Here is a 57671-nt window from a genome sequence, read left to right on the forward strand (position 1 = left end):
GGTGCTCCGGATCACGCTCGGCGCGGACGAGGTGACCTGGCGGCCGACGGCTGCCGCCGGGCACGACGCGGTGGGCACCACGACCATGCTGCTGACCGATCCGACCGGCGGCTCGTACGAACTGCGCCGGCAGGCGCCCAGCTTCACCCCGGCGGAGTACGCGCGGGCACAGGCGCTCGTCGAGTTGGCGGCGGCGGTGGCTCGGCGGGAGGCCGACCGGGTGGTCCTGGTGCTGCCCGACGGGGCGGAGCTGACCGTCCGGCCGGCGACCGCCGACGACCTGGCGGGCGTGGTCGATCTGCACGAGCGCTGTTCGGCGACCAGCCGGCAGCGGCGGTATCTCAGCGGGGCGGCGCTGCCCTCGCCGGCCCGGCTGCGCCGGTTGCTGGAACCGGCCCGGGGGCTGACCCTGGTGGCCACGACGACCGGCTCCGACGGGGCGGCGGAGTCGGTCGTCGCGCTGGCCAACCTGCTCGCCGAGGGCGACGAGGCGGAGGCGGCGCTGCTGGTGCGGGACGACTGGCAGCGGCGTGGGCTGGGCACCGCGCTGCTGCGCCGGTTGCTCGCGCACGCCGAGCGGGCCGGGTTCGCGGCGCTGGTCCTGCACACCCAGGCGGAGAACACGCCGATGGTGCGTACGGTCGCCCGGCTGGGCCGGTCCGCGCCGATCGAGCGGGACGGCAGCCTGCTCACCGTGACCGTCGCGTTGGCCGCCCCGGTGGGCGACGGCCCGGTCGCCGACGGGGCGGGTCGGCCCGGTGCTGCCGTGATCGGCCCCCGGCGGACGAGCGCGACCGGCGGGGTCTGCTGACGACCGATCACCGAGACGACCCGTGTGGCACCGGGCGGGGGCTTCCTTCCGGTGCGTGGCCGAACTCCGATGCGGAGGACGGTGTACAGGCAGGGCCCCCGGTGCGGGGGCCCTGCCCATGTCCGGGCCGGTTCCGGGCGGCGCGTCGAGGCAGGTCCCGGGCGGCAGGTCCGGGCCGGTCGTGGCCGGGTGGCCCGGGTCGCTGCCGGCGGGCCGGCGGTGCGCGGCCGGTGGGTGCGTCGGCAGGGGCGGCGGTCAGCCGAAGAAGACGCCGGCCCGGCGGTGCCCGGAGACGCAGAACCGGTTGCCCTCGGTGTCGGCGAGGACGACGTACGGCAGTTGGCCGGGTTCGGGCTCGGTGGGGTAGTGCGGCCAGTCGACCCGTTCGGCACCCAGATCGCACAGCCGGTCGACCTCGTCGTCGAGGTCCCGGTCTCCCGCGTGCAGGTCGAGGTGGATGCGGGGATGGTCCGTCACCGGGCTGACGCTGATGTCCATCGCCAGGGCCACCCCGGTGCTGCCGGGCGGCGGTTCCAGCACGATCCAGCTGTCGCCGGGGTAACGGGGTGGCCGGCGGGCGTAGCCGAGGGCCCCGGCCCAGAACCGGCCGGCGCGCCGGTCGTCGGTCACGCCGAGTGAGACCTGTTCGATCATCGACATCGATCAAGGCTAGTCCGGTCGGGCGGCGGTGTCCGGGGAGCTTCTTCCGGTGTCGTCGGGGTTGGCCCCTTCACAAACCGATGACCGAACGATTACATTGGCGCACATCCATGGGAGCGCTCCCGCGACTCCCCGGTCCACTCACCACCACCCGCCTCCGGCGACGCCCACCACCCGCGACGCCCCCGTCCCCGCGTCCGGTGGGCGTCGCCGGAGGCACCATCGACAGGAGTTCCGCATGCAGCACCCGAACCGGCCCGGCCGGTCGGGCGCGGGCCGGCCCCGGCTCCGCCGCCTGCTCGCCGCCGGTGCCGCCCTGACCAGCGGGCTTGCCCTCGCCATCAGCGCCCTGCCGCTCACCGCCGGGGCCGCCCCCACCGTGGCCGGGCGCGCCGAGGCCGCCGGCACCGGCATGTTCAACTACCCCGAGGCGTTGCAGAAGTCGCTGCTGTTCTACGAGGCGCAGCAGTCCGGCAAGAAGCCGTCCTGGAACCGGGTCTCCTGGCGGGGCGACTCCGCGCTCACCGACGGCGCGGACGTCGGCGTGGATCTCACCGGTGGCTGGTACGACGCCGGTGACCACGTGAAGTTCGGCTTCCCGATGGCGTTCAGCGCCACCATGCTCGCCTGGGGCGCGGTCGAGTACCGCGACGGGTACGTCGCCGCCGGGCAGCTCACTCCGCTGCTGAACAACCTGCGCTTCGTCAACGACTACTTCATCAAGGCGCACCCCTCGGCGAACGTGCTCTACGGGCAGGTCGGCAAGGGCGACGACGACCACAAGTGGTGGGGTCCGGCCGAGGTGCTGCCGATGGCGCGGCCCGCGTACAAGATCGATGCGAGCTGTGGCGGGGCGGACCTGGCGGGGGAGACGGCGGCGGCGATGGCCGCGTCGTCGATGGTCTTCCGGCCCACCGACGCCGCCTACGCCGACAAGCTGCTCACCCACGCCAAGCAGCTCTACACGTTCGCCGACACGGTGCGCAAGAGCTACCACGAGTGCATCACCGACGCGACGAGCTTCTACAAGTCGTGGAGCGGCTACCAGGACGAACTGGTCTGGGGTGCGATCTGGCTGCACCGGGCCACCGGCGACGCCAGCTACCTGGCCAAGGCCGAGAGCGAGTACGACAAGCTCGGCACCGAGCCGCAGTCCACCACCCGGTCCTACAAGTGGACGATCGCCTGGGACAACAAGCAGTTCGGGGCGTACGTGCTGCTGGCCAACCTGACCGGCAAGCAGAAGTACGTCGACGACGCCAACCGGTGGCTCGACTACTGGACGGTGGGCGTCAACGGTCAGAAGGTGCCCTACTCGCCGGGCGGGATGGCCGTCCTCGACTCCTGGGGCGCGCTGCGGTACGCGGCCAACACCAGCTTCGCGGCGTTGGTCTACAGCGACAGGACCACCGACGCCACCCGCAAGGCCCGGTTCCACGACTTCGCCGTCCGGCAGATCAACTACGCGCTCGGCGACAACCCGCGCAACTCCAGCTACGTGATCGGGTTCGGCAAGAACGCGCCGAAGAACCCGCACCACCGCACCGCCCACGGCTCCTGGTGGGACAGCCAGACCGTGCCGGTGGAGACCCGGCACGTGCTCTACGGCGCGCTGGTCGGCGGCCCGTCGGCGGCCAACGACGCCTACACCGACAGCCGGTCCGACTACGTGATGAACGAGGTCGCCACCGACTACAACGCCGGTTTCACCTCCGCCCTGGCCCGGCTCTCCCAGGAGTACGGCGGCACGCCGCTCGCCGGTTTCCCCACCGCCGAGCAGCCGGACATCGCCGAGCTGACCGTGGAGACCACGGTGATGCAGGCCGAGCCCCGGGCCACCGGGCTCAAGGCGATCATCTACAACAAGTCGGCGTTCCCGGCGCGGGCGCTGACCAACGGGAGGTTCCGCTACTACTTCCGCCCCGAGGGCAGCACCGCCGTGCAGGTCACCCCCGGCTACACCCAGGGCTGCCCGTCGCCGTCGACCGCCAGGCAGCTCTCCGGCGACATCTGGTACGTCGAGGTGGACTGCACCGGTCAGACGATCGCCCCGGCCGGGCAGTCGCAGCACCGGATGGAGGTGCAGTTCAAGATCGGCGTACCGGAGGGCGGCACCTGGGATCCGACCAACGACCCGTCGTACCAGGCCACCGCCGGCCCGAACCCGAAGGTGCCGCTGTATGCCGGGACCACCCGGGTCTGGGGTGACGAGCCGACCTCGACGCCGACGGACACCACCCCGCCCACCGTTCCCGGCACCCCGGTCGCCTCGGCGGTCACCCCCACCGGCATGACGCTGACCTGGCCCGCCTCCACCGACACCGGTGGCAGCGGCCTGGCCGGCTACGACGTCGCCATGGAGCCGGTCGGCAGTGACGTGCGTTCCTCCTTCCACACCACCACCAACAGCCTGACCCTGACCACGCTCTCGCCCGCCAGCAACTACCGGTTCTCGGTGCTGGCCCGCGACGGCGCCGGCAACAGCTCGTTGTGGTCGTCGCCGCTCGCGGTGGCCACCCCGGCCGGCACCGGTTCGGACACCAGCGGGCCGACCCCGCCCGGCACCCCGACCGCGTCGAACATCAGCGCGAACGGGGTGACCCTGAGCTGGACGCCGTCCACCGACAACGTCGGGGTCACCGGCTACCGGGTCTACAAGACCTCCTGGCCGGCCCACCTCGTCGTCGCCACGGGCTCCGGTACCACCCTCCAGGTCAACGGGCTGACCCCCGACACGTCGTACGGGTTCTACGTGGTGGCGGTGGACGCCGCCGGCAACCCGTCGACCCCGTCGAAGACCGTCACCGTGCAGACCCTGCCGGGGACCTCGACGCCGACCCCGACGCCGACCTCCACCCCGACCCCGACCCTGCCCGCCTCGTCGTGCAAGGTCGGCTACACCACCAGCGACTGGACCAACGGCTTCACCGCGAGCATCAGCATCACCAACACCGGCACGACCGCGCTCACCGGCTGGAGTCTGGCCTTCACCTTCCCGAGCAGCGGGCAGAAGGTCGGCCAGGGCTGGTCGGCGACGTTCGCCCAGACCGGTACGGCGGTGACCGCGACCAGCATGAGCTACAACGGGGCGCTCGCCCCCGGTGCGTCCACCAGCATCGGGTTCAACGGCACCCACACCGGCAGCAACCCGAAGCCGACGAGCTTCACGCTCAACGGGGCGGCCTGCACGGTCTCCTGATCGTCGACGTGGCGTGGCCGGCACCGCACCTGCGGTGACCGGCCACGTCGCGTCGGGTGGGCCCCGGCAAAAAATGTTCCGAAACTTTTCCGAAACATCTTTGTTCTGACCGGTGCGTGATGGAAACATCGACGGCACTAGATTTAACAACCGCGACGCCCGGCCGTCCCGCCCCGACGGTCCGGGTGCGGGCCAGCAAGGAGGCCACGATGGCAATGAGCCCATCCGTTCATCACGGCGGGAGTCGGCGACGGCGACCACCAGCCGTCCGGGCGCTGCTCGCCGGCGCGGTCAGCGTCGTGACGGTGGCCGCCGTCGCGGTGATGATGCCGTCGGCGAACGCCGCCGCGACCACGTTGGGCGCGGCCGCCGCGCAGTCGGGCCGGTACTTCGGCACGGCGATCGCGGGGGGCCGGCTCGGCGACTCGAACTACACCACGATCGCCGGCCGCGAGTTCAACATGATCACGGCCGAGAACGAGATGAAGCCGGAGGCGACCCAGCCCCAACGGGGCCAGTTCAACTTCACCTCCGGTGACCAGATCTACAACTGGGCGACCCAGCGCGGCCTGAAGGTCCGGGGGCACACCCTGGCCTGGCACGCGCAGCAGCCGCCGTGGATGCAGAGCCTGAGCGGCAGCAACCTGCGCCAGGCGATGATCGACCACATCAACGGCGTGATGGGCCACTACAAGGGCAAGCTCGCCGCCTGGGACGTGGTGAACGAGGCGTTCAACGAGGACGGCAGCCGCCGGTCGTCGAACCTCCAGGGCACCGGCAACGACTGGATCGAGGTGGCGTTCCGCACCGCGCGGGCCGCCGACCCGTCGGTGAAGCTCTGCTACAACGACTACAACATCGAGAACTGGTCGTACGGCAAGACGCAGGGCGTCTACCGCATGATCCAGGACTTCAAGTCCCGGGGCGTGCCGATCGACTGCGTCGGTCTGCAGACCCACTTCACCGGGGGCAGCTCGCTGCCGAGCAACTTCCAGACCACGCTGTCCAGCTTCGCCGCCCTCGGGGTGGACGTGGCGCTGACCGAGGTCGACGTCACGAACTCCTCCACCACCCAGTACGCCGGGCTCACCCAGGCCTGCCTGAACGTGCCGCGCTGCATCGGCATCACCGTGTGGGGCGTACGCGACAGCGACTCCTGGCGCTCCAACGAGAGCCCGCTGCTCTTCGACAGCGGCGGCAACAAGAAGGCCGCGTACAACTCGGTCCTCAACGCGCTCAACGCGGCCCCGCCGACCTCCGGGCCGACCACGGGCCCGCCCACCACGCCCCCGCCCACCACGACCCCGCCGCCGAGCGGCGGCGCCGGACGGATCGTCGGCGTGGCGTCGAACCGGTGCATCGACGTGCCGAACGCCACCCAGACCAACGGCACCCGGGTGCAGCTCTACGACTGCCACGGCCAGTCCAACCAGCAGTGGACGTACACCAGCGGCAAGCAGTTGCAGGTCTACGGCACCAAGTGCCTCGACGCCAACGGCGCGGGCACCGCCAACGGCACCGGGATCATCATCTGGGACTGCAACAGCGGGGCCAACCAGCAGTGGAACATCAACGCCAACGGCACCATCAGCGGCGTGCAGTCCGGGCGCTGCCTGGACGTCTGGGGCACCGGCAACGGCCAGCAGGTCCAGTTGTACGACTGCCACGGGCAGACCAACCAGCAGTGGCGCACCGACTTCGGGGGCAGCACCCCGCCGCCGACCACCCCGCCGGTGACCACGCCGCCGCCGACCACCACGCCCCCGCCGTCGGGCGGCTGCGCGCTCCCGTCGACCTACCGGTGGTCGTCGACCGGCGCGCTGACCAGCCCGAAGAACGGCTGGGTCTCGCTCAAGGACTTCACCAACGTCGTCTACAACGGCAAGCACCTGGTCTACGGCTCGTACGTCAACAGCAGCGGCCAGTACAGCTCGATGAACTTCGGCACGTTCACCAACTGGTCCGACATGGCCTCGGCCAGCCAGAACGGGATGAGCCAGGGCACCGTCGCGCCCACCCTGCTGTACTTCGCCCCGAAGAACATCTGGGTGCTGGCGTACCAGTGGGGGCCGACCTCGTTCAGCTACAAGACGTCGAGCGACCCGACCAACGCCAACGGCTGGTCCTCGGCGCAGACGCTGTCCACCGCCACCCTCCCGGACGCCCCCTACGGCGTGATCGACCAGACCCTGATCGGTGACGACCAGAACATGTACCTGTTCTTCGCCGGGGACAACGGCAAGATCTACCGGTCGAGCATGCCGCTGGGGAACTTCCCGGGCAGCTTCGGGTCGAGCTACACGACGATCATGACCGACTCGACGAACAACCTGTTCGAGGGCGTCGAGGTCTACAAGGTGCAGGGCCAGAACCAGTACCTGATGATCGTCGAGGCGATCGGCAGCCAGGGGCAGCGCTACTTCCGCTCCTTCACCTCCACCAGCCTGGGCGGCTCGTGGACCCCGCAGGCCACCAGCGAGAGCAACCCCTTCGCCGGCAAGGCCAACAGCGGCGCCACGTGGACCAACGACATCAGCCACGGTGACCTGGTCCGCACCAACCCCGACCAGACCAAGACCATCGACGCCTGCAACCTGCAACTGCTCTACCAGGGCAAGGACCCCAACGCGAACACCGACTACAACCTGCTGCCGTGGCGGCCGGGTGTCCTCACCCTCCAGCGCTAGGCGCACCGTCGCACGCGCAACGACCGGGGCGTGTCCGGCACCTGAGGGTGCCGGGCACGCCCCGCCCGGTTTCAGCCGGCCAGTTCCTCGGCGAGCAGGTCCATCAGCAGCGCGTCGTGCCAGCGTCCGTCCGCACCCCGCTCGTACCGCCGCATGACGCCCACCGGCCGGAACCCCACCTTCGCGTACGCCCGGATCGCCGCCGTGTTCGCCGCCGCCGGGTCGACGGTGAACCGGTGGTGGCCGTACTCGTCGACCAGGTGCCGGACCAGGGTGCGGACCGCGTCCCCGCCCAGCCCGTTGCCGCGTACCGCCGGGTCGAGGAAGACGTCCAGGCTGGCGTGGCGGTAGTCCGGGTCGGTCTCGGCGTACCACTGGATCGCCCCGACCAGCCGGCCCGCGTGCTCGACGACGTAGACCGTCACCGTGTCGTCGGCCAAGTCGGCCCGTACCGATGCGGCCAGGTCGTCGCCGCCGCGCCACCAGCGGCGCACCTCCGGGGTGGCCCGGATCGCGGCCAGGGCCGGCACGTCCGCCTCCGTCACCGGGCGCAGCGTGACCGTCCGACCGCGCAGCACCTGTCAGCCCCGCCGCTCGCCGTGCTCGACGCAGACCGCCGACCAGCCGACCGGCAGCACCTGCACCTTCATCCGCCGGCGGCAGTGCCCGCAGTAGCGCGGGGGCTCCAGCACCCGGGCCGCCGCGCAACCCGGGTGCGGGCCCGCCGTGGTGTCCGCACCACAGCGGTCGCACCAGGCCGCGGCCGACGTCAGCACTGCGGACTCCGCCGTACGGCCGCCGGCGGTCGGGTCACCCGCATCGGTCATCATCACCTCACAGGGTGGCGGAGAGCGCCTTGACCGGCATCTTCAGCTCGTCGAGCAGCTTCAGGTCGTCGGTCGCCGGCCGTCCCAGCGTGGTCAGGTAGTTGCCGACGATCACCGCGTTGATCCCGCCGAGCAGGCCGTCGCGGGTGCCCAGGTCACCGAGGGTGATCTCCCGACCGCCCGCGTACCGCAGGATGGTGCGCGGCATGGCCAGCCGGAACGCGGCGATGGCCCGCAGCGCGTCCTTACCCTCCACCACCGGCCGGTCGCCCAGCGGCGTGCCCGGACGCGGGTTGAGGAAGTTCAGCGGCACCTCGTGCGGGTCCAGCTCGGCGAGCTGCGCGGCGAACTCGGCGCGCTGCTCGACGGTCTCGCCGAGGCCGAGGATGCCCCCGCAGCAGACCTCCATGCCCGATTCGCGGACCATCCGCAGGGTCTCCCAACGCTCCTCCCACGAGTGCGTGGTGACCACGTTCGGGAAGTACGAGCGGCAGGTCTCCAGGTTGTGGTTGTAGCGGTGCACGCCCATCTCGACCAGGTCGTCGACCTGCTCCTGGCTGAGCATGCCCAGCGACGCGGCGACCTGGATGTCGACCGCCGCGCGGATCGCGGCGACCCCCTCGCGCATCTGCTTCATCAGCCGGTCGTCCGGGCCGCGCACGGCGGCCACGATGCAGAACTCGCTCGCCCCGGTCGCCGCCGTCTGCTTCGCCGCCTCGACCAGTGACGGGATGTCCAGCCAGACCGACCGGACCGGCGAGGTGAACAGGCCGGACTGCGAACAGAAGTGGCAGTCCTCCGGGCAGCCACCGGTCTTCAGCGAGACGATCCCCTCGACCTCGACCTCCGGGCCGCACCACCGCATCCGCACCTCGTGGGCGAGCTGGAGGGCGGCGGTGAGGTGCTCGTCGGGCAGGGTCAGCACCGCGAGGACACCGGCCTGGTCGAGGCCGACGCCGTCGCCCAGCACCTGGGTCCGGGCCTGGTCGAGGATCTCTGGCATGGCTCGTACCCTACAAGGCCGCAGCGGGCCGGGAAACGCCCGAGCCGACGGCCCCCGGCCATCCCGGCCGCCCCCTTCCGCGTGGCGGTACGGCGGGCCCGCCGCCACGCCGGTGCCGGCCCGGCGGATGGTAATTTCGCCCGACGGCGGCAACGCCGTCACCCACCGGCACGGGCCGGTCGTCGGGCACCCCGGCGACCGGGCGGCAGCGGTGTCAGGTCGGCAGGGTGCCAGGTCGGACGGCGGACGGAGGCGGTGACCGGTGGCGGACTGGCTGGCGGCCCTGGACCGGCGTGCCGCACTGCGGGCGAAGGCGGGGCTCACCCGTACCCTGCGCCCCCGCGCCGCCGGTGACCCGGACGTCGATCTGGCCGGCAACGACTACCTGGGCCTGGCCACCCACCCCGAGGTGGTGGCCGCCGCCGGCCGGGCCCTGTCCGGGTACGGGCTGGGCGCCACCGGTTCCCGGCTGGTCCGGGGCTCCACCGACGTCCACCACGCGCTTGAGGACGACCTGGCCGACTGGCTCGGCGTCGACCGGGCACTCGTCTTCTCCTCCGGCTACCTGGCCAACCTGGCCGCCGTCCGGGGCCTGGTCCAGCCGCGTACCCTGCTCGTCTCCGACGCGCACAACCACGCCTCGCTGATCGACGGCTGCCGGATCTCCGGCGCGGAGACGGTGGTCACCGCGCACGCCGACGTCGACGCGGTGGCCGCCGCGCTCGCCGCCGCGCCGGGCCGCCCGGCGGTGGTGGTCACCGAGTCGGTGTTCTCCGTCGACGGTGATCTCGCGCCGCTGGCCGCGCTGCACGCGGTGGCCCGGCGGCACGGCGCGCTGCTGCTGGTCGACGACGCGCACGGGCTCGGCGTCACCGGCCCGGCCGGTGCCGGCGCGGTGGCCGCCGCCGGGTTGGCCGGTGCGCCGGACGTGGTGGTCACCGCAACCCTGTCCAAGGCGCTCGGCGGCGCCGGCGGGGTGGTCGCCGGTCCGGCCGAGTTCGTCAGGCACCTGGTGGAGACCGGCCGGACCTTCATCTTCGACACCGCGCCGCCGCCGGCCGTCGCCGCCGGGGTACGCGCCGCCGTGGCGTTGGCCCGCGCCGCCGACGACCTGCGCGCCGAACTGGCCGACCGGGCCCGGTACGCGGTACGCCGCCTCGGCGCGGCCGGGTTGCCGGTGTCCACCCCCGACGCCGCTGTGGTGTCGGTGACCGCTCCCGGCCCGGAGGCCGCCACCGCCTGGGCTGCCGACTGCCGGTCCCGGGGTGTCGCGGTCGGCTGTTTCCGCCCGCCGTCCACCCCGGACCACCGCTCCCGCCTCCGGCTGACCCTCTCCACCGGGGTCACCCGGGCGGACTTCGAACACGCCCTGGAGGCCATCGTGGAGTGCGCCCCGCAGTCGCGAACCGGGGGGGGTCCTGTGAGCGTGAGGAGTGAGCCGGGTTTGCGAGCCCCGCAGTCGCGAACCGAGGTGATCCTGCCGTGAGCGGGTGGAAGGGTGCGGTGCTGGTCACCGGGACGGACACCGAGGTCGGCAAGACGGTGGTGACGGCGGCGATCACAGCCGCCGCGCAGGCCGCCGGCCTGCGGGTCGCGGTGGTCAAGCCGGGCCAGACGGGCACGGCCACCGGCGAACCCGGCGACGTGGACTCGGTGACCCGGCTGGCCGCCCCGCTGACCGGTCGTACCCTGGCCAGTTACCCCGACCCGTTGGCTCCGCTGGCCGCCGCCCGGGTCGCCGAGCTGGAGCCGTTGGAGCTGTACACGGCCGTCGACGCGGTCCGCGCGGAGGTCGACAAGCACGACCTGGTGCTGGTCGAGGGGGCCGGTGGGCTGCTGGTGCCGATGGGACTGCGTCCGTCGGGTGAGGCGTGGACCGTCGCCGACCTGGCGGTGTCGCTGGGCGCTCCGGCGGTGGTGGTGGCCCGGGCCGGGTTGGGCACCCTCAACCACACCGCGCTGACCCTGGAGGCGTTGGAGCGTCGGGCCGTGCCCGCCGGGGTGGTGATCGGCGCGTGGCCGGCGGAGCCGCAGCTGGTGCACTGGGCGAACCTGACGGAGCTGGTGCCGAGCCTGCTCGGCGCGTTGCCGGCCGGGGCCGGGGCGATGGATCCGGGCGTGTTCCGCCGGTCCGCCCCGGGCTGGCTCACCCCCGACCTGTACGGGGTGCTCGACGACTGGCGTACCTGGGCCGAGGACGCGGGCTGACCGGTCCGCTCACTCGGTGGCGGGGACCGGCCGGGGCCGGTCGTCCTGCGCAGGTCGCGGGGCGACGACGTGGACCTGGCCGCCCGCGGTGCGGTTGTGCGCCTCGATCCAGGTGTCCAGCGCGGTGCCGCAGGCGTGGTCGAGGTGCCGCAGGCCGTGCAGGTCCAGCCGGACGATCCGGTCGGTGGGCAGCGCGTGCAGGGTGTTGAGGATGGTGGGTAGCCGCAGGAAGGTGGCGTTACCGACGATGGCGACGTCGATCGGGCCGGTGCCGGTGCCGTGGTCGTCGACGGTGACCCGGACGTGCGACGTCTCCCAGGCGACCTTGGCCACGGCCAGGCCGAGGCCGACCAGCACGCCGGTGAACATGTCGGTGGTGACGATGGCGACGGCGGTGACCGTCAGCACCACCGCCTCGCCCCGGTGTGTCCGCCAGAGCCCGGGCAGCGTCCGCAGCGGCAGCAGCTTGCACCCGGCGTGCACCAGCACGGCGGCGAGCGCGGGCAGCGGGATCAGCCCGACCAGGCCGGGCACGGCGGCGACGAAGAGCAGCAGCCACAACCCGTGCAGCACCCGGGACGCCTTGGTCCGCGCGCCGGCGTGCACGTTGGCGGAGCTGCGCACGATGACGGCGGTCATCGGCAGCGCGCCGAGCAGCCCGCAGACCGTGTTGCCGGTGCCCTGGGCGACCAACTCCCGGTCGAAGTCGGTCCGGGGCCCCTGGTGCATCCGGTCGACGGCCGCCGCGCTGAACAGGCTCTCCGCCGAGGCGACCAGGGTGAACGTGACGATGGTGGCGAGTACCCCGAGGTCGGCGAGTTGGCTGGGGTGGCCGAGCGACGGTTGGATCGCCGCGAGCAGCCCCGCCACCTCGATGGTGTCGACGGGTAGACCCAGCACGGCGCTCGCCGCGGACGCCGCGACGACGGCGACCAACGCCCCGGGCACGGTACGCAGTCTGCCGGGCAGCAGGTTCCAGAGCATCATCACCGCGATGGTGGCCGTACCCAGGGCGAGCGACAGCCTGGCTGGTTCGGAGCCGGTCAGCTCACCGACCAGTGCCGGCAGACCGGTGAACGCGGCGAGGCCGACAGGGGCGGTCCCGGCGCCGGCCAGGATGTGCAGTTGACCGGCGATGAGCAGCAGTCCGATGCCGGCGAGCATGCCGTGCACCACGGCCACCGAGATGGCCCGGAACCACCGGCCGAGCCGCAGCAGCCCCAACCCGATCTGAAGCAGTCCGGCGACCAGCACGATCGTGCCGAGGCCGGTCAGGCCGTACCGTTCCACGGCCTCGGCGACGAGCACGGTCAGCCCGGCGGCCGGTCCGCTCACCTGGAGGCTGCTGCCCGGCATCACCCCCACCACCAGCCCACCCACCACCCCGGTGACCAGCCCGAGTTCGACGGGTACGCCGGAGGCGACCGCGATCCCGACGCACAGCGGCAACGCGACCAGGAACACCACGAGCGATGCCGGCACGTCACGCCGCCACTCTCCCCACCTCACCGCCCCCCACCACCCGACGCCACCCCGCCCGCCCCCGCCACCCTGCCGGCCCCCGCCCCCGCCACCCCGTCCCCGCCGCGCGCCACCCCGCCCGCCCCGGTGATCAAGAGGTTTGCGTCAAATCGAAGATCAACGTTGACGCGAACCTCTTGATCAACCCGGGAGGGCGGGGGGAGTGGGCGGGGTGGGGGGAGTGGGGAGGGGGTGGGGTGCATGAGGACCTCCCGGGTTGGTGTGGCGCTTGGCGTCACACGGGGTTCAACCCTTGGCGGGGAGTGGGGGTTACGCCCGTTTCCGCAGGTGAACGGGGTTCAGGCGAGGCTGCGGCGGGAGGCTACGGCGTGGTGGCGCGGCGGACCACGAAGGCGTCGGGCATCCGGAAGGTGAGGTTGTCCGGGCACCACGGCGGACGTACCACCGTCACCGCGTCCAGCAGCGGTGCCGCCTCGGCGACCACCACCGCCGCCTCCAGCCGGGCCAGTTGCGCGCCGACGCACCGGTGCGCCCCCGCCCCGAAGGCCAGGTGCCGGCGGGACCCACGCTGCCCCGGGCGGAACCCGGCCGGGTCGGCCACCACCGCCGGGTCGCAGCCGGCCCGGGCCAGCCACAGCAGCATCGAGCTGCCCGCCGGCACCGGCGTACCGCCCAGGGTCGTGTCGACCGCCGCCACCCGCCGCCAGGTGACGATCGGCGGGTCCCGGCGCAGGCCCTCCTCGACCACGTCGGCGACGGCGACGGTGCCGGCCCGCAGCCCGGCACGCACCCCCGGTTCGCCGGTGAGCCGGTGCAACAGCAGGGTGAGGAACTGGCTGGTGGTCTCCTGTCCGGCGACCAGCAGGAAGAACAGCGCCCCGACCACCACGTCGGGGGAGTGCCCGGCGGCGCGCAGCCGACCGGCCAGGCCGCCCCCGGTGCCGGCGAACTCCCGCAGTACGGCATGGAACCGGCCCACCTCGGCGGCGAGGCTCTGCTGCCGCTCGGCGTCCAGCGGGGCCCAGAACAGCTCCAGTGCCGCCCGCGCGAAGTCCTTCACCGCGCCCACCGGGGCGTCCGGCAGCTCGACCAGCCGGGCCAGCGCCAGCAGCGGCAGATCGGCGGCGAGCCGGGCGTGCAGGTCGACCGGCCGGCCGGCGGCCAGTTCGGCGGCGATCCCGGCCACCCGGGCCCGCACCAGCGTGGTCAACCACGGCCGTTGGGCGGCCACCCGGTCCGGGTGCAGCGCCTCGGCGACGATCGCCCGGATCTCCGGGTGGGTGTCCCCGGCGTTGTTGGCCAGCGTCGGCGGCAGCCGGAACCGGTGCGCGGTGAGCACCCGCAGCGCGGCCACCGGGATCGGGGTCACCGCGTCCAGGGCGTTGTCGGGCCGCCAGGTCACCGGGTCGGCGAGCACCTGCCGGACCAGCGCATGCCGGGTCACCACCAGGTGTACGCCACCGACCCGGTCGACGACCCTGGCCACGTCCGGCCAGGGTTCGTCGACGGACGCCTCCCACCCCCGGAACAGCACCCGGTCACGCTAGCGGGCGGCCCCCGGCGGGGCGGGGTCCAGTTCCCACACCGTGGTGTGCTTCACCCGCATGCTCTCCAGCGCCTCCGGCACCGGCACGTCGTAGCCGGCCAGTTCGCGGAACCGTTCCCGGGGCAGGAACGCCCGGCCCGGGTCGCCGACCAGCACCCGGGCACCCGAGCGGGCGGCCCGCAGCAGGAAACGCAGCACCCGGCGGGCCATCGCCTCGCTGTAGAAGACGTCCCCGGCGAGCAGCACCTCGGCGTCCCCGGCGTCGCCGTCGAGGACGTCGGCCAGTTCGGCGTCGACGCGTACCCCGTTGGCGTGGGCGTTGAGGGCGACGGCGGCGACGGCCCGCTCGTCGATCTCCACCGCCCGTACGGCCGCCGCGCCGGCCCGTGCGGCGGCGATGGCGACCAGGCCGGAGCCGGAGGCGAGGTCGAGCACCCGGCGGCCGGCGACGGTCTCCGGGTGGTCGGTGACGTACCGGGCCAGGCCCTGCCCACCGGCCCAGGCGAAGGCCCAGAACGGCGGCGGCTGGGAGCTGCGGAACTCGCCCTCGGTCAGCTCCCACAGGCCGATCGGCTCGTCGGCCTGGTGCAACCGCACCTCGGGTACGAAGGCGACCGGGGCGAGCCGGGCGTGCAGCCGGACGAAGGCCGCGGAGAGATCGGACACCCGCCCAGGATGTCAGCCGCGCGAACCCCGGCGCGGTCGACCCTCACCGGCCCGACGAAGCGGCCAAGCCCACACCGTCACCCGGCGTGTCGGCGAAGGCGGGTGACCGGTTCACCACTGTCGGTGTTAACCGGCCCCGTACTTGCCGACCGGCGCGAACACGCCCGTCTACCGGCTTCCCCATCGTGCTCATAGCGTGGCGGGTGGACAAGACCGACGGGAGGAGCGAGGCGGTGGTGATGGTGTGGCGGAACGCGCTACGGGTCGGGGCGGTGCTGGCCTGCCTGTCGGGGACAGCGCTCGTCGGGCCGACACCGGCGTCGGCGGCGGACCGCTTCTCCACCGAGCTGAGTGGCCTGCCGGCCCAGTTCACCGCCGGGGACCAGGTGCGGACGGTCTCGGCGGTGGTGTCCAACAAGGGCGACGGCGGCTGCGTGAAGGTCCGCTGGTCGATGGTGCTCTCGGTGCAGGGGCTGCGACTGGACCAGGTCAAGATGGACCGGGTCGAGGAGACCGGCTCGTTCCCGCTGGACATCCGGGCGCAGGGGGACGTGGCCCGGTTGACCGACCGGCAGCTCGACCCGGGCACCCTCTGCCCGGACCGCACGGTCACCGCCACCTACCGGGTGGCCTTCGCCGAGGACGTCACCCGGGGTCGGATCACCATGGCCGCCGAGGCGTACGACCCGAACCTGCGGCTGCTCGCCCGACGTACCGCCACCCGGCAGGTCGTCGGCACGGCACCACCGCCCACCACGGCGGCACCCGAGCCGACCACCGCGTCGCCGGAGCCGACCGAGGAGGTGCTGGAGCCGACCGAGGAGGAGACCGAGCCGACCGAGGAGGCGCTGGCCGAGGTGCCGCCACCGGCCGCGGCGAACCGTTCGGCCAACGCCAGTGGGGGCTTCGGGGTGGTGCAGGCGGCGTTCCTGCTCGGCGGCCTGCTGCTCTTCCTCGGCGTCGGCCTGCTGATGCGGCTGCGGCAGCTCACCCGGACCGCGTCCGACGGGGTGGAGGGCGACGATGCGCGCCCGGTCCGTCGGCCCGTCCGCTGGACCACCGTCCGACGGTGATCGGGGGCCGCCGGGGCCGGGTGGCGCCACCACCCGGCCCCGGCGGGTTTCACTTCGCGAACACCTGGAACTCGGCGATCCGCACCTGGTCGCGCGCCGGGCTGGCGGTCGCGCAGTCGGTCCGGGTCGCCGGGTCGTCGTCCTGCTCACCGGCGTACGCCGGGCCGCCGGTGCACTGGCTGGCCAGCACCTCCAGCCGGACGTGGGTGGCGACGGTGGCCGGCACCCGGAACGAGCGGGCGATCAGGTCCCGGCTGTAGGCCCGGTACCTCCCGCCGGGGAACGCGTCGTCGGCGCTGGTGTAGACCCGGGTCCAGCGGGCCGGGTCGGCGCAGTCGGTGGTGGTCGCGTCGCAGGTCGACACCGCGAACGACCGCAGCGCGCTCAGCGCGTTCTGCGCGCCGGGGTCGGCGTCGCCGGTGATCGCCGGGCGCAGCATCGCGCTGACGGTGACCCGTTGCACCGGCTGCGGGGTGCCGAAGGGCAGCGTCACGGTGACCTGCCTGCCGGCCACCCCGGTCAACGACGCCCAGTTGGTGGCCTCGGTGTCGTCGGCGATCCGGTCCAGGTTCACCCCGTCCCCGGTGATCGTCGCCCCCGAGGTGGTGGATGCCAGGTTCTGGCTCAGCCGCAGGTCGACGTACCCCTGCTGGCCGGCCTTGGCGACCACCTCCAGGCGCTGGTGGCCGAAGCCGGGGGCGACCGCCAGCACCTGGTACGTCCCGGCGACGGCCTCGAAGGTGGCCGGTAGCGGGGTGGCCGGGTCGGTGTCGGCGACCGGGGTGGCCCGCGCCTCGTAGTCACCGACGTAGAGCCGGATCGGCGCGTTGACGCTGTCGCCCCGGGGACGCAGGGTCAGCGTGGCGTTGCCGCCGGCCGGGCTGGCGAAGCTCGGCGTGGGGTCGGTGTCGGCGGCGCCGACGGTGGCGGCGTCCCGGCCCATCCCGGAGCGGGCGAACTCGGCCCAGATCAGCTCCTGGTTGGCCCCGCCGAAGCGCAGCCGGTCGGCGGTGAGCAGGTTGTCCCGCATGTCGAGCATGCTGACCTGGCTGGCCGCCTGGAGCAGGAACGAGTCGAAGACCAGCTGCACCCAGCGCCGGTTGCCCGGGCAGTTCTCGGCGGCCACCCGGCCCTGCGCGCAGTCGAGCTGCCGCGCCGGGGTGCCCAGGCCGTACTTCTTGACCAGGGCGGCGCGGATGCGGAAGTTGGTCGCACCCCAGATCTCCCCGTCGGCGTGCACCGCCGGGCCGCCGGTGTTGTAGCCGACGTCGGAGTAGTTGAGCGGGCTGCGGCTCAGGTCGTAGTTGCGGATGCCGCTGACCAGGTTGCCGGTGACGTAGCCGCCGGTGACGAAGGGCGTCTCGCCGGGGGCGCGCAGGCCGTGTTCGTAGAGGTACTCGGCGGCGAGCAGGTCGCTCCACGACTCGCCCATCGCCCCGCCCTGGTGGCCGCTGATCCCGCTGTCCGGGCCGGCGATCATCCGGTTGGTGATGGCGTGGGTGTACTCGTGGCCGATCACCGTCATGTCGTAGTCGCCGTCGACGCACGGCGGGTACGGCCCACCGGCCTGCGGCTGCCACAGGTACATGTTGGTGCTCGGCGGCAGGCCGTCACGCGGGGTGGACTGGTTGGCGTTGTTCCGGTTGCCGCTCAGCGCGCCCTGCTGGGCCCGCCCCTGCTCGGCGTCGCCACCCAGCCCGGCACCGCTGACGTTGACCGCCTGGAGGTTCCAGCTGGCCTCGGTGAAGCCCAGGTGCCAGGCCCAGTCGTGCATCCGGTTGTGCATGGCGAACAGGTTGGCGGTGGCGGCGTCGGCGTCGTTGCGCTGGGCGGAGGTGAACACCGCCGGGTTGCAGCGGGCCTGGTGCCACTGGTCGGTGAACGGGTACTCGTAGCGCCGGTCCGGGCGGTCCGGGGCGTTGACCATGGGGCTGCCGGCGCCCCAGGAGACCACGGTGTTGGCGGAGTTGCCCCGGGTGGTGCCGGTGGGCGTGCCGGTGGCGAGGTCGACGTCCCAGGGTTGCCCGCCCGCCGGGTCGCGGAAGGCGGCGGCGCAGTCGGGTGCGGGGCTGGCGCACCAGCGGACCCGGGGGTCCTGCCCGGGGGCGAGGTCCTGCGGCGGGGTGGCCGGGTAGACCGCCCAGCTCGGGTTGTCGGAGTCGAAGTCGACGAGGTCCTCGCGGACCAGCACCTTCCCGGTGATCCCGTCGACGTAGGTGGTGAAGGCCGCCGGGTGGTCGCTGTCCTTACCGATCAGGGTCACCTCGTAGGCGGCCCGGTTGCCGTCGACCGGGGTGGGCACGGCGACCTGGCGCACCCGGTGGCTGGCCACCGCGTCGGTGGCCAGGCCGGCGTCGGCGAGCGCGTCGGCGTACGCCTGCCCGGCGGTGCGGGTGGCCGGGGCGGGGGCGGCGGCGTCCCGGGACAGCGAGGAGCTGACCGAGAGCACGGTGCCGTCGGCGACCGCCACGGTGACCAGCCCGTCGTGACCGGCGGGCAGGTCGCCGAAGCGCTGTCGCAGGGTGACCACCGCGCCGTCGCCGATCCGCCGGACCAGGATCCGGTCCATGGTGGCGACCGCGTCGGCGTCGAGCCCGAACAGGTCCCGCTGGGTGGTGAGGTAACGCCGGGCGGCGGCCTCCGGGTCGGCGGGCAGGCCGGTGGCGAGCCGGCCCGGGCCGAGGGCGTGCGGGGTGCCGAGCCGGTTCCAGCGCACCGGGGCGCCGGTGGCCCGGGCCAGGCTGCGCTGGCGGGCCTCGGGTGCGGCGGTACCGGTGCGGTTGTCGACGTCGGCGGCCTGGTGGCGGTCGTCGGCGAACGAGCCGGAGCGGCCCGGGGCCGGGGCCGCGGTGTCGCCCGGCGCGGCCGTGGCGGTGCCCCCGCCGGGCAGCAGGGCGGCGACCACGGCGGCGGTCGCCAGTACGGGAACGAGCCGGCGTCGATGCCGGCTCGTTCGGGGTGTCCACTCCGGTCTGGGCACGGAACCTCCTCGTGGGAGCGGGGACCGGCGCGACGCCGGCCCGGCGCAGGCGGGGTAACGCATGCGCATACGTGGATACCAGGCGGATCGGACGGGGGCAATGGCCCGCGCTGCGCGGATCAGACGAGCTGGGCGGGGTCGAGCCCCAGTTCCCGGGCCGTGACCAGCCGGATCCACTCGCCGAACTGACGCCGGGAGATCACCCGCTCGTGCACGGCGAGCTGGACGGCGAGCCCGTCCATCACCGCGTTGATCCGCCAGGCGGCGCCGGCCGGGTCGGCACAGTCGAAGGTCCCGTCGGCCACCCCGGCCGAGATCACCGCCGCCAGGTCCTCCCGCCAGCGCAGGTCCAGCCGTCGGCAGACCTTCTCCAGTTCCGGGGTGCGCAGCGACTCCGCCCAGCCGTCGATCCACATCGCCCAGGGCCGGCCGGTGGGGGTGTAGAGACGCAGGATGCGCCGGAGCTTGGTCAGCGGCGGGGTGGCGGAGCGCAGCACCGCGTCCAGCCGGGACAGTTCCTGCTCGACGGCGTACGCGAACGCCTGGGCGAGCAGCCGCTCCTTGGTGGCGAAGTGGTAGAAGACCAGCGCCTGGCTGACTCCGGCGGCGGCGGCGACGTCGGCGGTGCGGGTGTTGGCGAGTCCACGCTCGACGATCACGTCACAGGCCGTGCGCAGCAGGGAATCCAGGCGGACATCGGCGGCGGCACGTCTCGTCACGCCGCTACGGTAACCTATCGAACCGAGCACAGGGAGTTACCGACCCGCCCGATCGGGCTGCCGGCAGTCGGAAGCCGGACAGCACCCCGCAGCGAGTGGGCTACCTTTCCGACCTGTTCACCAGGGGTGCCGGCGACGCACCCCACCCCGGCAGCCAACTCTCCTAGGAAGCTCTGGCGGTGGTGGGGTCGGTCACCGCCCGGTGGTCGAACGCGCCGTCAGCGGCCCCGATTTGGCATCGGTGGAACCGCTCGGCTAGAGTTTCCATCCGTCACCGGGTGTCGTCCCGGAGGCAAGCGGACGTAGCGCAGCTGGTAGCGCATCACCTTGCCAAGGTGAGGGTCGCGGGTTCGAATCCCGTCGTCCGCTCGGAGCTGCCGCCACGCATGACGGGGGCAACCTCGGTGGGGTGGCCGAGAGGCGAGGCAACGGCCTGCAAAGCCGTGTACGCGGGTTCAAATCCCGTCCCCACCTCGGTAACAGGCACGGGCGATTGGCGCAGTGGGAGCGCGCTTCCTTGACACGGAAGAGGTCACTGGTTCAAACCCAGTATCGCCCACACGGTCAGTAGAGCCACCTTCCGATTCCGGAAGGTGGCTCTACTGCTTATCTCTCCCGGCCCCGCCGTCGGCCGGGTCGGGAGTGCTCCCGCTGTCGCGGGGGAGCCGGAACCCGTCAGCCCGGCCGGACCCTCCCGACTCATGGGAGACGATCGCTCCGCGTCGATGTGATGTCTATCCTGGCTCCGACGCTGCCAGGGGACGTCGCTACGCCGGGTGGGTGTGGAGTGGGGGAGACCGGTCGGGAGGCGCTGCTCGCGTTCGCCGACGAGCTACGGCGGCTGCGGCAGCGCGCCGGCGGCCCGTCGCTGAACACGTTGGTCGCGGTCGCCGCCCGCCGGGGCAGGCCACTGGCCCGATCCACCCTCAGCGACAAGCTCAACGCCAAGTCGCTGCCGGACTGGGACTTCGTCGTCGACTACCTGGGGGCCTGCGTCGCGTACGCCGAACAGGCCGGCACCCGGTTGCCCGCCGAGCTGACCGACCCGGCCGGGTGGGAGACGGCGTACTGGCGGATGCTGGGGGCGGCGGACGCGGCGCGGGCCGACGAGCGGCTCGCTGCCGCCGCCCGCGCCGAACGAGGTCGACGGGCGCGTGTCGGCTCCCCGCCGGCGGCCCCGGCCGAGCAGACCCCGGCACCGCTCGTGCCCCGCCAGCTACCGGCGGCGGTACGGCACTTCGCGGGGCGGACCGCGCCGCTCGCCGCCCTGACCGCACTGCTCGCCGAGCCGCCCGGCCCGCCGGGCACGGTGCCCGTCTCGACCATCGGCGGTACGGCGGGAGTGGGCAAGACGGCCCTCGCCGTGCACTGGGCACACCGGGTCGCCGACCGGTTCCCGGACGGGCAGCTCTACGTCAACCTGCGCGGCTACGACCCCGAGTCGCCGGCGCTGAGCCCGGCCGAGGCGGTCGCCGGTTTCCTGGAGGCCCTCGCGGTACCCGCGGAACGCATCCCCGTCGGGTTGGCGGCGCAGGCGGCGCTGTACCGCAGCCTGCTCGCCGACCGGCGGATGCTGGTGCTGCTGGACAACGCCCGCGACGCCGACCAGGTGCGTCCGCTGCTGCCCAGCTCACCCGGCTGCCTGGTCCTGGTGACCAGCCGCAACCAGCTCCCGGGGCTGGTCACCGCCGAGGGTGCCCGCCCGCTCCCGTTGGACGTGCTGTCCCCGACGGAGGGGCGTGAGCTGCTGACCCGCCGGCTGGGCGCGGACCGGGTCGCGGCGGAGCCGGCCGCGGTGGACCGGATCGTCGCCGCGGCGGCGGGGTTGCCGTTGGCGCTGGCGATCGTGGCGGCGCGGGCCGCCACCTACCCGGATTTCCCGCTCGCCCGGCTCGCCGCCGAGCTGACCGCCACCCGGGGTGCCCTCGACGCGTTCAGCGGCGGGGAGGCCGGCACCGACGTGCGGGCGGTGCTGTCCTGGTCGTACCGGGGGCTGGACCCGGCGGCGGCCGACCTGTTCCGGGTGCTCGGGACGCATCCCGGCCCCGACGTGTCCGTCGCGGCAGCCGCCAGCCTCGCCGCCGTCGCGCCGGCCGAGGTACGCCGGCCGCTGGCGGTGCTGACCCGGGCGAACCTGCTCACCGAGCACACCCCCGGCCGGTACACCCTGCACGACCTGCTCCGCGCGTACGCCGTCGAACTGGCCGTGGCCACCGACTCCGCCGGGCTCCGGCAGGCCGCGCTGTGCCGGCTGCTCGACCACTACCTGCACACCGCGTACGCCGCTGCTCTGCTGCTGCACCGGCACCGCGACGACATCGACCTGCCGGCGGCGCAACCCGGGACGGCGGTGCTGGTGCCGGCCGACCGGGACGAGGCCTGGGCGTGGCTCGCCGCCGAACACCGGGCGCTGCTCGCCGCGATCGGCCTGGCCGCCGAGAACGGGTTGCCCACCCACGCCTGGCAGTTGGCGTGGAGTGTGAACACCTACCTCGACCGGGTGGGCGCCTGGCCGGACCAGTCCCGCGCCCAGGAGTGGGCGCTGCGGGCCGCCACCGCGGCGGGCGACCGGGACGGCCAGGCCCGCGCCCACCGCAACCGGGCCGTCGCCTGCCTGCGTCTCGGCGCGTACGACGAGGCCCGCGACCACCTGGAGCGATCCCGACACCTGTACGCCGAACTCGGCGACGGGGTCGGCGGCGGCCGTACCGAGCTGAACCTCGGTATCCTCGCGGAGCGCCAGGGCGACCACCGGCGGGCGCTCGACCACGCACAGCGGGCGCACCGCCTGTTCGAGGACGCCGGCCACGCGCAGGGGCAGGCCAACGCGCTCAACAACATCGGCTGGTACCACATCCAGCTCGGCGACCACCTCCGCGCGCTGGACTACTGCGGGCGGGCGCTGGTGCAGCAGCAGCAGACCGGGAACCGGTACTGGGAAGCACACGCCTGGGACAGCCTCGGCTTCGCGCACCACCAGCTCGGCCGGCACGGCGACGCCATCGACTGCTACACGCACGCGCTCGCGCTGTGGCGGGAGGCCGGCGAACGGTACTACGAATCCGTCACGCTGATGCATCTCGGTGACAGCCACCGGGCCACCGCCGCGCCCGACGCCGCCCGGGCCGCCTGGGCGCAGGCCCTCGACGTGCTCGACCGGCTCGGCCACCCGGACGCCGCCCTGGTGCGTGGCCGGCTCGACGGGACGCCAACGCCTCCGCGATAGTCTCCCGGGAATCCACTGTCCGGTGATTTCCCGGACGCTCCGGAAGGGCCGGAAACAATTGTCGCAGGTGGCGGGAATCAGCCGTCGGTGGCGTCCGGGAAAATCCCGGAAAGCGTGCGCGACTGCGGATGTCGTGCCAGCCCAAAGGGTCTGTACTGCATTTCTTGATGCTCCGGGTCAATGACATCGACTTCAATTTACTGATGACTGTCAATTCCTCTGGGATCGTTGTCTGATCTGTTGTCGGTGGGCGAGCCTGTTGTTCCGTGGTTCCCTGTCGACCGAAAGGACAATCGTGATCCCCCACAGAATTGGCCGCCTCCGCGCGGCGGCGGCCGGAGTGGCGCTGGCGCTCGTCGCCACCGCCGCCGCTGTGCCACCCGCGCAGGCCGCGCCGCCCCCGTCGACCGCGCAGGCGGCAGCGTCGCAGGTCGTCGGCTTCACCGTCGGCCAGGACGGCCGCCTCTACCTGACGTCATCCACCGGAGTCAGCCCGTTCGGCCCCACGGCGCTCGCCCCACCCGACGCCGACGTCAGCGCCGTCCGACAGTCCGACGGGAACACCGCCGTGTTCACCGTCGGCACCCAGGGTGGCCTGGTCGCCGCCGTGACCAGCTCGGCGACCTCCAATATCACCGTCTACCGCGACGGGGCGGGCAACCTCGCCCCGCCCGGGGGCCGGCTGACCGCGTTCACCGCCCCGGACGGCTACGTGTACGTCTTCTTCGTCGGCGTCGACGGCGCCGTCTACAGCACCTCGTACTCACGTGTGGTGCGCCCCGGTGCCGGTCCGCAGCGCGTCTCGGTGCCCGGCGTCGCCCCGCCGGGCGCGGTAGTCGCCGGGTCGTGGCAGTCCAGCGGGCCGGGCGCGTTCTTCGTCGGCGTCGACGGCGGGTTGCGTCACCTCGCCCGGACGGGCGGCACCTGGCAGACGTCATCCGTCGGCCCGTCCGGTGTCGCGGCGGCCGGCAGTGGGGTGGCCTCGTTGGCCGGCGGCGGTGTGCAGGCCTACTACGCCGGGTTGGACGGCCGGCTCTGGCAGGTCAGCCCGGCCGGCGGTGGCCTGCCCGACCCGTGGAACCGGGTGGCCGTGTCCGACGTCGGTGTGGTGCCGGTGGGCGCGGCGCTCGCCGCGACCCGCCCCGTCGACGGCCCGACCGGGGTGTACTTCGCCGACGCCGCCGGCGCCGTGCGGATCGTGACCAACGTGGCCGGCGGGTGGCAGGCGTACGTCGTCACCGGTCCCGCGTTCGCCAAGCCGGGTGGGTCGATCTCGGTGCTCACCGTCGGGGACTACGTCTACGCGGGTTGGTGCGGCAACGACCTCTGGTGGTGGCTGTTCTGGTGGTGGCGGCGTCCGCCGCCGCCCCCGCCGCCGTTGGGGGAGATCCTGCCGGTACCGCTCGACTACCCGATCCAGTACGGCGCGAACGTCTCACTGACCCTGTACCGCTAGGCGGTCGGTGGCCGACCGGGGCAGGCGCGTCCTGCCCCGGGTGGGACGGCGAGGTGCTGTCGGCGTGCGGTACCCCGTCGATGAACAGGGCGATCGCTGCCCGGGGCGAAGCGGTGGGGTCGCCGGACGGGCGATCTTGCCATCGGGTAGAGTTCGGGGCGTCGCCGGGGAAACCGGGCGGCACGCGGACGTAGCGCAGCTGGTAGCGCATCACCTTGCCAAGGTGAGGGTCGCGGGTTCGAATCCCGTCGTCCGCTCTCGACCACGGGCGATTGGCGCAGTGGGAGCGCGCTTCCTTGACACGGAAGAGGTCACTGGTTCAAACCCAGTATCGCCCACCAGAGCATCACGAAGGCCCCGGCTCAACCGAGCCGGGGCCTTCGTGGCGTCGTACGCAGGGTCAGCTGTTCCAGTGCTCGGCGACGAGGTCGGCGGCCTGCTGTTCCCACTGGGCGTAGTGGTCGGGGTAGGCGGAGACCTGGACGGTCTGGGCGGCCTTGGTCAGGGGCATGTCCTGCCAGCCGTCGACCTGCTTGAGGCCCTTGAGGAACGCCAGGGTGGCGTATTCGGGATCGGTGATCTGCTCCACCGTGCCCCAACCACTCGACGGGCGCTGCTGGAACAGGCCCTGCGAGTCGTGGTCGTTGCGGTCACCGAGGTGGCCGAGGTTCTCCAGCTTCGACTCCTGCAGGGCGGTGGCGATCGACACCACCGCGGCACGCTCGTCCATGCCGGCCTTCTTCGTCGCCGCGATGATCGCCTTGACGTTGCCGGTCTGCTCGTCGTTGAGGTCGATGCGGGACTGCTCGCCCTGCACACCGTGCGGGATCAGCGTGTCGACGGCCGGCTTGTCGGCCTGGACGGCGGCGACGGGGCGGGTGTCGATGGTGGGGGTGCCGTGGTTGAGCGGGCCGGCGGCCAGACCACCGGCGACGGCGAGACCGGCGATACCGAGAACACTCTTACGCAGCATGGTGGTCGTCATGGGGGATGCTCCTTCGAGGGTCGACGCCACCCGACCGGTCGGGGGACCGGGGCCACCGGCGGAGCCGGCGGTGGGGGCGTAAGCACCACGACGAGGCGCTCATGAGGGAAAGTCGGTAGGTCTCCGGCGGGCCCTGCCGCTCACGCCGGAACCCGATGTAACGACCGGGGGCCCCGCATCATTCCGGGGCACTGCCCACCTGCGGACCTGCCGGCCGGGGCGCTCCTACGGTCGTACGGGGGGTGTAACGACCGTGGACGCCGGGTCATTCCGTCGGCGGTCGCCGGTCGAGGCTGGTGGCGGACACCGGACTTTTCGGCGATCCGGTGGCCGACGGGGACGCGGGTTCTGCCGATGGCAGATCCGCTACCGGTGAACAGAATGCCCCATCGGTGTGCCGGGCCGGCAGGGTGGGACGCATGAGACTGCTGATGCTGGGCGGCACCGGGTTCGTCGGCTCCGCCATCGTGGCCGAAGGGGTACGCCGGGGCTGGACGGTGACGATGTTCAACCGGGGCGTACACGGCGACCCCCCGCCGGGCGTACACCGGTTGCGGGGTGACCGGACCGCGCCGGACGGGCTGGCCGCGCTGGCCGGCGGCGACTGGGACCTGGTGGTCGACACCTGGGACGGCATGCCCCGCGCGGTACACGACGCCGCCCGGGCACTACGTGCCGCCGGGCACTACGCCTACGTCTCCAGCTGCTCCGTCTACGCCCCGCCGGTGCCGGCCGGGGCGGGGGAGGAGGCGACGGTGGTGGAAGCGGCGTCCGACGACCCCCGCGACGACGACTACGCCCGGTGCAAGGCGGGCGGTGAGCGGGCCGCGACGGAGGTGTTCGGGGAGCGTGCCCTGCTGCTGCGGGCCGGGTTGATCCTGGGGCCGGGTGAGGACGTCGGCCGGTTGCCCTGGTGGTTGCGGCGGGTGGCCCGGGGTGGCGACGTCCTCGCCCCCGGCCCGGCCGACCTGCCCGTGCAGTACGTCGACGTCCGTGACCTGGCGGCCTTCGCCCTGGACCAGGCCGCCGAGGGCGTCGGCGGCGCGTTCAACGTGGTCAGCCGTCCGGGGCACAGCACCATGGGTGAGCTGTTGAGCGAGATGGTGGCGGCGACCGGATCCGACGCCCGGCTGCGCTGGACCGACCCGGAGCCGATCCTCGCCGCCGGGGTGGAACCCTGGAACGACCTGCCGGTCTGGATTCCCCCGGGCCACGAGTACCGGTGGTTGCAGGAGCTCGGCGTCGAGCGGGCGTACGCGGCGGGGCTGACCTGTCGCCCGGTGGCCGGGACGGTCGGCGACACCTGGCGCTGGCTGGACCGGGTGGGCGCGGTGCCACCGCGCGCGGGGCGGCCGGTGCGGGCGACGATCGGCCTGGACCCGGAACGCGAGACCGCCCTGCTGGCTGCCGCCGGTCCGATCTGATCCACCGCCCCACCGCCCCCCCGGGATCCGTCGGGGTCACCGCCTCCACCGCCCCCGGATCCGTGGGCCCCCGCCGCCCGGGTGCCGGCGAGGGCACCCGTCGTCGGGCCGGCATGGTCAGCCGGGTGCCACCGCCACGTCCAGCACCTCGTCCACGGTCCGCCTCGGGGTGGCCATCCCCGGCTGGCCGTACCCGATCCGCATGACCATCTGCGGGGTGCCGAAACGCCCCAGCGACAGCCGCAGCGCCTCCCGCGCCCCCGACACCTCGATCGGCTGCGACAGCATCGACACCGCCAGTCCCGCGTCGGTCGCGGTCAGCAGCACCCGCTGCAACGCCTGCCCGGCGAGCACCTGGTCGACGACCGTGTTGCCGGCCGCGCCGAGCACCGCCACCAGCGGTTCCGGCTCGAAGTCGCGGCCGGGCGCGCGGTCGAGGCCGCCGAAGCCGCGCGACGGCAGCAGGTCCTGCGGCTCGGCCTGCGGGCCACCGGCGCGGGCCGGCACCCCGTCGGGGGCGGGTTCGGTACGCACCCAGTCGGCGCGTTCGGCCCGGTAGGCGGGGTCGCGTTCGAGCACCCGGTGGGCGCTGCGGGCGATCTCGGCGAAGGCGTTGACGGCGCTCACCCCGATCACCAGTTCCAGCCAGCACTGCTCGGCCCGGGCCGCCTCACCGAGCCGCCAGCGGGCGTCGGCGGGCACCGGGTCGGGCCAGAACGGTGCCCGGTTGCTGAACCGGCGGCCGATGGCCGCGTACAGGCTCTGCTCGGTCGGGGTGGGGCGGCGCGGCAGCTCCGGGACGAGCCGGGCCAGCACATCCGGGTCGGCCGGGTACGGCCGCAGCCGTACGGTCGCCGGGGTGCCCGCCACGGCCAGGGACAACCGCAGGTTGAACAGGGCCGCCCCGCCGGCGATCCGGGTGCCCCAACCGCTCGGGTCGGTGGCGGGCAGCCGGCGGGCCGGGTCGACCGACACCTCGATGCCGCCGTCGCGCAGTCGGAACCGCCACGGCTGGGTGTTGTGCAGGGAGGGCGCGCGGACGGCGTCCGCGACAGCGGCCCGCAGTTGCGTCTCGGTGTACCCGGTGCCCATGGTCGTGCTCCTTCCGTGGCGTGGTTCCCCTCCACGGTCCGTCACCGGCAGGCCGGCCGGGCAGGGCCGGACGTCCCGACCCGTCGGGTCGCCCTCCCCGGGGTGACGCGCCAGGTTAGGGACCTTCGGCCCGTGCACGGGCCGGTCCGGGCGGGTAGAAACGAGGGATGATCCGGGTGTTCCTCCTTGACGACCACGAAGTCGTCCGCCGTGGCCTGGCCGACCTGTTGCAGAGCAGCGGCGACATCGAAGTGGTCGGCGAGTCCGGCTCCGCGCAGGAGGCGGCCCGGCGGATTCCCGCCCTCCGCCCCGACGTGGCGATCCTCGACGCCCGGCTGCCCGACGGCAACGGCATCGACGTGTGCCGGGACGTCCGGGCGGTCGACTCGTCGATCAAGGGGCTGATCCTCACCTCGTACGAGGACGACGAGGCGTTGTTCGCCGCGATCATGGCGGGTGCGGCGGGGTACGTGCTCAAGCAGATCCGGGGCACCGACCTGGTCGACGCGGTCCGTCGGGTCGCGGCCGGGCAGTCGCTGCTCGACCCGGCGATCACCACCCGGGTGCTGGAACGCATCCGCAGCGGCGTCGAGCAGCCCCGCGAGCTGAAGTCCCTCACCGAGCAGGAACGCCGCATCCTGGAGTACGTCGCCGAGGGGCTGACCAACCGGGAGATCGCCGGCAAGATGTTCCTGGCCGAGAAGACGGTGAAGAACTACGTCTCCAGCGTGCTGGCCAAGCTGGGCCTGGAACGGCGTACCCAGGCGGCCGTGCTCGCCACCCGCCTGCTCGGCCAACGCCACTGACCCACCGCACCGCCGGCCGAGGGAGGACCGCCCGACGCGCCGGCCGGCCGAGCAGGAACAGCCCGGCTGAGCACGAACCGCCAGGCCGCCCGGATCAGTCGCGCAGCGGGACCGACCAGCAGAGTTCGGTGCCGTGCGGCTCGATCCGGCGTACCTCGAACTCGCCGCCGTGCCGCTCGGCGCGTTCGCGCAGGTTCACCAGGCCACCCCGGGCGGCGGCCGGGTCGCAGCCCACCCCGTCGTCGGTGACCGTCACGGTGACCCGGCCGGCGTCGACCCGGACGGCGACGGCGACCCGGCTGGCCTCGGCATGGCGTACCGCGTTGGACAGCGCCTCGCGGAGGACGGCGGTGAGGTCGGGGCGGACCGGTTCCGGCACGGCGCTGTCGATCGGCCCGTCGAGTTCCACCTCGGGGCGGAAGCCGAGCGACCCGGCGGCCACGTCGACCGCCTCCCGGATCTCGGTGCGCAGCGCCGCGCTCATCGGGGTACGCAGCTCGAAGATGGTGCGGCGGATGTCCCGGATGGTGGCGTCGAGGTCGTCGACGGCCGCGTTGATCCGCTTGGCGACGTCGGGCCGGGCGTGCATCGCGCCGCTCTGGAGTTGCAGGCCGGTGGCGAACAGCCGTTGGATCACCACGTCGTGCAGGTCCCGGGCGATGCGTTCGCGGTCCTCCAGGACCACCAGCAGTTCCCGTTCCTCCTGGCCCCGGGCCCGTTCCATGGCCAGGGCCGCCTGACCGGCGAAGCTGGCCAGCAGGGTGACGTCGGCGTCGGCGGCCCGGCCGGCGTCGGGCCGGTGGGCCACCACCAGCACCCCGTGCAGGGTGTCGGCGGCGGCCAGCGGGGAGACCACCGCCGGGCCGGCGACCACCGGCACCGGCCACGGCGCCGCCTCGGCCAGGTTGTCGAGCAGCTCCCGGCGACGCTCGGTGACCGGGCCGGCGAAGCTGGTCTCGCTGGCCGGCAGCAGCGCGCCGACCAGTTCCGCCGCGTCACCGTCGGCGGAGTCGACCACCTCGACGGTGAACTGGCCGGCGTCCTCGTCGTAGAGCAGCACCAGCGCCAGCTCCGCCTCGGCGACCTCCCGGGCCCGGCGGGCCACCAGGGTCAGCGCGTCGGTCCGGCGTACCTCGCCGAGCAGCACCGAGGTGATCTCGGCGGTGGCCGCGAGCCAGCGTTCCCGGCGATGGGCCAGCGCGTAGAGCCGGGCGTTCTCGATGGCCACCCCGGCGGCGGCGGCCAGCGCCACGACGATCTCCTCGTCGTCCTCGGTGAACTCCGGGGCGCCCTGCTTCTCGGCCAGGTAGAGGTTGCCGAAGACCTGGTCGCGGATGCGCACCGGCACGCCGAGGAAGCTGTGCATCGGCGGGTGGTGCGGCGGGAAGCCGTACGACTGGGGGTGCTGGGTGATGTCGGGCATGCGCACCGGGCGGGGCTCGTCGATCAGCAGCCCGAGCACGCCCCGCCCGTGCGGCAGGTCGCCGATCTTCGCGTGCAGCTCGGCGTCGATGCCGTGGGTGATGAAGTCGTGCAGCAGCCGGTCCGGCCCGATCACCCCCAGCGCGCCGTAACGGGCCCCGACCAGCTCGCAGGCGGCCTGCACGATCCGTTGCAGGGTGCTGCGCAGGTCGAGGTCGGTGCCGATGCCGACCACCGCGTCGAGCAGCGCCCGCAGCCGCTCCCGGCTGGTCACCACGTCGCCGACCCGGTCCAGCATCTCCTGGAGCAACTCGTCGAGCCGGACCCGGGACAACGGGCTCAGCCCCAGCGAGGGGACCTGGTGTTCGTTGCGGGAAGCAGGGGTGCTGGCGGCCACGCGGGCGATGTTACCGTCCGGTGACCGCCGGGCACGAGATCATCAGGGCCGCTGGTCGCGTACGGCGGAGGTGTCGACCACCTGCGCGGCCGGCAGCCGGGGGGTGTGCGGCGGTCCGGCGTGTGCCGGGTCCGCGATCCCGATCCGCAGCACCAGGTACGGGTAGCCGAGGCCGCTGAGCAGTTGCCGCAGCGTCTGCCGGGTGCCGTCGACCTCGACCACGCCGGACAGCGGCACCACCGACGCCCCGTGCCGGGTGGCGGCGAGCCACAGCGCGGAGAGCGCCTCACCGGCCCGCAGCCAGCTGTCCGGTTCGTCCTCGTCGCCGTAGAGCAGCCCGTACACGGCGGCCCGGTCGTGCCCCGGGCCGACCGGCAGGTCGCCGGGGCTGCCGAAGTCCCGGGCCGGGACGGTGGTCTGCGGCTGGTCCTGCGGCAGCACCTCCGGCGGCAGGCCGGTGCCGGTGCCGGCCCGGTGCGTCCAGTACTGCAACTCCTCGCGGGTCTGCGGGTCCTCCGCCTCGACGGTGCCGGCGTGCGAGGCGGTCGCGGCCAGCTCCATCACCTGGTCGGTGTCGAGGATCTGCAACCGGGAACCCTCGGCGTCGGCCGCGCCGACGATCTCGTCGAGCACCCCGACGGACACCGGCTCGTCGCTGACCGGGCGGCGGTCGGTGTGCCGCACCTGCATGCACTGCACCAGGCGCATCGCCTCCGGGTCGGCCCCGGAACGGGCCAGGCCGGTCAACCGGGCCAGCAGGTCCGGCTGCTGCGGGTCGGGCAGCCGCTCCACCACCGCCGTCCAGCCCTCGGCGGCGAGCGCCACCCGGGCGTGGTGCAGGGCCGCGCCGCAGCTCACCGCGACCAGTCTGCCCTCCGGGTCGGTGGCGGTGAGCTGCCGTTCCCGGGCCACCCGCAGCTCCAGGGCGTCCGGCAGGACCCGCCAACGCCACGGCTGCGTGTTGTGCACCGAGGGGGCGTGACCTGCCGTCGCCGCCGCCTCCGCGAGCGCGGTGGTCAGCGGGCGGTCCGTCGCGGGCGTCTGGTGGCTCATCGGCACGACCTTTCCGTCTCTTTCCCATCGTGCCCCACCCGGTCGGCCCCGGGGCGGGGATACCGTTCCATCCTGGCCTGCCGAACCGGCCCTGCACACGGTCCGCAGGTCCCCCCTCGGGGGCATTTCGGCCCGGTGGTTTCCCGGTTCCCGGTCCCCGCCGGCCACCTGCTGGGACGATCCGCAGGTGGACGCGGCACCGCAGGAGTGTGTTCCGCGGCGGCCGGTCGACAGGCGTCCGGTGCGCTGGCGTGAGTGGACGCCACTGGCCCTGCTCGGCGGGGCGTTGCTGGTCGGGGCGGTGCTGTGGCTGACCGGGCGGCGCGGCCCCGCCGACGGCGTGTGGGCGGCGGCGACCCTGGGGGCGCTGGTGCCGGCGGTCGGGGCGGTGCTGCGTCAGTGGTGGCGGCGTCGGTTCGGGGTGGACGTCATCGCCGTGCTGGCGTTGGCCGGTGCGCTGCTGGTCGGGGAGTACCTGGCCGGGGCGGTGATCGCGGTGATGGTGGCGACCGGCCGGGCACTGGAGGCGTACGCCCGGGGGCGGGCGACCCGCGACCTGCGGGCGCTGCTGGCGCGGGCGCCCCGGCAGGCGCGGCGGCGCACCCCGGACGGGGGGATCGAGGTGGTCCCGTTGGACCGGGTCGCGGTGGGGGACGACCTGCTGGTCGGGCCGGGCGACGTGGTGCCCGTCGACGGCGTGCTCGCGGCTGCGGCGACGCTCGACGAGTCGGTGGTCACCGGCGAGTCGCAGCTGGTGGGCCGGGCCGCCGGGGAGCAGGTGTCCAGCGGGGTGGTCAACGCGGGGGCGGCCGTGGGCCTGCGGGCCACCCGGGACGCGACGGGCAGCACCTACGCGCAGATCGTCCGGCTGGCGCGGGAGGCGACCGCCCACCGGGCACCGACGGTGCGGCTCGCCGACCGGTACGCGGCGGCGTTCGTCCCGTTCACCCTGCTGCTGGCCGCGGTGGCCGGGGTGTGGTCGGGGGAGTTCGTCCGGGCGGTCGCGGTGCTGGTGGTGGCGACGCCGTGTCCGCTGCTGCTGGCCACCCCGATCGCTATCGTCTCCGGGCTGTCCCGGGTGGCCCGGCGGGGCGTCCTGGTGCGCGACGGTGGTTCGCTGGAGCTGCTCGGCCGGGCCCGTACCCTGCTGGTCGACAAGACCGGCACGTTGACCGAGGGGCGGCCCCGGGCGGCGGAGACGGTGGTCGCTCCCGGTGGCGACGGGGACGAGGTGCTGCGGCTGGCCGCGTCGGTGGAGCAGCTCTCCCCGCACGTGCTGGCGGTGGCGCTGGTGCGGCAGGCCCGCGAGCGGCGGCTGCGGCTGACCACGCCGACGGAGGTGACCGAGGAGCCGGGGCGCGGGGTCAGCGGCCGGGTCGACGGCCGGCCGGTGCGGGTCGGGCAGTTCCCCGGCGGGCTGCCCGACTGGGCGGAGCAGGCCCGGGAGCGGGCCGAGCTGGCCGGCTGGTCGACGGTGTGGGTCAGCGACGACCACGGCCCGCTCGGCGCGGTCCTGCTGGAGGACCCGGTCCGCCCCGACGCCCGCCGGACGGTACGCCGGCTGCGGGAGGCCGGGTTCTCCCGGCTGCTGCTGCTCACCGGCGACCGGCCGCGTACCGCCGAGCAGGTGGCCCGGCTGGTGGGGGTGGACGAGGCGCTGGCCCGCTGCTCGCCGCAGGAGAAGGTGGACCGGGTCCGGCAGGAGTCGCGGCGGGGGGTCACCGTGATGGTCGGCGACGGGGTGAACGACGCGCCCGCGTTGGCGGCGGCGCACGTCGGGGTGGCGATGGGGGCGAGAGGGGCGACCGCCTCGGCGGACGTCGCCGACGCCGTGATCACCGTGGACCGGTTGGACCGGCTCGCCGACGCCGTCGAGATCGCCCGCTACGCCCGCCGGATCGCGGTGCAGAGCGCCGCCGTCGGGATGGGGCTGGCGGTGCTCGCGATGCTGGTCGCCGCCGTCGGCCGGCTGCCGCCGGTGGCGGGCGCGTTCCTCCAGGAGGGCATCGACGTGCTGGTGATCCTCAACGCGCTGCGGGCGCTGCGCGGCGGGCTGCGCCGCCGGGACGTCCCGCCGGCCACCCGCGCCCTGCTCGACCGGTACGCGGGCCAGCATCCCGGCGTACGGGCCGTGCTGGCCCGGGTACGCGACACCGCCGACCTGGTGGCGACCCGGCCGACCGCCGAGGGGTGCCTGCCGGCGGTGCGCGACACGCACCGCCGGCTCACCGACGAGGTGCTGCCGCACACCGACGCCGAGGAACGGCAGCTCTATCCGGCATTGGCCGGCCCGCTGGGCGGCGACGAGGCGACGGCCACGATGAGCCGGGAACACGTGGAGATCCATCGGCTGGTGGACGCGATCGGCGGTCACCTGGCGCGGGCGGACGGGCGGTTGCGCCCCGACCAGGTGCCCGACCTGCTCGCCAGCCTGTACGGCCTGGAAGCGGTGCTGCGCCTGCACCTGGCCCGGGAGGAGGAGGACTACCTCGCCCTGGACCCCGACCCGCCGGCCCCGGGGCGTTGATCCACCCATCGGGACCGGCGGGTGGATCAACGCGAGACCCGGGGCCTGGCGGTCAGCGTTCCCGGATGACGGCGACCGGGCAGTGCGCGTGCTGGATGAGCTGCTGGCCGACCGAGCCGAGCAGCATCCCGCGCAGCCCGCCCCGACCCCGGCTGCCGACCACCACGAGCTGCGCCTCCCGGCTCGCCTCGACGAGCGCGGCGGCCGGTCGGGCCGGTGCGATCTCCACCGTCACCGGCACTTCGGGGAACGTCTCCCGCCACCCGGAGAGAGCCTGTTCGATCGTGGCCCGGTCCGCCGCGAGCCGGGCCTCGGCGTCCGGGTCGGAGGGCCGCCAGCGGTCGTCCGGCGGCTCGAATGCCTGCAGCACCAGCAGCGGGGCGTCACGCTGCGCGGCCCGCTCCACGGCGAACCCGAGCGCCGTGCCGGCCTGCTCGGAGCCGTCGAAGCCGACCACCACCGGGCCGGTGACCGTAGCCTGCGCCTCGCGCACCACCACGACCGGGCAGTGCGCGTGGGCGGCCACCGACACCGCCGTGGAGCCGGCGAGCAGGCCGGTGAACCCGCCGTGGCCCCGGCTGCCGAGCACCAGCAACCCGGCCTCGGCGGAACGTTCCTCCAGCACCAACGCGGGCGGGCCGTCGAAGACCTCACCGTGCACGGTGACGCCGGGCCAGGCGGCGGCGGCGTCCGAGGCGGCCTTGTGCACCAGCTCCTCGACCTGCCGCCGGGCGTCGTCGTCCGGCCAGACCCCGGGGGCCACCCCCGGGCCGACCCAGCCGGCGACGGTCATCCACTCGAAGACGTACGCCAGCCGGACCGGGCGTCCGGTGCGCCGCGCCTCGGCCAGCGCCCAGTCCACGGCGACGCCCGCGTCGGCGGAGCCGTCGTAGCCGACCAGGATCTCGTCGGGCTTCATCGTCTCGTCCTTTCCTGGCTGGTGGCAGGGGGTGGGCCGGCCGGTGACCGGCCCACCTCGGGCCGCGGAGGTGTCACTGCCCGTCGAGCTGCTGCGGGTGGGTCTCGCGGAGCCAGCGCCACTCGGCGACCCGGGGGTCGTCCTCGCCGTGGCGGCGGGTGTGGTCGCGGCACGCCTGCCGGGTGTCGACCATCTCCTGGCGCAGGTGGGCGGCGCGGGCGGCCAGGCCGGGCACCCGGTCGATGACGTCGATGACCAGGTGGAAGCGGTCCAGGTCGTTGAGCATCACCATGTCGAACGGGGTGGTGGTGGTGCCCTCCTCCTTGTAGCCGCGCACGTGCAGGTTGTCGTGGTTGGCCCGGCGGTAGGTGAGCCGGTGGATCAGCCACGGGTAGCCGTGGTAGGCGAAGATGATCGGCTTGTCCCGGGTGAAGATGGTGTCGAACTCGTTGTCCGGCAGGCCGTGTGGGTGCTCCGACGACGGCTGGAGCCGCATCAGGTCGACCACGTTGACGACCCGCACCTTCAGCTCGGGCAGGTGCTGGTGGAGCAGGTCGGCGGCGGCGAGGGTCTCCAGGGTGGGCACGTCACCGGCGCAGGCGAGCACCACGTCCGGCTCCTGGCCCTCGTCGGTGCTGGCCCAGTCCCAGATGCCCAGGCCGCGTCGGCAGTGCTGGACCGCCTCGTCCATGGTCAGCCAGTTCGGGGCGGGCTGCTTGCCGGCCACCACCACGTTGATGTAGTGCCGGCTGCGCAGGCAGTGGTCCATGGTGGAGAGCAGGGTGTTGCCGTCCGGCGGCAGGTAGACCCGGACCACCTCGGCCTTCTTGTTGACCACGTGGTCGATGAAGCCGGGGTCCTGGTGCGAGAAGCCGTTGTGGTCCTGCCGCCACACGTGGCTGGAGAGCAGGTAGTTCAGCGAGGCGATCGGCTCCCGCCAGGGGATGTGCCGGGTCACCTTCAGCCACTTGGCGTGCTGGTTGACCATCGAGTCGACGATGTGGATGAACGCCTCGTAGCTGGTGAAGATGCCGTGCCGGCCGGTCAGCAGGTAGCCCTCCAGCCAGCCCTCGCAGAGGTGTTCGGAGAGCACCTCCATCACCCGGCCGTCGGGGGAGAGGTGGTCGTCGGTGGCCTCGATCCGGCCGTCGAAGGACCGGTCGGTGACCTCGAACGCGGCACCGAGCCGGTTGGAGGCGACCTCGTCCGGGCCGAACAGCCGGAAGGTCTGCGGGTTGGCGGTGATCACGTCGCGGACCCAGGTGCCGAGCACCCCGGCCGCGCCGACCACCGGCTCACCCGGCCGCTTGACGTCGACGGCGTAGTCGCGGAAGTCCGGCAGGGTCAGGTCGCGCAGCACCCGACCGCCGTTGGTGACCGGGTTGGCGCTCATCCGGCGCTCGCCCTTCGGCGGCAGCGCGGTCAGTTCGGCGACCGGGGCGCCGGTGGCGTCGAAGAGTTCCTCCGGTCGGTAGCTGCGCAGCCAGCGCTCCAGCTCGGCCCGGTGCGCCGGGTTGTCGCGTACCTCGGCGATGGGCACCTGGTGGGCGCGGAAGGTCCCCTCGACCTGCTTGCCGTCGACCTGGGCCGGGCCGGTCCAGCCCTTCGGGGTCCGCAGGATGATCATCGGCCAGCGGGGGCGCTCGACGTGGCCGCCGGAGCGGGCCACCCGCTGGATCTCGGCGATCTCGTCGCAGGCCCGGTCCAGGGTGGCGGCGAGGAGCTGGTGCACCTGCTCGGGGTCGTCCCCGGCGACCAGGTACGGCTGGTAGCCGTGGCCGCGCATCTGGTTGAGCAGGTCCTCGGTGGGGATCCGGTCCATGACCGTCGGGTTGGCGATCTTGTAGCCGTTGAGGTGCAGGATCGGCAGCACCGCGCCGTCGCGGGCCGGGTTGAGGAAGACGCTGGACTGCCAGCTCCCCGCCAGCGGACCGGTCTCCGCCTCGCCGTCGCCGATGACGCAGGCCACCAGCAGGTCCGGGTTGTCGAAGGCGGCGCCGTAGGCGTGGCTCAGGGCGTACCCCAGCTCGCCGCCCTCGTGGATCGAACCCGGCACCTCCGGTGCCACGTGGCTCGGGATGCCGCCGGGGAAGGAGAACTGGCGGAACAGCCGCTGCATGCCGGTCTCGTCGCGGCTGACCGAGTGGTACAGCTCGCTGTAGGTGCCCTCCAGCCAGGTGTTCGCCACCAGGGCCGGGCCGCCGTGGCCGGGGCCGGTGACGAAGATGGCCGACAGGTCCCGGTTGACGATGACCCGGTTGAGGTGGGCGTAGAGCAGGTTCAGGCCGGGGCTGGTGCCCCAGTGGCCGAGCAGCCGGGGCTTGACGTGCTCGGGGGCGAGCGGCTCGCGCAGCAGCGGGTTGTCGAGCAGGTAGATCTGCCCGACGGTGAGGTAGTTCGCCGCCCGCCAGTAGGCGTCCAGCCGGCGCAGCTCGTCGTCGGTCAGGGGGCTGTGCAGGTCGAGAGCGGTGTCCATGCTGCCAAAGCCTCTCGCGGGTCGGGGGGTTCTGCACCCGGAAGCGCCGATTCGCCCCGGGCAGACCCAGTCTTCGTGATCGCCCGGTCACCGGTCAGGGCCGTTGGTCCCGGCCGTTGGGGACGTCATGCCCCGCCCGCCCCGGCGGAAACCAGTCCACGGACGACGATGACCGGCGTGGGCGCGTGGTACAGCAGGGTCTGGCTCACCTCGCCCAGCATTCCCCGCCCCGGCTGGTCGCCCCGCGCGCCGACCAGTGCCACCTGCGCCGAGCGGGACTGCTCCACCAGGACGGTGCCGGGGTCGCCGCGTACGGTGTGGCACTCCGCCGGCACGTCCGGGTGGTGCCGGCGGGCCTGGCCGACCAGCGTGCGGAGCACGTCGTCGCCGTCGTCGGGTCGTTCCGGCTCGATCACCCGGACCGCGATGACCCGGGCCTGCCGGCGGGCGGCACACCCGAAGGCGAAGCCGAGCGCGACCCGGGAACTGGCCGAGCCGTCCACGCCGACCAGCACCGGGCCCGGGGGCGGTGGGTCGCGGCGGACGACCAGCACCGGGCAGCCGGCGCGGGCGGCGAGCTGCACGGCCGGGGCGTCGGCCGGTACGCAGCCGCCGCAGCCGGCCATCCCGCCGTCCCCGATGGCCACCAGGAACGCCGTCCCGGAGCGGCGGATCAGGGCCTCGACCGGCGCCCCCTCGACGATCTCCCCACTGACCGGCACCGCCGGTTCGACCTCGTTGGCGGCCGTGGCGGCGCGGGCGACCAGGTCCTCGGCGGCGTCCCGGCTGCCGGCCACCGACGGGGCGGCGAGGGCGGCCTCCCAGTTGAAGGCGTGCAGCAGGGCCAGGCCCCGGCCGTGCGCGGCGGCCTCCCGGGCGGCCAGCCGGACCACCGCGAGGTCGGCCGGTGCCGGCCCGACCCCGACCACCACCGGCCCGCCCGTGGACCCGGTCATCCGGTTCACCTCCCGGGAATCCGCACGGCGCGGGCACGCCGTCGGAACCGACGCTAGTCGCGGCGGGCGGGCGGTGGAGCCGGATCAGTCGGACGGGTGCCCGCCGGGTGGACGCGCAGCACGACGGCGGTGGCGTTGTCGCTGCCCCCCTCGGCCAGGCTGGCGGCGAGCAGGCCGCGTACCGCCCGGGTGGGGTCCGGCTCGGCGAGCAGGTCCCGCAGCCGGTGGTAGTCGAGCTGGTCGCTGACCCCGTCGGTGCACAGCAGCCAGGTGTCGCCGGGGCGCAGCGGCACCCCGAGCAGGTCCGGGTCCGGCCGGTCGGGGTGGCCGAGGTAGCGCAGCAGCTGGTAGCGGGCGCGGGCGGCCTCCCGGGAGTTCGCCGGCCACCAGCCGTGCAGCACCCCGAGCCAGGCCATCGTGTGGTCCACGGTCACCAGCTCCAGCAGCCCGTCGCGTAGCCGGTAGGCCCGCGAGTCGCCGAGCTGGACGATCCAGGCCAGCTCGCCGTCGGGCTGGGCGAGCATGGCGGTCAGGGTGCAGCCGGCCAGCTCGTCGATGGCGGCGCCGGCCCGGCGTACCCGGATCTGGGCCTCGGCGATCGCGGCGCGCAGCTCGCGCGGGCCGACGGCGGGCCAGCCGGCGCGGACCAGTTCGTGCAGGGTGTCGCGGGCGGTGTCGCCGGCGACGCGGCTGCCCTCGCCCTCGCCCATGCCGTCGACGACCACCGCGAACGGCAGGTCGGGGTCGACGTGCAGGGCGTCGAAGTTGGCGGAGTACCGGTGGCCGGCCACGGTGCCGCCGGCGATCTCCCACCCGACCCGGCCGACGGGCAGCCGGCGGGCCGCCTCGACGGGCTGGTCAGCGGTGCGGCGACGGAACACCAGCGGACCGTAGCACCGCCGCCGGCCGGATCGGGCCGTCCGGAGTCGTGTCGGGTACGCGACGCTGCTGTCAACTCGGGTTGACGCCTGAGGCGTGTCAACGTAAATTGACAGCATGAGTCAGGCGACGGAACTCGCGGCGGCCGCCGGCAGCACCGACCCCCGGGTCGGCCTGCGCGCCGTGCGCGCCCTGCGCCGGCTCCTCGAACGGCTGGAGGTGGTCCAGGTGGACAACGCCCGACGACAGGGCTGGTCCTGGCAGGAGATCGCCGACGCGCTCGAGGTCAGCCGGCAGGCGGTCCACAAGAAGCACGCCGGGCGACCGGCGGTCCACGGCACCGGGGAGGCATGATGTTCGAACGGTTCACCGACCGCGCCCGCGCGGTCGTCCAGCACGCGGTTGAGCAGGCCCGTGCCGACGGGGAACGACCCGTCGGCACCGAACACCTGCTGCTCGCCGTCCTGGCCGACGGCGACGGGCTCGCCTGCCGGGTGCTCACCGCCGCCGGCCTCGACGCCGACGACCTGCGCGCCCGGATCAGGCGGCAGACCGGCGACGGCGGCACGGGGCTCGGCGAGGCCGACGCCGCCGCGCTACGCGAGATCGGCATCGACCTCGCGGCCATCGTCGCCCGGATCGAGGACACCTTCGGCCCCGACGCCCTGCGCGAGGCGGCCCCCGCCCCCCGCCGCCGGTGGCGACTGCGCCGACCGCTCGGCGGGCCGCTCTCCCGGCGTTCCCGCACGGCACTGGAGATGGCGCTCCGCGAGGCCCTGCGGCTGCGCCACCGGCACATCGGCACCGAACACCTGCTGCTCGGCGTGCTCCGCGAGGGCGGCGGCCTGGGCGCGACGGTGCTCACCGAGGCCGGCGCGGACCTCGACGACCTGCGCCGCCGGATCGAGTCGGCGCTGCGTACGGCGGCCTGACCAGCCACCCCCCGGTCCGGCCCGGCTCAAACCTGTTTGCGGTCAACGCAACGTCGGTCGTCGCCGGGTCGCTGACCGGGCCGGGGTGCTGCACACTGACGCCGTGGACGGTGCAGAGCAGAAGCGTACGGTGACCGGCGGCGACCGCCCCCCGCGTTCGGCGGTGGTGGTCAACCCGACCAAGGTGACCGATCTCGACGGGTTCCGCGCGACCGTGGACGAGGCGCTCGCCGCCGCCGGCTGGCCCGCCCCCACCTGGTACGAGACCAGCGCCGAGGACCCGGGCCGGGGGCAGACCGAGCAGGCCGTCGCCGCCGGCGCCGAACTCGTGTTCGCCTGCGGCGGCGACGGCACGGTGATGGCCTGCGTCACCGCGCTGGCCGGCACCGACGTGGAACTCGCCGTGCTGCCCCAGGGCACCGGCAACCTGCTCGCCGCCAACCTGGGGCTCTCCAACGACCTCGCCGCCGGCCTGCAGGTGGCCGTCGAACGGGGCCGCCGCCGGCTCGACGTCGGCGTCGTCGACGACCAGTGCTTCGCGGTGATGGCCGGGATGGGCTTCGACGCGCAGATGCTGGCGGACACCTCCGAGACCACCAAGGCCCGCATCGGCTGGCCCGCGTACGTGGTGGGGGCCGCGAAGCACCTGCGGGACCGCCCGATGCGGCTCAGCATCCGCATCGACGACCGGCCGCCGATGCGTCGCCGCGCCCGCACCGTGCTCGTCGCCAACGTCGGGCGGCTCCAGGGCGGGGTGCGCCTGCTCACCGACGCCGAACCCGACGACGGCTGGCTGGACGTGGCCGTGCTCACCCCCAACCGGGTGCGGCACTGGCTCGCCATGGGCTGGGCGCTGGTCCGCCGCCGGGGCAGCGTCCCCCGGATGGAGGTGCACCGGGCCCGCAAGGTCGTCATCACCAGCAACCGGGCCCAGCCCCGGCAGCTCGACGGCGACCTGATCGCGCCGGGGCGTACCCTGACCGCCGAGATCAGACCCGAGTCGCTGTGGCTCTGCGTGCCACGCCCGGCCGGCGACCCCGACCTGGCCCACGACGCCGACGCGGCGGCCCGGCGCGGGGAGAAGCTGGTCGGGGAAGCCCGCCGTGAGTAGCACCCGGCTCGTCCCGGAGACCCGGCTGATGGCGTCGGACGAACTCTCCGCCGACGACGCCTTTCGCACCCTGCGCCGTCACGGCGGCTGGCAGCTCATGCGGGACGCGTTCATCCGGTTCCGCTACGGCGACGGGTTCAGCCACTCCCGGGCCTTCGCCCTGCAACTCTGCCTCGCCGTGGTGCCGTTCCTGATCGCGCTCACCGGCCTGATCAGCGACCTCGGCGTCGAGGAGGGCGGCCGGGTGGTCGCCGACACCGTGCTGGCGCTGACCCCGGGGCAGAGCGAACAGGTGGTGCAGGAGCTGCTCGGCGAGGGCGACCGCACCGAGAGCACCGGCGAACTGGCGCTGACCCTCGGCCTGATCACCGGCCTGGCCGCGCTGACCACCACGATGGCCCAGATCGAGCGCGGCGCCAACCGGATCTACGGCGTGGAACGGGACCGCCCGGCGCTGTGGAAGTACCTGCGGGCGGCGGTGCTCGCCGTGGTCGCCGGCCTGCCCGCGCTGGCCGGCTTCCTGATCCTGGTCGGCGGTGGGGCGATGGGCGAGTCGGTGCAGCGCCACTACGAGTGGGGTGATCTCGCCGCCGGGGTGTGGGAGGTGGTGCGCTGGCCGCTGAGCCTCGTGCTGACCGTCGTCGCGGTGGCGGTGATCTTCCGGCACGCGCCCCGGCGTAAACAGCCAGGTCTGTCCTGGCTCTACTTCGGCGCCGGCATCGCCACCGCGCTGTGGTGGCTGGCCAGCCTGCTGCTCGCCGCGTACGTCAAGTTCGGCGGCGGCTTCGGCCAGACGTACGGGGCGTTGACCGGGATGATGGCGCTGCTGCTGTGGGCCAACCTCACCGGCATGGCGCTGTTCGGCGGGCTGTCCTTCGCCGCCCAGTTGGAGGCGATGCGGATCGGGGCCCCGGAGCCCGCCCAACCCGACCTGTGGGAGCCCGACGCCGAGCGCGGCGAACTGTTCGACACCGGTGACATGACCGCGCTCTGAGCCCGCCACACCGGACGGGCGTGTACGCGGTGGCGGAATCGGGTACAGCGCGCCTCGCCACGTCGACGCAAGGGAGGTGCGGGGTGACCGCGGTCAAGGAGTCAACGGCCCGACGGCCGCTCGGCCATTTCGCCGAACGGAGCGTCGTCGGCCTGCTGGCCGTGGCCGGCGCGGGGGTGGCCTTCGGGCTGCTGCTGATGCTCGTCCGGTTCCAGTGGAGCCCGATGTACCACGCCGACCACGAGGCGGCCGAGTGGTTCAACGGGCTCGTCGCCCCGCACCACGCGCTGGTCACCGTACTCCAGGCGGTCACCGACCTGGGCGGTCGGCCGGTGCTGATCTGGCTGGTCACCATCGCCGTGGTCACCCTGCTGATCCGTCGCCAGTCCCGGCTGGCGGTCTACCTGATCGTCACCGGGGTGGGTGGGCTGATCCTCGACCCGTCGCTCAAGGCCCTGGTCGGCCGGCTCCGCCCGGTGGTCGACGTGCCGGTCGCCAGCGCCCCCGGCAACAGCTTCCCCAGCGGGCACGCGCTCGGCTCGTTCGTCGCGTACGGGGCGCTGCTGCTGGTCTTCCTGCCGGCCATGTCGCCCCGCTGGCGCAAGCCGGCGATCGCCGTCGTCGCCGTGCTGGTGGCGTTGATCGGGCTGACCCGGATCGCGCTCGGCGTGCACTTCGTCTCGGACGTGATCGGTGGCTGGCTGCTCGGCGCGGCCTGGCTCGGCGTCACCGCGTACGCCTTCCGGCTGTGGCGGCGTGAGCGGGGCCGGCCGGTGCCGCCGCTGACCGAGGGGCTGGAACCGGAGGCCGGCGACAAGATCACCCCCGCCCCGGCCGAGGAGCACGTGCTGGAGCACCCCCGCTCGGCCGTCGCCGAACTGCTGGTCGGCTGGGTGATCGTCTTCGGTGCCCTGTACGGCTTCGGCACCTACGTCAGCTACCACGCCAAGGGCACCGTCTTCGAGACCCTGGACACCGACGTGCCGCGCTGGTTCGCCGACCGGCACACCGACTTCCTCACCGAGCTGAGCTGGTGGTGGAGCAAGTTCGGCGACACCCACGCGATCCTGATCGTCTCACTGGTCTTCTGCCCGCTGGTGCTGGCCATCTGGAAGCGGTGGCGCCCGGTGCTCTTCGTGGTGCTCGCGCTCTTCGGCGAGCTGAGCCTGTTCCTCGCCTCGGCCCGGGTGGTGGACCGGCCCCGCCCGGCGGTGGAGAACCTCGACGGGCAGATGCCGACCTCGTCCTTCCCGTCCGGGCACATCGCCGCGACCACCTGCCTCTGGCTGGTCATCGCGATCATCGTGTTCGTCCGTACCGACCGTTGGTGGCGGTGGCTCTTCGTGGCGATGGCCGTGATCATGCCGGTCGGGGTGGCGACCTCCCGCATGTACCGGGGCATGCACCACCCGACCGACTTCATGGGCGCGCTGATCCTCAGCGGCCTGTGGATCGGTCTGCTCTACTGGGTGATCCGGCCCAACGCCGACGTCTACCAGGGCAACCGGCCCGAGATCGAGTCGGAGCAGGTCGACGAGCTGGACGACGAGCTGGCCAAGGCCGGCCAGCCCGGGTGAGTCGCCGACCGTGCTGCGGGTGATGACCTGGAACATCAGGACCGGCGGCCGGGACCGTACCGGCCCGGACCGGCGGGACCTGGTGTGCCGGGTCGTCACCGCGCAGGCCCCCGACGTGCTGGCCGTGCAGGAGCTGCGCGGCTTCGACCGGCCGGGGGTGCTGGCCGGGTTCGCCGAGCGGCTGGGAATGCGCCCCCACCTGGCCCGCACCTGTTTCGGTCAGCCGGTGGCGGTGCTGGTCCGCCCGCCGTGGCGGATCCGCTCCGCCGGGCCGGTACGTCGGCCGTTGCACCACGCGGCGCAGCGGGTCGAGCTGGCCACCAGCGCCGGGCCGCTCACCGTGCTCAGCGCCCACCTCGACCCGTACACCGGGCTGCGGCGGCGGATCGAGGCCGGCTGGCTCGCCGCAGCCGTGCGCCGCGCACCGGGGGAGCTGGCGCTGCTCGCCGGTGACCTGAACACCCTCGACCCGGGCACCGACCACACCGGGCGGGTGGCCCGGCTGCCGGCGGCGTACCGGCGGCGGCACCTGCGCCGCGACGGGCGGACGGTGGACACCCGGGCGGTGGCCCGGCTGCTCGCCGGCGGCCTGGTCGACCTCTGGACCCATGCCGCCGGACCGGCTGACCCGGCCGGGTCGGCCGAGACCGGACTGACCGCGCCGACCCGGCACGGCGGGGGCGTCGAGTTCTCCGGCATGCGGCTGGACTACCTGCTCGGCACCCCGGCGCTCGCCGCCCGGCTGCGCGACGTCCACGTGGTACGCGGCGGCGACACCGAGTACGCCTCCGACCACTACCCGGTCGTCGCCGAGCTGGACCTCGACCCGGCCTGACCGGCCCGCCCCGGGAACCCGTGCAACCCTTTGCGCCCCCACCGCCATCGCTACGGGTGACAGTGCCAGCGTCCGGGACGGGGAGTGGTCGATGCACGCGACGCAACGGCAGGAGTACGTCGACTTCGTGACGGCGGCGACACCGAAGCTGCGCCGGACCGCGTACCTGCTCACCGGGGGCGACGCCCACCGTGCCGACGACGTCGTACAGCAGACCCTGACCCGGTTGTACGTGCAGTGGGACCGGGCGCGGGCCGCCGACGACATCGGGGCGTACGTGCACCGGATGCTGGTCAACGCGTTCCGGCAGGAGCGTCGGTCCCGCTGGTTCGGGGTGCGCCTGTTCGACCGTCCGCCGGAGCCGGAGCCCAGGGGTGCCCCGCCGACCGACGCGGTGGTGGACACGGTCGCGGTGCGGGCCGCGTTGGCGGCGGTGCCACCCGGGCAGCGGGTGGTGCTGGTGTTGCGCTTCTACGCCGACCTGAGCGTGGAGCAGACCGCCGAGGTGCTGGGCTGCTCGGCCGGAAACGTCAAGAGCCAGACCGCGCGCGGGCTGGCCGCGCTGCGCCGGCAGTTGCCGCTGGCGGACCCGACGGAGGTGACCCGATGATCCACGACGACGAGACCCAGGTCCGGGAGATGCTGACCCGGGCCGCCGACGACCTGCCGACCGGAGGACCGGAAGCAGCGGCGTTGGTGACGGCGGGGGAGCGCACGGTACGGCGTCGCCGCCGGCTGGCCGTGGCGGCCACGGCGGTGGTCACCGCCGTGGCGCTGCTCGGCATCACCGCCCTGCCGGGGGTACGACAGTCGCCGACCCCGGCCGACCGGACCTGGCCGCCCACGGTCGCGCCGACCGCCTTCGATCCGGCCCGGCAGCTCTTCCGGTTGACCTGGCTACCGGCCGACCTGCCCGAACGGAGCCTCTCCACCGCTGCGGACCGGCAGACGATCGGGGCGGCCCGGCACACGCCGTTCGAGGGCACCCAGGCCCGCAGGTTGGTCGGCAGCGTCGCGGTGACCGTGGGCGCGCGGGGGGTGGACTTCTTCACCGACCAGTTGACCCGGGACAACAGGAACGCGGGGAAGCTACGCAGCGGCCCGACGCCGTGGCCCACCCCGCCGGGTTCACCTGTCGAGCCGGTGCAGGGGCATCCCGCCTTCCTGCACACCAGCCCCGACGGCAAGGAGACGGTGCTGTCCTGGCGGTACGCCCCGGACGCCTGGGTCACGATCACCGCTGTCACCGTCGACCGGCCTGCGGAGGTGCTACGGCGGGTGGCCGAGGGGATGGTGTGGGAGCGGCATCCGGTACGGGTGCCGTTCCAGCCGGTGGCGCTGCCGTCGGACGCCCGGCTCCACCAGACCCGGATGCGCTGGCGGGACGGCCGGTGGGACACGGTCACTCTCGACTACCGGCTCCCCGGTTCCTCCGCTGCCGGTGCGGACCTGACCGTCGGCCTGGAGCGCGGCGACCGGCCGGATGATCCGACGGGCGTCGTGCACGGCCGACCGGCGTGGACCTTCGTCCAGCATGACGGGCCCGGCACCTGGTCGGTCGGTGGCGTGCCCGGCTGCGCCGGCTGCCGGGCAATGGTGGGAACGGGGAGTCCGGCGGGCAGCGCCGCGCTCGGCGGCGAGGACGGGGCCCGGGACCTGGCCGCCGCTCTCCGGCCGGTCGCCGACCACGACGACGAATCGACCTGGCGTCCGCTGTGACGTCGACCGGCGGGGAGCGGACACGCCGCGCCCTCCGCCCTTGTCACAGGAGCAGGTCGACCACCGGTCCGGGACGGCCGTCGGGTGGGGTGCGGCCGGAGCCCGCCGCAACGCGTCGAGGCCGGTCGGGCCGGGTACGCGACCCGGCCCGACCCGCCACGGCGGTCACAGTTCGCGCAGTCGGGGCAGCAGCTGTTCCTGCGCCCAGTCCAGGAACACCGGCTGGCTGTCCCCGCCGACCTGGACGATCGCCACGTGCGTGAAGCCGGCGTCGACGAAGGCGCGGAACGCCTCGACGTGCCGGTCGACGTCGGGGCCGCAGGGGATGCCGTCGGCGACGTCCTCCTCCCGGACGAACTGGGTGGCGGCGGCGAACGCCTCCGGGTCGGGCAGGTCGGCGTTGACCTTCCAGCCGCTGCCGAACCAGCGGAACTGGTCGTGCACGATCTTGCGGCACTCGGCCTCGTCGGGGCCGTAGCAGATGGCCACCTGGCCGTAGCGGGGCTGCCCGGCACCGCCCGCGTCGTCGTAGAGCTGGATGATCCGGGAGTCGGGTTCGGTGGCGACGATGCCGTCGGCGTACTCGGCGGCGAGGGCGGCCGACGACGGCCCGGACGCGGCGACGGCCATCGGAACGGGACGTTCCGGCCGGTCCCAGACGTAGGCGTCGGGGACGTCGAAGTGGTTGCCGGAGAAGGTCAGCGTCTCGCCGTTGAGCAGCGGACGGATGATCTGGAGTGCCTCGGAGAACATCTCGTGCCGCTGCTGCACGTGCGGCCAGCCGCCGACCACGTGTTCGTTGAGGTTCTCCCCGGCGCCGAGGCCGAGGGTGAACCGCCCGTCGGAGAGCACCCCGATGGTGCTGGCCTTCTGCGCCACCACCGCCGGGTGGTAGCGGCGGATCGGGCAGGTCACGAAGGACATCAGCTCGGCCCGGCTGGTGGCGTGGGCGACCGCGCCGAGCACCGACCAGGCGTACGGGGAGTGGCCCTGCGCGTCGAGCCACGGATAGTAGTGGTCGGACATGACCAGCTGGTCGAAACCGGCCGCCTCCGCCCGCACCGCGTGGTCGACCAACTGCTTGGGGCCGGTCTGTTCGCACATCAGGGTGTAGCCGACGCGGACCATCCTGGTTTCTCCTTCCGGGCGACGATCGTCACCGGATACCCCTGGCCGGTGCCGGTCAACCTCGGATGTGTGGCCGGGTCCCTCTTGACGGTGACGGGAGGGCGGTCTAAGGTCCGGCTTAACCGGTTCAGGCTGGTGGTGTCACATCCTGTGGTGGGGATGACCGCCCCCTGTGGCGGCTCGCGGTCGGCGTGGGTCGCCACAGGGTCGGCGGGGACAGGCAGGCAACTTAACCGGTTGCCTTCCCGACCCGGTGGCCCTACGCTGGTCCGCACGCGGCCAGGGAGTTCCGGCGGCGGCTGTCGGGCTGCAGCCGAGCGCCACCGTCACCAGCATCGCCACCCCGCCAGGGCAACGGGGTCGACCCTTCCTGAGGAAAGCCATGAAGAAGCGACTTTCCGTCGCCGGCGTCGCCCTGCTCACCGTCCTCGCCGCCGTGTTCGCCTTCGGCCAGCCGGCCCAGGCCGCAGCCGGTTTCACGGTCTCCGGTGGCAAGCTCTACGACGCCAACGGCAACGAGTTCATCATGCGCGGTGTCAACCACGCCCACACCTGGTACCCGCAGCAGACCACCTCCTTCGCCAACATCAAGGCGCTCGGCGCGAACACCGTGCGGGTGGTGCTGGCCAGCGGTGACCGCTGGACCAAGAACACCGCCGCCGACGTCAGCAACGTCATCTCGCTCTGCAGGGCCAACAAGCTGATCTGTGTGCTGGAGGTGCACGACACCACCGGCTACGGCGAGCAGGCCGGGGCGATCACCCTGGACCGGGCGGTCGACTACTGGCTGAGCATCGCCAGTGCCCTGCAGGGCCAGGAGCGGTACGTCATCGTCAACATCGGCAACGAGCCGTACGGCAACCAGGGCTACGCCACCTGGGCCACCGACAACGCCAACGCGATCAAGCGGCTGCGGGCCGGCGGCATCAGCCACACGATCATGGTGGACGCCCCGAACTGGGGCCAGGACTGGTCGTTCACCATGCGCGACAACGCGGCCGGGGTGTTCGCCGCCGACCCGCAGAAGAACACCGTCTTCTCGATCCACATGTACGGCGTCTTCGACACCGCCGCCGAGATCAGTGACTACCTGGGCCGGTTCCGCACCGCCAAGCTGCCCATCGTGGTGGGTGAGTTCGGCTTCGACCACTCCGACGGCAACCCCGACGAGGACACCATCCTGTCGTACACCCAGGCCAACGGGATCGGCTACCTGGGCTGGTCGTGGAGCGGCAACGGCGGCGGCGTGGAGTACCTCGACATGACCACCAACTTCAACCCGGCCGCCCTGACCACCTGGGGCCAGCGGATCTTCAACGGCGTCAACGGCATCAAGTCGACCTCGAAGGAGGCGTCGGTCTACTCCGGCACCACCCCGACGACCCCGCCGACCACGCCCCCGACCACCCCGCCCACGACGCCGCCGACCACGCCACCCACCACCCCGCCGGTCACGACCCCGCCGGCGACCGGCGGTTGCACGGCGACGTACACGACCATCGGTTCGTGGCAGGGCGGGTTCCAGGGTGAGGTCAAGGTGACCGCCGGCAGCGCGGCCATCAACGGCTGGACGACGAAGTGGACCTTCGCCAACGGCCAGACCGTCAGCCAGGCCTGGAACGCGTCGCTGAGCAGCAGCGGCAGCACCGTGACCGCCCGCAACGTCGACTACAACGGTCGGCTCGGTGCCGGGGCCAGCACCGCCTTCGGCTTCATCGGCAGCGGCAGCAGCGTGAACCCGACGCCTACGGTGACCTGCACCGCGAACTGAGCACTCCGGGTGGCCGGGCCCTCCGAGGGCCCGGCCACCACCCGTCCCCGCCCGCGACGATCACGCGCCCGGACCCGGGCCGGTCAGTCGGTCGCGTCGACCTCCAGGAGGAGGGCCTGTTCCGGGTGCAGGGCCGGCAGGTGCAGGCCCACCGTGGCCAGCACCGAGCCGGGCAGCGTCACGGTGGGCAGCCAGCGAGGTCCGGTGATCTGCATCGCCGCCGGCTCCGGCACCCCCTCGGCCGGGCGGACGGCGTAGCGGCGGGCCGGGTCGAGACCGGGCAGGCGGACCGGGCCGGGGGTCTGCGTGGCGGAGGTGGCCAGCCGAGACACCGCGTACACGGCGCGGGATCGGTCGTGGGCGACGACGCCGTGTGCCTGGACGGCCGGGTCCGGGTGGTCGATCCGGACCACCCGGCCGGTGTGCAGCAGTGGTCGGAGCCGCTTGTGCAGGGCCACCCAGGCGGTCAACTCGGCCCGCTCCTCGGCGTCGATCGTGACGATGTCCCATTCGATGCCGTGGTGGCCGAAGAGCGCGGTGACCGCCCGGAAGCCCAGGGTGTGCACCCGGCCGGTGGTGTGCGAGCGCCCCGGGCCGATGTGCGTGCCGATCAGCTCCGGGGGCAGCAGCAGCCCGGTCCAGCGTTGGATGGACAGCCGTTCCAGGGCGTCGTTGGTGTCGCTGGCCCAGACCCGGTCGGTGCGCCGTAGGATCTCCAGGTCGACCCGGGCCCCGCCGGACGAGCAGCTTTCGATCTCCAGGTGCGGGTGCCCGGCGCGTAGCTCGTCGAGCAGCCGGTAGGCCGCCAGGGTCTGCCCGTGCACCCCGGGCCGGCCGGCGTGCCCGGCCTCGGTGAGGTCCCGGTTGTGGTCCCACTTGAGGTAGCTGATCCCGGGGTTCCCGGTCAGCAGCGCGTCGAGCCGGTCGAGCAGGTGGGCGTACGCCGCCGGGTTGGCCAGGTCCAGCACCTGCTGGTGCCGCCACGGCAGGGGCAGCCGGCCGGGCGCGGTGAGCACCCAGTCGGGGTGGGCGCGGAACAGGTCGGAGTCGGGGTTGACCATTTCCGGTTCGACCCAGAGCCCGAACTGCATCCCGTGCCCGCGTACGTGCTCGATGAGCGGTCCCAGGCCGGCCGGCCAGACGTCGGCGTCGACCTGCCAGTCACCCAGGCCGGCCCGGTCGTGCCGGCGGCCGGTGAACCAGCCGTCGTCGAGGACGAACCGTTCCACCCCCACCTCGGCGGCCCGGTCGGCGAGGGTGCGCAGCCGGTCCAGGTCGTGGTCGAAGTAGACGGCCTCCCACACGTTGAGGGTGACCGGGCGCGGCGTGCGGGGGTGTTCCGGCCGGGCCCGCAGGTGGGTGTGCAGCAGGTCGCTGAGCCCGTCCAGCCCGGCGGTGGAGTGCACCGCGTAGAGCAGCGGGGTGGCGTACTCCTCGCCAGGGCCGAGGACGATCTCGCCGGGGGCGAGCAGTTCCCCGCCGCCGAGGGTGGACTCCCCGGTCGGGCGGCGTTCGGCGACGGTCACGTGGTCGCCGCTCCACGCGGTGTGCACCGCCCACACCTCGCCGTGGCCGAAGCCGAACCCGGCGGTGCCGGCGACCAGCAGCAGGGTGGCGTCGTGCCCGGTGCGCCCGTGCCGACCCTCGCGCACCCACGCGCCGTGCGGCCACGGGTGCCGTTGCGGTGCGCGTTCGCGGCACCACCGCCCGGTCAGGTCGAGCAGTTCGGTGGCGACCGCCGGCACCGGCAGTGTCGGTGTCAGCTCACGTACCTCGTAGGGCTGGTCGGCGTCGTTGCGTAGCCGGTGCCGCACGGTCAGCACCCCGACCGGGTCGAGGGTGACCTCGATAGTCAGGGTCAACCCGACGCCCGGGTCCGTCGCCCGCACGGTCACCCGCGCCGCGCCGACTCCGCCCCGGTCATCCTCCTCACCGGGTACGCGCACCGCGTCCCCCACGTCGTCACGCGGATCATCGACGTCGATCGTGTCGAGGCGGAAGGCGGTCGACCAGTCCCGTCCGTGGCGGTGGCCGGCGAGGCCGGGCCGGCCACTCCAGCCGGCGCTCGCCTCGGGCAGCAGGGACAGCACGGTCGGCGCGTCGAAGCTGCTCGGCACCACCGGCGGCACGGTGGCGTCGACCAGGGCCGGCAGGTCGTCGGCGGGCACCGGGCCGAGGTCGGTGCCCCAGTGCACGACCCGGGGCAGCTCCGGGCCGCGTGCATCGAGCACCAGGCTGGTGTGGCCCCGGCGCAGGTGGATCATGGTCGGATCGGTCATGGCGCTCATCTCCGGTGCGGGCGCGTCGGCGTCCGTCACGGTGGGTGAGGTCGCCGGGTGTCAGTACCGCGTGAGAGCGGTATGCCTGTGGGTCATATTCATGCCTGCCAGGAATACCGCTCTCGCGCGCATGGGTGGGTGGGTGCGGTGACTCAGCCTTTGGACGCGCCCAGGGTCAGGCCCTTGACGAACTGCTTCTGCAACAGGAAGAAGATCACCAGGGTGGGGATGGCGACCAGCACCGAGCCGGCCGACACCAGGTTGTTGTCGGTGAAGAACTCGCCGCGCAGGTTGTTCAGCGAGCTGGTGACCGGGAACTTGTCGCCGGTGCGCATCAGCACGGTGGCCCAGAAGAACTCGTTGTAGATCCAGGTCACCTCCAGGGTGGCCAGGGCCGCCAGCGCCGGCCGGCACAGCGGCATGGTCACCTGCCAGTACTGCCGCCAGATGCTCGCCCCGTCCACCATGGCCGCCTCGTACAGGTCGCGGGGCAGCGCCTTCATGTAGTTGCTGAGCACGAAGACGCAGAAGCCGCACTGGAAGGCGACGTTGACCAGGATCAGCCCCCAGTAGCTGTCGTAGAGCAACTCGGAGTCGCTCATGAACTCCGGCAGCGGCACCTCGGTGAAGATCCGGAACAGCGGGATCAGCAGCGCCTGCTGGGGCAGCAGGTTGGCGGCGGTGAACAGCCCGAGCAGGACGATGTTGAGTTTCCAGCTGAACCGGGCGATCACGAACGCCACGCACGAGGCGAGGAACAGGGTCAGCAGCACCGCCGGGACGGTGATGTAGACCGAGTTGAGGAAGTGCTTGCCGAACTCGGCGGTCTGCCAGGCGGTGACGTAGTTGTCGAACGTCCACCCGCCGAACGAGACGTACCCGTTGGCGGCGGTGTAGGCGTACGAGCGCAGCGAGGTCAGCACCGCCCAGAGGATCGGGAAGAGCCAACCGACGGCGACCGCGCCGAGGAACAGGTGCAGCACCACCCGGGCGGGGCGCAGCGGCCGGCGGCGCGGGGCCGGCTTCGCCGTCGGCGTCGACGCCGGTGGTCGGGTCACGGTCGACGCGCTCATCGCCGGTTCTCCCTCATGACGACGGCCAGGTAGATGGTGATGAAGACCAGCGAGACGGCCAGCATGATCGTCGCCAGGGCGGAGCCGAAGCCGATCCGGCTGGCCTCGCCGACGACGTTCTGGGTCACCAGGGCGGAGATCAGCTCCAACCCGTTGCGGCCCTTGTTGATCACCCAGACCAGGTCGAACGCGCGCAGCGACTCGATCACGGTCACCACCAGCACGATGATGTTGATGGGTCGCAGCACCGGGAAGATCACCCGGAAGAAGGTGCTGGTCTCCGACGCGCCGTCGACCGAGGCGGCCTCCCGCAGCGACGGGTCGACGCCCTTGAGTCCGGCCAGGTAGAGCAGCATGATGTAGCCGACGTGCCGCCAGCCGGCCGCCACCAGCACCGCCCAGATGTTGACGTTCGGGTCGCCGTACCAGTCGGTCTGGCCGCCCAGGACGGCGTTGAGCAACCCCTGGTCGCGGGAGTAGATGAGCTGCCAGACGAAGCCGATCAGCGCCAGCGAGAGCACCACGGGCAGGTAGAGCGCGGTCTGGTAGAACCGGCTGCCCCGGATCTCCTTGTCGAGCAGCACGGCGAGGAACATCCCGAACGGGGTGGCCACCACGAACAGGGCGGCCAGCCAGAGCAGGTTGTTCTGCAGCGCCGGCACGAACGGCGGGTAGATGTTGACCACGTCGGAGTAGTTCCGGCCGCCGACCCAGTCGATTTCGCTGAGCGGCCCGATGCCGTCCCAGTCGGTGCCGGAGAGCGCCACGGTGGCCAGTGCGGGCAGCCAGACCAGCGCGACCACCAGCAGCAGCGGTACGAGCACCATCAGCGTGATCACCACGCGGTCGGTGCGGGACAGGAGCCGTAGCCGCCGGCCGCGACCACCCGGGGAGGTGGTGGTCGTGGCCGGCGACGACACGGCGTGATCCGCCTGGATCAGGGGCAGGTCGGACACGACGGTCCTCCCCCTCTCGCCGTCAGCTGGTGAAGATCGACTTCTTCTGGTTCTCGATGCTGTTGACCAGCCCGTCGATGTCCTTGGGGTTCTTGATGAACTGCTGGAGCGCCGGGATGATCACGGTGGAGGCGAAGTCCGGCCGGGTGTCCCGGTCGAGGAACTGGGCGATCTCGGTGGCCGAGCCGACCAGCTCGGCGGCCTTCTTCTGCAGGGCCGTGTACCCGCTGGTGTCCGCGCCGCTGTTGGCGACCAGCGTGGTCGGGTCGTTCTTCACCGTGATGTCGGCGGCCTCCTTGGAGCCGACGAACTCCAGCAGCTTCTTGGCGTTGGCCTCGGCCTTCGGCTTGCGGGCCAGCATGTAGCCGTCGATCGGCGCGTCCAGCGCCTTGGCCCCGATGGCCGGGTCGATCTCGGGAAAGGTGAAGAAGTCGATGTCGTCCTGCTCGTCGTTGCCGAACTGCTGGGCGACGAAGAGGCCGAGCAGGTACATGCCGCTCTTCTTCTGCTGCAACGACTGGGCGGCCTCCTGCCAGGTGCGGCCCAGGCTGTCCGGCTGGTGCAGCGGGAGCAGCCCGGCCCAGATGTCGAAGACCTTCTTGACCTTGTCGGAGGTCCACGCCTCCTTGCCCGCCATCAGGTCGATGTGGAACTGGTAGCCGTTGATCCGCAGGTTGAGGATGTCGAACGTGCCCATCGCCGGCCAGCCGTCCTTGTCGGCGAAGGCGATCGGGGTGAGGCCGTCCCGCTTCATCTGGGCGCTGAGGGTGGTGAGCTGGTCGAGGGTGGTCGGCACCTGGTAGCCGTACTGCTTCCAGACCGACTTGCGGTAGAACACCGCCCACGGGTAGTACGACGAGGGTACGAAGTACTGCTTGCCGTCGTCCCCGGTGGACGCCTTCTTGAACGCGTCGGAGTAGCCGGAGAGCTTGCCCCACAGGTCGCTGATGTCGCCGGCCAGTCCCTTGGCGGCGAAGAAGCGCATCCGGTAGCCGGCGAACCACATGAACACGTCGTCCGGCTTGCCCTGGAGGTAGTTGTTGATGTTCTCCTGGTAGGTGTTGTGGTCCACCGTGTTGATCTTGGTGGTGATGCCGGACGAGGTGGTGAACCCGTCCATCACCTTGGCGATGACCCCCTTGGGCTGCGGGTCGGACTGGTTGGAGCCGACCGACACCTCCTTGCTGTCGCTGCCCGAGTCGGAGTCGGAGCCGCAGCCGGCGAGCAGCCCGGTGCCGATCAGCGCGCCCGCGCCGACTCCGGTGAGCAGGGAACGTCGTCCGATGCCGGCGACGGAGGACGGGACGAGCCGGGCGAGATACTCGGCTTCGGTGCGGGGACGGGACATGGTGCCTCCTGCGGAAGAAGAGGTGCGCTGCGCCCGAGGGCCGTCAGTGGTGGTGGGGGAGCGGCTGTTCGGGAATGCCAACATAGATCCACCGAGAACGAACATTGGCAAACACAAACTCCCGGTGGCGCTTGAAGCTACCCGTCCGTACGCGCCTGTCAAGAGGGCAGCTCCGGATCGGTATCGCCGGAGCCGTACGGGATCCCGGTGGTAAACGTTGGAAAGCGGGTCCGTGTTGGAAAGTGTTGACTTGATCGACCGCTAGGGGCACGCTCTGCTCTCATGCGGCAACACGGCACCTGGCAGGGCGACGGAATCTACTTCGGCGCCGACTACAACCCCGAGCAGTGGCCCGAGCAGGTCTGGGCCGACGACGTCGCGCTCATGCGCCGGGCCGGGGTCAACCTCGTCTCGGTCGGGATCTTCTCCTGGGCCCTGCTCGAACCCGCCCCCGGCCGGTACGAGTTCGACTGGCTCGACCGCGCCCTCGACGTCCTGCACGCCGGGGGAATCCAGGTCGACCTGGCCACCGCCACCGCCAGCCCGCCGCCGTGGCTGGCCCACCGGCACCCCGAGACGCTGCCCCGCGCCGTCGGCGGCGGCGTGCTGTGGCCCGGCGGACGGCAGGCGTACTGCCCCAGCTCGCCGATCTTCCGGGAGCGCTCGCTCGCCCTGGTCGACGCGGTCGCCGACCGGTACGCCGAGCACCCCGCCGTCGTCATGTGGCACGTCTCCAACGAGCTGGGCTGCCACAACGTGCACTGCTACTGCGACGTCAGCGCCGAGGCGTTCCGGGGCTGGCTGCGGGAGCGCTACGGCGACCTCGACCGGCTCAACGACGCCTGGGGCACCGCTTTCTGGAGCCAGCGCTACCACGACTGGGCCGAGATCAACCCGCCCCGGTCCACGCTGACCATCGCCAACCCCACCCAGCAGCTCGACTTCCTACGCTTCTCCTCCGACGAGCAGCGGGCCCAGCTCCGCGCCGAGCGGGAGGTGCTCAAGCGGCGGGTCCGGCAGCCCGTCACCACCAACTTCATGATCGGCATGGCCAAGCACATGGACTACCACTCGTGGGCGTCCGACGTCGACCTGGTCGCCAACGACCACTACCTCATGGCCACCGACCCGGACGCCCACCTCGGCCTGTCGTTCGCCGCCGACCAGACCCGCAGCGTGGCCGGCGGCGACCCGTGGCTGCTGATGGAACACTCCACCAGCGCGGTCAACTGGCAGCCCCGCAACGTCGCCAAGACCCCCGGCCAACTCCGCCGCAACAGCCTCACCCATGTGGCGCGCGGTGCCGACGGGGTGCTGTTCTTCCAGTGGCGGGCCTCCCGGGCGGGCGCGGAGAAGTACCACTCCGCCCTGGTCCCGCACGCCGGCCCGGACACCAAGGTCTTCGACGAGGTCTGCCGGCTCGGTGCCGACCTCAAGGCCCTGGCCGAGGTACGCGGCAGCCGGGTCGAGGCCGAGGTGGCGATCCTGTTCGACTGGGAGGCGTGGTGGGGGGTCGAGTTGGACTCCCACCCCAGCGTCGACGTCACCTACCCCGACCGGATGCGGGCGCTCTACGACGCGCTGTGGCGGGCCGGGGTCACCGCCGACGTGGTGCACCCGTCGGCCGACCTGTCCGGCTACCGGCTGGTCCTCGTCCCCACCCTCTACCTGGTCCGCGACGTCGACGCCGAGGCGCTGCGCCGGTACGTGGCCGCAGGCGGGACGGCGCTGGTGACGTACTTCAGCGGGATCGTCGACGAGCACGACCACATCCGGCTCGGCGGCTACCCGGGGGCGTTCCGGGACCTGCTCGGGGTGCGTACCGAAGAGTTCTTCCCGCTGTTGGCCGGCGAGCGGGTGACCCTCGACGACGGGTCCACCGCCGACGTGTGGACCGAGTGGCTGCACCCGACCGGCGCGGAGGTCGTCGCGTCCTACGAGGACGGTCCGCTGCCGGGCGTGCCCGCGCTGACCCGGCACCGGGTCGGCGACGGCACCGCCTGGTACCTGGCCACCCGGCTCGACGAGGCGGCCACCGACGCCCTGGTGGGCCGGCTGCTCACCGAGGCCGGGGTACGCCCGCCGGTAGCCGCACCGACCGGCGTCGAGGTGGTCCGCCGCCGCGCCGACGACCGGTCCTGGCTGTTCGTGGTCAACCACACCGACGCCGAGGCGACCCTCGACGTGACCGGCACCGACCTGCTCACCGGGCAACCCTGCGGCGGCACGCTGCGGGTGCCGGCCGGCGAGGTGGCCGTGGTCCGGGAGGAACCGGCGGTGGGCGGGGCGGTCCCAGCGGGTGAACCGTCCCCGGCCGCAGCGGCCTGACCTGCGTACCGTTCCCTCGTCCGCGCGGTTGGGAGGTTCGATGCTCGCTCAGCAACGGCAGAACGCCATCCTGGAGCTGATCCGGCAGCGCGGCGGGGTGCGGGTCAGTCACCTGGTCAGCCGGTTCGGCGTCTCCGACAT

43 protein-coding genes, 5 tRNA genes and 1 pseudogene (2 of these 49 running past the window's edge) are annotated in these 57671 nt (G+C 73.3%); 27 read left to right on the plus strand and 22 right to left on the minus strand.

The genetic code is table 11. The features are described 5' to 3' along the window. Window positions 1–811, plus strand: partial view of a GNAT family N-acetyltransferase gene (locus JQN84_RS04565; protein WP_204957101.1) — the 3' portion only. Its footprint begins 314 nt before the window's first position; the window shows 811 of its 1125 coding nt (coding positions 315–1125); the start codon falls outside the window, past its left edge; it ends in the stop codon at window positions 809–811. A gap of 255 nt (window positions 812–1066) precedes the next feature. On the opposite strand, the gene JQN84_RS04570 is transcribed toward JQN84_RS04565, so the two are convergent. Continuing rightward, window positions 1067–1471, minus strand: a complete 405-nt coding sequence (locus tag JQN84_RS04570) for a VOC family protein (RefSeq protein ID WP_239484657.1) — start codon at window positions 1469–1471, stop codon at window positions 1067–1069. 238 nt (window positions 1472–1709) lie between these two features. Here JQN84_RS04570 and JQN84_RS04575 point away from each other — a divergent pair, with 238 nt between their 5' ends. Then, window positions 1710–4670 (plus strand): glycoside hydrolase family 9 protein, encoded by a 2961-nt coding sequence (locus JQN84_RS04575; RefSeq protein WP_204957102.1) that lies wholly within the window; start codon window positions 1710–1712, stop codon window positions 4668–4670. Window positions 4671–4879: 209 nt separating this feature from the next. Further along, window positions 4880–7357 (plus strand): non-reducing end alpha-L-arabinofuranosidase family hydrolase, encoded by a 2478-nt coding sequence (locus JQN84_RS04580; protein WP_204957104.1) that lies wholly within the window; start codon window positions 4880–4882, stop codon window positions 7355–7357. Between the two features lie 71 nt (window positions 7358–7428). Here the strand turns inward: JQN84_RS04580 and JQN84_RS04585 are convergent, their stop codons facing one another. From JQN84_RS04585 to bioB, 3 genes are read right to left on the minus strand one after another with little or no spacing between them, the layout of a single operon-like run. Then, on the minus strand, window positions 7429–7935 hold the full coding sequence (locus JQN84_RS04585; protein ID WP_204957105.1) for a GNAT family N-acetyltransferase: 507 nt from the start codon (window positions 7933–7935) through the stop codon (window positions 7429–7431). A gap of 3 nt (window positions 7936–7938) precedes the next feature. Then, window positions 7939–8187, minus strand: coding sequence for a biotin synthase auxiliary protein BsaP (gene bsaP, locus JQN84_RS04590; RefSeq protein WP_372445898.1), 249 nt, complete (start codon window positions 8185–8187; stop codon window positions 7939–7941). Window positions 8188–8191: 4 nt separating this feature from the next. Then, a complete protein-coding gene (gene bioB, locus JQN84_RS04595; RefSeq protein WP_204957106.1) occupies window positions 8192–9187 on the minus strand; it encodes a biotin synthase BioB in 996 nt (331 codons plus the stop codon). Window positions 9188–9449: 262 nt separating this feature from the next. On the opposite strand from bioB, the pseudogene JQN84_RS04600 reads away from it, so the two are divergent. After that, window positions 9450–10583, plus strand: a pseudogene (locus JQN84_RS04600) (8-amino-7-oxononanoate synthase); the annotation flags it as partial. Between the two features lie 107 nt (window positions 10584–10690). Continuing rightward, window positions 10691–11395 (plus strand): dethiobiotin synthase, encoded by a 705-nt coding sequence (gene bioD, locus JQN84_RS04605; protein WP_204957340.1) that lies wholly within the window; start codon window positions 10691–10693, stop codon window positions 11393–11395. 9 nt (window positions 11396–11404) lie between these two features. Here bioD and JQN84_RS04610 read toward each other — a convergent pair whose 3' ends face one another. From JQN84_RS04610 to JQN84_RS04620, 3 genes are all read right to left on the minus strand, one after another. Continuing rightward, window positions 11405–12904: a SulP family inorganic anion transporter gene (locus JQN84_RS04610; protein ID WP_204957109.1), complete on the minus strand. Its 1500-nt coding sequence runs from the start codon at window positions 12902–12904 to the stop codon at window positions 11405–11407. 334 nt (window positions 12905–13238) lie between these two features. Then, window positions 13239–14411: a cytochrome P450 gene (locus JQN84_RS04615; RefSeq protein WP_204957111.1), complete on the minus strand. Its 1173-nt coding sequence runs from the start codon at window positions 14409–14411 to the stop codon at window positions 13239–13241. 9 nt (window positions 14412–14420) lie between these two features. Then, on the minus strand, window positions 14421–15089 hold the full coding sequence (locus tag JQN84_RS04620) for a class I SAM-dependent methyltransferase (RefSeq protein ID WP_204957112.1): 669 nt from the start codon (window positions 15087–15089) through the stop codon (window positions 14421–14423). A 203-nt stretch (window positions 15090–15292) separates the two neighbouring features. On the opposite strand from JQN84_RS04620, the gene JQN84_RS04625 reads away from it, so the two are divergent. Next, complete coding sequence (locus JQN84_RS04625) at window positions 15293–16162, plus strand: hypothetical protein (protein WP_281899460.1); 870 nt, start codon at window positions 15293–15295, stop codon at window positions 16160–16162. Window positions 16163–16211: 49 nt separating this feature from the next. On the opposite strand, the gene JQN84_RS04630 is transcribed toward JQN84_RS04625, so the two are convergent. After that, window positions 16212–19142 (minus strand): M36 family metallopeptidase, encoded by a 2931-nt coding sequence (locus JQN84_RS04630; RefSeq protein ID WP_204957113.1) that lies wholly within the window; start codon window positions 19140–19142, stop codon window positions 16212–16214. A 119-nt stretch (window positions 19143–19261) separates the two neighbouring features. After that, on the minus strand, window positions 19262–19861 hold the full coding sequence (locus JQN84_RS04635; RefSeq protein WP_204957114.1) for a TetR/AcrR family transcriptional regulator: 600 nt from the start codon (window positions 19859–19861) through the stop codon (window positions 19262–19264). Window positions 19862–20157: 296 nt separating this feature from the next. Here JQN84_RS04635 and JQN84_RS04640 point away from each other — a divergent pair. The 7 genes from JQN84_RS04640 to JQN84_RS04670 all read left to right on the plus strand — a co-directional run bounded on the left by JQN84_RS04640 (window position 20158) and on the right by JQN84_RS04670 (window position 24884). Further along, window positions 20158–20230, plus strand: a tRNA-Gly gene (locus tag JQN84_RS04640). Between the two features lie 34 nt (window positions 20231–20264). Further along, window positions 20265–20335, plus strand: a tRNA-Cys gene (locus JQN84_RS04645). A gap of 13 nt (window positions 20336–20348) precedes the next feature. Beyond that, window positions 20349–20420: transfer RNA gene (locus JQN84_RS04650), tRNA-Val, on the plus strand. 228 nt (window positions 20421–20648) lie between these two features. Then, window positions 20649–23087, plus strand: coding sequence for an ATP-binding protein (locus tag JQN84_RS04655; protein ID WP_307821005.1), 2439 nt, complete (start codon window positions 20649–20651; stop codon window positions 23085–23087). A gap of 295 nt (window positions 23088–23382) precedes the next feature. Further along, window positions 23383–24543 (plus strand): PLL family lectin, encoded by a 1161-nt coding sequence (locus JQN84_RS04660; RefSeq protein ID WP_204957116.1) that lies wholly within the window; start codon window positions 23383–23385, stop codon window positions 24541–24543. Window positions 24544–24727: 184 nt separating this feature from the next. Continuing rightward, window positions 24728–24800: transfer RNA gene (locus JQN84_RS04665), tRNA-Gly, on the plus strand. Window positions 24801–24809: 9 nt separating this feature from the next. Then, window positions 24810–24884: transfer RNA gene (locus tag JQN84_RS04670), tRNA-Val, on the plus strand. A gap of 59 nt (window positions 24885–24943) precedes the next feature. On the opposite strand, the gene JQN84_RS04675 is transcribed toward JQN84_RS04670, so the two are convergent. Further along, window positions 24944–25528, minus strand: coding sequence for a hypothetical protein (locus JQN84_RS04675; protein ID WP_204957117.1), 585 nt, complete (start codon window positions 25526–25528; stop codon window positions 24944–24946). A gap of 419 nt (window positions 25529–25947) precedes the next feature. On the opposite strand from JQN84_RS04675, the gene JQN84_RS04680 reads away from it, so the two are divergent. Further along, window positions 25948–26952, plus strand: a complete 1005-nt coding sequence (locus JQN84_RS04680; RefSeq protein ID WP_204957118.1) for an NAD-dependent epimerase/dehydratase family protein — start codon at window positions 25948–25950, stop codon at window positions 26950–26952. A 117-nt stretch (window positions 26953–27069) separates the two neighbouring features. On the opposite strand, the gene JQN84_RS04685 is transcribed toward JQN84_RS04680, so the two are convergent. Then, a complete protein-coding gene (locus tag JQN84_RS04685) occupies window positions 27070–28044 on the minus strand; it encodes an Acg family FMN-binding oxidoreductase (protein ID WP_204957119.1) in 975 nt (324 codons plus the stop codon). Between the two features lie 167 nt (window positions 28045–28211). On the opposite strand from JQN84_RS04685, the gene JQN84_RS04690 reads away from it, so the two are divergent. Beyond that, a complete protein-coding gene (locus tag JQN84_RS04690; RefSeq protein WP_091251953.1) occupies window positions 28212–28850 on the plus strand; it encodes a response regulator in 639 nt (212 codons plus the stop codon). A 94-nt stretch (window positions 28851–28944) separates the two neighbouring features. On the opposite strand, the gene JQN84_RS04695 is transcribed toward JQN84_RS04690, so the two are convergent. Then, entirely contained in the window at window positions 28945–30615 is a 1671-nt protein-coding gene (locus JQN84_RS04695) for a sensor histidine kinase (RefSeq protein ID WP_204957341.1), read from the minus strand. A 96-nt stretch (window positions 30616–30711) separates the two neighbouring features. Then, window positions 30712–31722: an Acg family FMN-binding oxidoreductase gene (locus JQN84_RS04700; protein WP_372445899.1), complete on the minus strand. Its 1011-nt coding sequence runs from the start codon at window positions 31720–31722 to the stop codon at window positions 30712–30714. A 187-nt stretch (window positions 31723–31909) separates the two neighbouring features. Between JQN84_RS04700 and JQN84_RS04705 the strand changes: the two genes are divergently transcribed. Then, window positions 31910–34249 (plus strand): heavy metal translocating P-type ATPase, encoded by a 2340-nt coding sequence (locus tag JQN84_RS04705; RefSeq protein ID WP_204957122.1) that lies wholly within the window; start codon window positions 31910–31912, stop codon window positions 34247–34249. A 52-nt stretch (window positions 34250–34301) separates the two neighbouring features. On the opposite strand, the gene JQN84_RS04710 is transcribed toward JQN84_RS04705, so the two are convergent. The 4 genes from JQN84_RS04710 to JQN84_RS04725 all read right to left on the minus strand — a co-directional run bounded on the left by JQN84_RS04710 (window position 34302) and on the right by JQN84_RS04725 (window position 39481). Beyond that, complete coding sequence (locus JQN84_RS04710; RefSeq protein WP_204957124.1) at window positions 34302–35168, minus strand: universal stress protein; 867 nt, start codon at window positions 35166–35168, stop codon at window positions 34302–34304. Window positions 35169–35241: 73 nt separating this feature from the next. After that, complete coding sequence (locus JQN84_RS04715; protein ID WP_204957125.1) at window positions 35242–37644, minus strand: phosphoketolase family protein; 2403 nt, start codon at window positions 37642–37644, stop codon at window positions 35242–35244. A 125-nt stretch (window positions 37645–37769) separates the two neighbouring features. Then, window positions 37770–38600: a universal stress protein gene (locus JQN84_RS04720; protein ID WP_204957127.1), complete on the minus strand. Its 831-nt coding sequence runs from the start codon at window positions 38598–38600 to the stop codon at window positions 37770–37772. A 53-nt stretch (window positions 38601–38653) separates the two neighbouring features. Continuing rightward, window positions 38654–39481: a PP2C family protein-serine/threonine phosphatase gene (locus tag JQN84_RS04725; RefSeq protein ID WP_204957128.1), complete on the minus strand. Its 828-nt coding sequence runs from the start codon at window positions 39479–39481 to the stop codon at window positions 38654–38656. 115 nt (window positions 39482–39596) lie between these two features. Here JQN84_RS04725 and JQN84_RS04730 point away from each other — a divergent pair, with 115 nt between their 5' ends. The 8 genes from JQN84_RS04730 to JQN84_RS04765 all read left to right on the plus strand — a co-directional run bounded on the left by JQN84_RS04730 (window position 39597) and on the right by JQN84_RS04765 (window position 46647). Then, entirely contained in the window at window positions 39597–39833 is a 237-nt protein-coding gene (locus tag JQN84_RS04730) for an HTH domain-containing protein (protein ID WP_088642213.1), read from the plus strand. After that, window positions 39833–40411, plus strand: a complete 579-nt coding sequence (locus JQN84_RS04735) for a Clp protease N-terminal domain-containing protein (protein WP_204957130.1) — start codon at window positions 39833–39835, stop codon at window positions 40409–40411. Before JQN84_RS04730 ends, JQN84_RS04735 begins: the two co-directional genes overlap by 1 nt. A 103-nt stretch (window positions 40412–40514) precedes the next feature. After that, window positions 40515–41522 (plus strand): diacylglycerol/lipid kinase family protein, encoded by a 1008-nt coding sequence (locus JQN84_RS04740; protein WP_204957131.1) that lies wholly within the window; start codon window positions 40515–40517, stop codon window positions 41520–41522. Beyond that, on the plus strand, window positions 41515–42516 hold the full coding sequence (locus JQN84_RS04745; RefSeq protein WP_204957133.1) for a YihY/virulence factor BrkB family protein: 1002 nt from the start codon (window positions 41515–41517) through the stop codon (window positions 42514–42516). Before JQN84_RS04740 ends, JQN84_RS04745 begins: the two co-directional genes overlap by 8 nt. Window positions 42517–42599: 83 nt before the next feature. Next, window positions 42600–44093, plus strand: coding sequence for a phosphatase PAP2 family protein (locus JQN84_RS04750; protein ID WP_204957135.1), 1494 nt, complete (start codon window positions 42600–42602; stop codon window positions 44091–44093). A 10-nt stretch (window positions 44094–44103) separates the two neighbouring features. Beyond that, window positions 44104–44928, plus strand: coding sequence for an endonuclease/exonuclease/phosphatase family protein (locus JQN84_RS04755; RefSeq protein WP_204957137.1), 825 nt, complete (start codon window positions 44104–44106; stop codon window positions 44926–44928). 91 nt (window positions 44929–45019) lie between these two features. Continuing rightward, on the plus strand, window positions 45020–45538 hold the full coding sequence (locus JQN84_RS04760; protein WP_204957139.1) for a SigE family RNA polymerase sigma factor: 519 nt from the start codon (window positions 45020–45022) through the stop codon (window positions 45536–45538). After that, on the plus strand, window positions 45535–46647 hold the full coding sequence (locus JQN84_RS04765; protein WP_204957141.1) for a hypothetical protein: 1113 nt from the start codon (window positions 45535–45537) through the stop codon (window positions 46645–46647). The genes JQN84_RS04760 and JQN84_RS04765 overlap by 4 nt, the downstream gene beginning before the upstream one ends. A gap of 165 nt (window positions 46648–46812) precedes the next feature. Here the strand turns inward: JQN84_RS04765 and JQN84_RS04770 are convergent, their stop codons facing one another. Beyond that, window positions 46813–47775: a TIGR03557 family F420-dependent LLM class oxidoreductase gene (locus tag JQN84_RS04770; RefSeq protein ID WP_204957142.1), complete on the minus strand. Its 963-nt coding sequence runs from the start codon at window positions 47773–47775 to the stop codon at window positions 46813–46815. A gap of 382 nt (window positions 47776–48157) precedes the next feature. Between JQN84_RS04770 and JQN84_RS04775 the strand changes: the two genes are divergently transcribed. Next, window positions 48158–49546 carry a cellulase family glycosylhydrolase gene (locus JQN84_RS04775; protein WP_204957143.1) on the plus strand — a complete coding sequence of 463 codons (1389 nt, stop codon included), beginning with the start codon at window positions 48158–48160 and terminating at the stop codon, window positions 49544–49546. A gap of 83 nt (window positions 49547–49629) precedes the next feature. Here JQN84_RS04775 and JQN84_RS04780 read toward each other — a convergent pair whose 3' ends face one another. The 4 genes from JQN84_RS04780 to JQN84_RS04795 form a co-directional block, all read right to left on the minus strand. Continuing rightward, a complete protein-coding gene (locus JQN84_RS04780) occupies window positions 49630–51825 on the minus strand; it encodes an alpha-galactosidase (protein ID WP_204957145.1) in 2196 nt (731 codons plus the stop codon). Window positions 51826–51977: 152 nt separating this feature from the next. Further along, window positions 51978–52898: a carbohydrate ABC transporter permease gene (locus JQN84_RS04785; protein ID WP_204924071.1), complete on the minus strand. Its 921-nt coding sequence runs from the start codon at window positions 52896–52898 to the stop codon at window positions 51978–51980. Next, window positions 52895–53854, minus strand: a complete 960-nt coding sequence (locus JQN84_RS04790) for a carbohydrate ABC transporter permease (RefSeq protein ID WP_204957147.1) — start codon at window positions 53852–53854, stop codon at window positions 52895–52897. Before JQN84_RS04790 ends, JQN84_RS04785 begins: the two co-directional genes overlap by 4 nt. Before the next feature lie 22 nt (window positions 53855–53876). After that, window positions 53877–55202 carry an ABC transporter substrate-binding protein gene (locus JQN84_RS04795; protein ID WP_204957149.1) on the minus strand — a complete coding sequence of 442 codons (1326 nt, stop codon included), beginning with the start codon at window positions 55200–55202 and terminating at the stop codon, window positions 53877–53879. A 282-nt stretch (window positions 55203–55484) separates the two neighbouring features. Here JQN84_RS04795 and JQN84_RS04800 point away from each other — a divergent pair, with 282 nt between their 5' ends. Both JQN84_RS04800 and JQN84_RS04805 read left to right on the plus strand, forming a co-directional pair. Further along, a complete protein-coding gene (locus JQN84_RS04800) occupies window positions 55485–57530 on the plus strand; it encodes a beta-galactosidase (protein WP_204957151.1) in 2046 nt (681 codons plus the stop codon). A 40-nt stretch (window positions 57531–57570) separates the two neighbouring features. Then, a protein-coding gene (locus tag JQN84_RS04805; RefSeq protein ID WP_204957153.1) for a DeoR/GlpR family DNA-binding transcription regulator crosses the window boundary here: on the plus strand, window positions 57571–57671 show its 5' end (the start). The gene runs 676 nt beyond the window's last position; only the first 101 of its 777 coding nucleotides appear in the window; the start codon lies at window positions 57571–57573; its stop codon lies off the right edge, out of view.

This window comes from Micromonospora humidisoli, assembly GCF_016900955.1.
GTDB lineage: Bacteria > Actinomycetota > Actinomycetes > Mycobacteriales > Micromonosporaceae > Micromonospora > Micromonospora wenchangensis.

Bases quoted from the DNA above. Each gene is read 5' to 3' on its own strand.
- JQN84_RS04780 (WP_204957145.1), bottom strand. From the start codon at position 51,825: ATGACCGATCCGACCATGATCCACCTGCGCCGGGGCCACACCAGCCTG.
- JQN84_RS04785 (WP_204924071.1), bottom strand. From the start codon at position 52,898: ATGAGCGCGTCGACCGTGACCCGACCACCGGCGTCGACGCCGACGGCG.
- JQN84_RS04800 (WP_204957151.1), top strand. From the start codon at position 55,485: ATGCGGCAACACGGCACCTGGCAGGGCGACGGAATCTACTTCGGCGCC.
- JQN84_RS04765 (WP_204957141.1), top strand. From the start codon at position 45,535: ATGATCCACGACGACGAGACCCAGGTCCGGGAGATGCTGACCCGGGCC.
- bsaP (WP_372445898.1), bottom strand. From the start codon at position 8,187: ATGATGACCGATGCGGGTGACCCGACCGCCGGCGGCCGTACGGCGGAG.
- JQN84_RS04685 (WP_204957119.1), bottom strand. From the start codon at position 28,044: ATGGGCACCGGGTACACCGAGACGCAACTGCGGGCCGCTGTCGCGGAC.
- JQN84_RS04775 (WP_204957143.1), top strand. From the start codon at position 48,158: ATGAAGAAGCGACTTTCCGTCGCCGGCGTCGCCCTGCTCACCGTCCTC.
- bioB (WP_204957106.1), bottom strand. From the start codon at position 9,187: ATGCCAGAGATCCTCGACCAGGCCCGGACCCAGGTGCTGGGCGACGGC.
- JQN84_RS04690 (WP_091251953.1), top strand. From the start codon at position 28,212: ATGATCCGGGTGTTCCTCCTTGACGACCACGAAGTCGTCCGCCGTGGC.
- JQN84_RS04575 (WP_204957102.1), top strand. From the start codon at position 1,710: ATGCAGCACCCGAACCGGCCCGGCCGGTCGGGCGCGGGCCGGCCCCGG.
- JQN84_RS04795 (WP_204957149.1), bottom strand. From the start codon at position 55,202: ATGTCCCGTCCCCGCACCGAAGCCGAGTATCTCGCCCGGCTCGTCCCG.
- JQN84_RS04735 (WP_204957130.1), top strand. From the start codon at position 39,833: ATGTTCGAACGGTTCACCGACCGCGCCCGCGCGGTCGTCCAGCACGCG.
- JQN84_RS04715 (WP_204957125.1), bottom strand. From the start codon at position 37,644: ATGGACACCGCTCTCGACCTGCACAGCCCCCTGACCGACGACGAGCTG.
- JQN84_RS04760 (WP_204957139.1), top strand. From the start codon at position 45,020: ATGCACGCGACGCAACGGCAGGAGTACGTCGACTTCGTGACGGCGGCG.
- JQN84_RS04680 (WP_204957118.1), top strand. From the start codon at position 25,948: ATGAGACTGCTGATGCTGGGCGGCACCGGGTTCGTCGGCTCCGCCATC.
- JQN84_RS04720 (WP_204957127.1), bottom strand. From the start codon at position 38,600: ATGACCGGGTCCACGGGCGGGCCGGTGGTGGTCGGGGTCGGGCCGGCA.
- JQN84_RS04570 (WP_239484657.1), bottom strand. From the start codon at position 1,471: ATGTCGATGATCGAACAGGTCTCACTCGGCGTGACCGACGACCGGCGC.
- JQN84_RS04710 (WP_204957124.1), bottom strand. From the start codon at position 35,168: ATGAAGCCCGACGAGATCCTGGTCGGCTACGACGGCTCCGCCGACGCG.
- JQN84_RS04580 (WP_204957104.1), top strand. From the start codon at position 4,880: ATGGCAATGAGCCCATCCGTTCATCACGGCGGGAGTCGGCGACGGCGA.
- JQN84_RS04700 (WP_372445899.1), bottom strand. From the start codon at position 31,722: ATGAGCCACCAGACGCCCGCGACGGACCGCCCGCTGACCACCGCGCTC.
- JQN84_RS04675 (WP_204957117.1), bottom strand. From the start codon at position 25,528: ATGACGACCACCATGCTGCGTAAGAGTGTTCTCGGTATCGCCGGTCTC.
- JQN84_RS04730 (WP_088642213.1), top strand. From the start codon at position 39,597: ATGAGTCAGGCGACGGAACTCGCGGCGGCCGCCGGCAGCACCGACCCC.
- JQN84_RS04770 (WP_204957142.1), bottom strand. From the start codon at position 47,775: ATGGTCCGCGTCGGCTACACCCTGATGTGCGAACAGACCGGCCCCAAG.